We start from the raw sequence: 54,621 nt of genomic DNA, 5'->3' as shown, positions 1-54,621 counted from the left end.
CTTCCTGCACGACCTGATCGCCGACCTCACGGACATGCACGAGGGCCTCGCCGACAACCCGGCGATCTGGTCCCTCCAGGCCCGCTTCCCCCGTCTGCCGTAGCGCCCACGCGGTCGGCCCCCTACTCCTCCACCCGCACCCCCAGCTGCGCCGCGAGCACCGGCGCCAGGTCGAGCAGCTGGGCCGTCGAGATCACGGCCCCGGACAGCGAGTCCAGCCCCCGCGCGATCTCCAGCCGCTGGACGCCCCGCAGGTCCACGTCCTTCAGCCGGGCCCCGCTGAAGTCCGCCCCGGTGAGCACGCAGTCCACGAACTCCACCCGTTCGAGCACCGCGCCCCCGAAGTCGGGCTCGCTCAGCACACACCCCTCGAAGACGACGTCCTTGAGCTTCGCCGCCCGCAGGTTCAGGTAGTCGATCTTCCCGCCCCGCACCACGACTCTCTCCAGCACCGCCCCGTGCAGCTGCGCCCCGCCGAGCCGTGCCTCCACGAGCTCCACGTCCCGCAGCTGCGCCCCGGCCAGGACCGTGCCCACCCCCCGTACCCCCGTGAGCACCGAGTCGAGGAACCGCGCGCCCGTCAGCCGCGCCTCGTCGAGCCCGCAGTCGCGCAGCGCGCAGTCCAGGAACCGCGCGCCCGCCCCCGACTGCCCCGCCAGGTCGAGCCCGGTCAGTTCGAGACCGTCGTAGTCCCCGTCCGCCTCGATCCCGCCCTCGTACGCCTCCAGGGGAGGCAGTCGCACCTCAGGCCGCCGCGCCCCCGCCACGGCCGCCTTCTTCTTCCGATTCGTCGCCATGCCCCCATGGTGAGGTACGCCACTGACAACGCCCCCGATGTCACGAACGCACCCCCGCTCCCCGTCACGTGTACGGGACAGCACAAAACCGGTCACCACGAGGGAGACGGACATGCGGAAGCTCACGATCATCGGCGGCGGCTTCGCCGGACTCACCGCGGCGATCACCGCCGCCGAGGCCGGACTCAAAGTGACCGTGCACGAGGCGCACGACACCCTCGGCGGCCGGGCCCGTACCGCCGAGGGCCCGTACGCCACCAACGAGGGCCCGCACGCCCTCTACCGCGGCGGCCCCCACTGGACCTGGCTCCGGCAGCGCGGCCTGCTCGGCCCGCTCGCCCCGCTGCCGGCCGCCGACGCCCTCCGGCTCCGCTTCCACCGGGCGGGCGCCCTGCGCCGCACCCCGCCGCCCGGACTGCTGCGCCAGTCGCTCCGTACCGCCGAACGGGCCCCCGCCGACCTCGACTTCCTCACCTGGGCCACCCGGCTCGCGGGCGAGCGGACCGCGCGCGAGGCCGCCGCCTACGCGGCGGTCGCGCTCTTCCACCACGCCCCCGGCACGCTCTCCGCCCGCTTCGTGCAGGAACGCCTCCACCGGGCCGCCGCCCTGCCGCCGGAGGCGCGGTACGTGCGCGGCGGCTGGGGCCGGCTGATCGAGCGGATGGCCGCCCGCGCCTGGGAGACGGGCGTGCGGATCGAGACCTCCTCGCGCGTCGGCCGCGTCCCGTCGGGCGAGGGCCCGGTGATCGTCGCGACCTCCCTGCCGGCCGCCGCCCGCCTCCTCGGCGACCCGACGCTGACCTGGGAGAGCGGCCGTACGGTCCTGTTCGACCTGGCGCTGCGCACCCGGAAGGGGGACCCGTTCGCGATCTCCGACCTGGACGCGCCCGGCTGGATCGAGCGGTTCACGGCCCAGGACCCGTCGCTCGCCCCGGCCGGGCAGCAGCTGGTCCAGGCGCAGCTGCCGATCGCCCCCGGCGCGACGAAGGCGGACGGCGTCGCGCACGCGGAACGGCTGCTCGACCTCGGTTTCCCCGGCTGGCGGGAGCGGACGGTGTGGCGGCGGGAGGCGGTGTCCCGGGGGCGTACGGGAGCGGTGGACCGCCCCGGCACGACCTGGCGCGACCGGCCGGCCGTCGACCGGGGCGACGGCGTGTACCTGGTGGGCGACCAGGTGGCGGCGCCGGGCGTGCTGTCGGAGGTGTCGTTCACGAGCGCGGTGGAGGCGGTGTCGCTGGCGCTGCGCACGGAACGCCTTGACCTCAAGCGCGCTTGAGGTCGGAGGGTGTTCCTCGTGGACGCACGACGCGGGCGCGATACGCGAGACGCGAGTGCGGCCCGCAGGCGCACCGCGACACCGCGACACCGCCTCGACCGACGAACGGGGAACACCATGCGCGCCATCCGGCTCCACGCCTTCGGCCCCGCCGACAACCTCACGTACGAGGAGGCCCCCGACCCCGTCCCGGGCCCCGGCCAGGTCCGCGTCCGGGTCGCGGCGGCCGGCGTGCACCTCCTGGACACCGCGCTGCGGGAGGGCATGACGGGCCCCTACCCGGCGCCCGCCGAACTCCCCACCGTGCCCGGCCGCGAGGTCGCCGGCACCGTCGACGCGCTCGGCGAGGGCACCGACCCGGCCTGGCTCGGCAGGCGGGTCGTCGCCCACCTCGGCATGAACCCGGGCGGCTACGCCGAACTCGCCGTCACCGACGCCGCCCGCCTGCACGCCCTGCCCGAGCACCTCGGCGAGGCGGAGGCCGTCGCCATGATCGGCACCGGCCGCACCACCCTGGGCATCCTGCGGTTCACGGCGCTCGGACCGGACTCGGTGGCGATCGTCCCCGCCGCCGCCGGCGGCATCGGCACCCTGCTCGTCCAGTACGCGAAGAACGCCGGCGCCACCGTCGTCGGTCTCGCCGGCGGCCCCGCGAAGGTCGCCCTCGTCGAGGCGAACGGCGCCAACCTGGCCGTCGACTACAAGCGGCCCGACTGGCCGGAGAAGGTCCGCGCGTACCTGGGCGGGCGCACCGCGACCGTTGTCTTCGACTCGGTCGGCGGCGACACCGGGCGGGCCGCCGTGGACCTCCTCGGCAAGGGCGGGCAGCACCTCGTCTTCGGCTGGTCGAGCACCGGGCTCCACGACGGGGAGCCGCTCACGTTCACCCCGGAGGAGCTGGCCGCGCGGGGCATCACGTCGGAGTCCGTCCTCGGACCCGTCATGATCCAGAAGGCGGGCGGCGACGTCCGAGTCCTCGAACTCGCCGCCCTCGAAGCGGCGACCGAGGGCACCCTCCGCCCGGCGGTCCACCGCTTCCCCCTGGCGGAGGCGGCGGACGCCCACCGCGCCCTGGAGACCAGGGGCACGACGGGCAAGGTGGTACTGATCCCCTGAGCGTGATCCCTGAGCCGGAATCCCTGAGTGCCCTGAGGGTCCTGAGGGCCCTCAGGGTCCTCAGGGTCCTCAGGGTCCGGTCCTCAGACCCCGATCACGTCCCAGGAGTGCGCCTTGTACTCCTTCAGGAAGTCGGGGTGGTCCTCCCACATCCGCGCGACGGAGCGCAGCACGTCCCAGTTGTGCTCCAGCGCCTGGTCCACGACCTGGCGCAGCTCCGGCGCCGACTCCCGCTTCTCCACGAGCCCGTTGACGGCGGACGCGGCCTGCACGGTGTAGCGCGTGGCGCGCAGGGCGCGGGAGGTGTCGTCCATCCCGAAACCGTGGTCGCTGCCGTTCGCGGGGTCGAAGAGCGGGGTCAGCCGCGCCTCGATGAAGGCCGTGATCCGCTGGAAGCGCTGCTCGATGTCCTTGTCCATACCCCCTTTCCTACACCCCGCGCGCACCGAGCTCCGCCAGGGCCCCGTCGGTCAGGCGGTAGACCGTCCACTCGTCCTGCGGGCGCGCGCCGAGGGACTCGTAGAAGTCGATCGAGGGCTTGTTCCAGTTCAGTACGGACCACTCCAGGCGCTCGTAGCCGCGCTCCACGCAGATCCGGGCCAGTTCGGTGAGCAGTGCCTTGCCGTGGCCGCCGCCGCGCGCCTCCGGACGGACGTACAGGTCCTCCAGGTAGATGCCGTGGACGCCGCGCCAGGTGGAGAAGTTGAGGAACCAGAGCGCGAAGCCGACCGGTTCGCCGTCCTCGGTCTCGGCGATGTGCGCGTAGGCGGCCGGACGGTCGCCGAACAGGGCCTCGTGGAGCTGCTCGGGGGTGGCGCGGACCTCGTCGAGGGCCTTCTCGTACTCCGCGAGGTCACGGATCAGGGAGTGGATGACGGGAACGTCGGAAGCGACGGCTGTACGGATCATGGCCCAAGAGTGCCCCGGGTCAGGCCCTTCCGGCCAGCAGGATCCGCGCGACGGCGACCTGTTCGGGGGCGAGCGCGGGCTCCCCGTCCTCCACGTCCCAGAGCCCGTTCTGCAGCACCCGCCCCAGCGTCCACGCCACCGCGCGCCTCCGGTCCCCGACGACCTCGGCGAGGAGGTCGAAGCGCCACAGCACCTCGGCCGGGTCCGGGTCGAACCGGTCCATCAGCGCCGGCAGCAGCTCGAAGCCGGGGTCGCCGGCGAGGGGCTTGGGGTCGATCGCGAGCCACGGTTCCCGCTGCGCCGCGAGCACGTTCCCCAGGTGCAGGTCCCAGTGGAGCAGCCGGTCCCCGGGTTCGCCCGCGACCTCCCGTACGGCCGCCGCGCAGTCCCGCAGGACGGCCGCGTCGGCGGCGCCGAGGCGTTCCGCCGCGCCCGGCACCGCGTCGAGCATCGCGGCGGTGATGTCGCCGAGGCCGCGCAGCCCGGCGGGTGCGGGGACCGCCGAGAGCCGTGCGAGCAGCCCGGCGACGACGGCGAGCGCCTCGCGGGTATCGGTGAGGGAGGTCAGCGGCCGGGCCTCGTCGAGCCGTTCGAGGAGCATCGTGCCGGTGGCGGGGTCGTGGTCGAGGAGGCGTACGGATCCGTTCCCGGCCCAGGCGAGGAGGCCGGCCGGTTCGCCCTCGGTCTCGTCGTCGAGGATCTGCATCTTCAGCGCGGCGGGCGCGCCGTCGGAGGCCCGTTCGACGGGCAGGACCAGGGAGGCCACCCCGTGCATCGAGGGGCCGGTGAGGCGCAGCCCCCACCGGCCGAGGAAGTCCTCGGCCAGCGCGGGCAGCCCGGCGACGAAGGCCCGCCCGGCCTCCCCGTTGCACTTCGCCTGCGACCGGGCCAGTCCCTCGGGTACGTGGATCACGCCATGACCCTAGGGGGTGCTGTGCCGCGAGGCCCCGGGTAACGTCCGGCCCACGAACCCGGAAGAGGGATACACATGAGTACGGTCAACGGCGGCATTTCGTTCTGGTACGCGCAGGAGGGCGCCCCCGCGCCCCGCGAACCGCTCCCCGGGGACATCACCGCCGACGTCTGCGTCGTCGGCGGCGGCTACACAGGTCTGTGGACCGCCTACTACCTCAAGAAGGCCGTGCCCTTCCTGAACATCACCGTCCTGGAGGCGAAGTTCTGCGGGTACGGGGCCTCCGGCCGCAACGGCGGGTGGCTCTACAACGGCATCGCCGGGCGCGACCGCTACGCGAAGCTCCACGGCCACGAGGCCGCCGTCCGCCTCCAGCACGCGATGAACGCCACGGTCACCGAGGTCGTCGACGTGTGCGAGCAGGAGAAGATCGACGCCGACCTCCACCGGGGCGGCGTCCTCGAAGTCGCCCTCTCCCCCTCCCAGCTCGCCCGCCTCAAGGCGTTCCACGCCGCCGAGGTCGACTTCGGCGAGACGGACCGGGAGCTGTACGGGGCCCGCGAGACCGCCGAACGCATCCGCGTCGCCGGCGCCGTCGGCTCCTCCTGGAGCCCGCACGGGGCGCGCCTGCACCCGGTGAAGCTGGTCCAGGGGCTCGCGGACGCGGTCGAGGCGCTCGGCGTCACCATCCATGAGTCGACCCCGGTCACCGAGATCAGGCCGAAGCACGCGCTCACCCCGTACGGGACGGTCCGTGCCCCCTACGTGCTCCGCTGCACCGAGGGCTTCACCGCCTCCCTCGCGGGCCAGCGCCGCACCTGGCTCCCCATGAACTCCTCGATGATCGCGACCGAGCCGCTGAGCGACGAGCAGTGGGCGTCGATCGGCTGGGACGGCCGCGAGGCCCTCGGCGACATGGCGCACGCCTATATGTACGCCCAGCGCACCGCCGACGGCCGCATCGCGCTCGGCGGCCGGGGCGTCCCGTACCGCTTCGGCTCGAAGACCGACAACGACGGCCGCACCCAGCCGCAGACCATCGAGGCCCTGCGCGAGATCCTGGTGCGCTTCTTCCCGCAGCTGGCGGGGGTACGGGTGGACCACGCCTGGTCCGGTGTCCTCGGCGTCCCGCGCGACTGGTGCGCCACGGTCACCCTGGACCGCTCGACCGGCCTGGGCTGGGCCGGCGGCTACGTCGGCTCGGGCGTCGCCACCGCGAACCTCGCGGCCCGCACCCTGCGCGACCTCATCCAGCAGGACTCGGGCCAGTCGGGCCCCACGGACCTGACGGCGCTCCCGTGGGTGAACCACAAGGTCCGCAAGTGGGAGCCGGAGCCGCTGCGCTGGCTGGGAGTGCAGACGATGTACGCGGCGTTCCGGGGCGCGGACCGCCGGGAGGCGACGGGCCACACGGCGCAGACGGACCGGGTGGCGGTGGTGGCGAACCGCCTGAGCGGCCGCTGAGGAATCCGGCCGGTCACCGGGGGCGGCCACCGCCACCACCGGTCACCGGGGGCGGCCCACCGCCACGCACCACCGATCGGCCGACCGCCCGGCCACTCACCGGCCACCGCACCCACCGTCCGGTGGCGGGTGAGTGGCCGGTCCCCCACCCCACCACCCGTCGGCCGGCGGTCACCCACCCCCCAGTGACCGCCGCGTCACTCCACCTCGATACCGAAGTCCCCCACCAGCTCCTCAAGACCGCCCCCGTACCCCTTCCCGCCGAGGACGAAGTCCCAGTCGCCCCCGGCGCGCCGCCGGAAGGACCCCAGGACGAGCGCCGTCTCGCCGGGGCGGCCGTCCGAGACGACGAGCCGGTCGAGTTCGACGCCGGAGTCGTCGCGCAGCCGGATGCCCGCATCGGTGAACTCCCCGAGATCGGCCTCGGGGTTCACCTCGGGGTTCACCTCGGGGTCGACGGCGGCGACGAGGACGAGACGGTCGGCGCGTGCCGGAAGCCGGTCGAAGCCGACCCGTAGGGCGGCCCGGTCGCCGGGCGGGGCGGTCACGGCGGCGACCGAACCATCAGGCGTGGAGGGGTTGTTGAAGAAGACGAACCACTCGTCGCCGAGGACGCGGTTGCCGGCGCAGACGAGGGCGCAGACGTCGAGGGCGGTGGATCCGGACCAGACCATGCCGAGCAGGTTGAAGTCGGAGTCGGCCTCGAAGGGAGCGGACGGGGAGGCAAAGACGGCGGTGGGACCGGAGGACGAGGGGACGGATACGGCGGCGGGGGCGGAGGCGGGGGCGACCGCAGGGCCCCCCGACCCCAACCGCCCCCGGAGCCCGTGCTGATGGAGCAGTTCGACGAGTTCGGTCCCGGATATCAGGGTGAGGGGCTTGCCGTTGGCGAAGGTGTACGAGCCGGGCCCGAACTTGGAGGTGGTGACGAGGACGCCCTTGTTGGCACCGGCGCCCTGGACGGTGCCGAAGAGGTCGCGTACGGCGGCCGGGGGCACGGTGTTCCGGTACCGCTTGACCTGGACGACGATGGACCCGCCGCTGATGGGATCGGGGTCGAGGGCCTCGACGTCGACGCCGCCGTCGTTGGACCGGCGGGTGGTGACGGCCTGGAGTCCGCGGGCGCGGAACAGTTCGGCGACGAGCCCTTCGAAGGCGATGGGGTCCATGGCGAGCAGGTCGGGCTCTTCCCCGTCGCCCTGGACGACGACGTCGGAGCCCACCTGGTCGGGGGTGCGGAAGGGGGCCACGGAGACGCGTTCGTCGGGCTTGGCGGAGAGGCGGCCGGTGAGGGCGCCGGTGAGGCAGTCGACGGCGGCGACGAGTTCGAGGTTGAGCCGGTCGAAGGCGGGCCGCTCGACGACGACGGAGGCGACGCAGACGCGTCCGGCGAGCCCGGTGGCGGGGTCGACCCCGCCGATGTGGCCGTTGAGGGTGACGGTCTCCAGGGTGCCGAACCGGTCGGCGGCGAAGAGTTCCCGTACGGCGAGGAGGACGCTCTGGGCGAGGACGTCGCGGTAGAGGGCGCGGCGCTGGGTGGCGGGCCGGGGGACTTCCTTCTCCTGGTCGGTACTGGGCAGGTACTTCACGCCCTTTGCCTCGGGTACGACCTCGTGGCCGGGGAGGTCCCAGTCGAGTACGAGCCCGCGGGCGCGGCGGTCGTAGGCGGCGGAGACCTCGCGGGGGAAGCCCTCGGGCCAGGCGGTGGAGGCGAAGAGGACGGCGGAGAAGAACTCGACGACGGTCTCGGCGTCGCCGTCGCCGAGGGCGGCGACGGTGCCGGTGAGGCCGGTGTTGTGGGTCCGTATCTCGGTGAGGCGCTCGGCGGCCCAGGTGTCGTACTGCCGTCGGTACGCGGCGAGTTGCTCGACGCGGCGGGCCTCGGCGGCCTGGGCGGCGTACCAGTCCCGCTCGAAGCGGGCCCGCGCGTCCTGTTCGGCCTGGGCGCGCCCGGAGGGGGTCCAGGAGTTCTGGGGCCGGTAGTGCCGCTGGTCGGGCATGGGGACGGGTTCGCCGAGGGGGCCGGGGGTGAAGGGGGCGATGTCCTCGCCACGCCGCAGGGACTCCACGGAGAAGGCGGGGGCGCGGCAGCCGGCGGCCAGCAGCCCTTCGAGGAGGGCGACGCGCTGTTCCAGTTCTCGGGTGCGGCGCAGGGCGTCGGCGTCGCGCTGCTGCCGGTAGGCGGCCCGCTGCTCCCGTTGCATGCGGGCCACGTCGCGCGCGTACGCGCGTTGCACCCGCTCGGCGTCGCGCTGCTGCCGCAGCACCGCCTGGTGCTGCCCCTCCCGCTGCCGCTGCGCCACCCGCTGCTGCTCGGCCCACACCCCGAGCAGCCCACCGGCCCGCCGACTCATCCGCCCCACCCCTCCCGACGACACCCCGACCACACACACGCCCCCGTGACGGACAAGTCTCGCGGACGGAAGGCGTGTTGTCCGCCGGTGGGGCGTACTGTCGGCGGGGTGGAGGAGACAGCCATGGACCAAGCGCCGTACGTCCGGTTCCAGGGAACGGTGAGGCACCCACGGGGCCACTTCCCGGGCGTCTTCGTCCTCGCCAACGAACTGGCCCGCCAGGGAAGGCTGTCGGAGGCGGAGTACCGCTTCTGGAGAACGAACAACGACTGGTACGACACCCACTACACGAACCCGACGGACGTGGACCCGCGGATCTACGCCCCGGAGGTGAACCCGGGCGCGGTGGCCTGGTTCAAACCGACGGCCCACCACCTGATCACCCGGGTGAACGGCTACCTGACCCTGCTGGCGGCCCACGGCATCGCATGCCACCGCGTGGAGTCCCCGAACCCGGGCAGGATCATCTACGAGGACGCGGACCAGATCGTGGTCGCCCCCACCTCCCGGTAGAACCGAAACAGACGCTGCGGGGAGCCGGGTACGAACGCTGTCATCCACCGGCGCCGATGTCAGCGGACCAGATCGGGAAAGGGACAGCGCTCCAGCGGTTCGTCCTCACGATCGGCCCAGCGCCACCGGAGAACGCGGTCCGGGCGGCGCCACAAAGGGAACACGGCGGCCAAGGGGGGTGGCAAGGCAGGGGTCCCCCGAGCTTCCACGCTTCGGGGCCAGCTCGGACCCCACCCCCCTCTACCGCCTCGGGCCCCGGCCGACCGTCCCTGACCCCCCGGAGAGTGCCGGCGGGATCGGTGAACACGCCTGAGGGTTCGGGTGGTCAGGGCTTGAGGAGGGCGGCAGCCTCGCGGGCGGCGTCGACGGCTCCGGCGCGGACGGCCGCCCGGTCGTCGTCGCTGCGGGCGTAGGCCTCGGGCACGAGCCGGTGGATCGTCTCGGGGGTGACGAGCTCGCAGAACTGCGGATCGGCCTTGAACTCGCCCTCCCGCTCGCCCTCCCACCACCTCCACGCCCAGAAGGCGGCCAGGGTGACGACGATCAGCGCGATCGCGGCGGCGAAGGCGAGACGCGACGCATGGGGGTGCACCTACCCTTTCCTCATGCCCTCACGCGACACACCCTCAGCTGCGACCGGTACGCATCAGCGCACTCCCGGCCCTCGCGAGCTGGTGTTGGCGGCGGGCGTCTTCGCTCTGCTCGCCGATGCCACGCGGCTGCACCTGGTGTGGCTGCTTGCGCGCGAGGAGTCGGACGTGAGCGCCCTCGCCGAGGCGGTCGGCGCCGCCCGGCCCGCGGTCAGCCAGCATCTGGCCAAGCTCCGGCTCGGGGGGCTCGTCGAGACGCGCAAGGAAGGGCGGCGGGTCGTCTACTCGCTGCCGGACGGGCACCTGAAGCGCCTGGTCGTCGAGGCGATGAGTCACGCCGACCATCAGGTGAGCGGTGAGCCCTGGCACGACTGAATCAGGCCGGTCGGACAGACCTCAAAAACCAATAGGTGCGCAACTATGCACGCTTCGGCTACCGTGGAAACACCCCCTGTAGCCGACCAAGGGCGTGCCTCATGCTGTCCGTGCTGCGTAACCGTACGTACCGGCACCTCTTCACCGCGCAGGCCGTCGCCCTCGTCGGCACCGGCCTGGCGACCGTGGCACTGAGCCTGCTCGCGTACGACATCGCCGGCGGGAAGGCTTCCGCCGTCCTCGGCACGGCGCTGGCCATCAAGATGGTCGCGTACGTCGCGATAGCCCCGCTGATCAGCGGGTTCGCCGACCGAATACCCCGGCGGGCGCTGCTCGTCACCATGGACCTCACCCGGGCGGGCGTCGCGCTCGCGCTGCCGTTCGTCACGCAGGTGTGGCAGGTCTACGTCCTGATCTTCCTTCTCCAGGCCGCGTCCGCAGTCTTCACGCCCACCTTCCAGGCGACCATCCCCGAGGTCCTGCCCGACGAGGACGAGTACACCCGCGCGCTGTCGCTCTCCCGCCTCGCCTACGACCTGGAGAGCCTGTTCAGCCCCGCGCTCGCTGCCGCGCTGCTCTCCCTCATCTCGTACAACTGGCTCTTCAGCGGCACCGCCGTCGGCTTCGTCGCCTCCGGCTCCCTGGTCGTCTCCGTCCTGCTGCCGAAGCCGCAGCCTGTCGAGCGCACGGGAGGCGTGTACGCCAAGGCCGCCTTCGGAACCCGGCTCTTCCTGGCCACGCCCCGGCTCCGCGCCCTTCTCGCCCTCGACCTCGTGGCCGCCGCCGTCGGTGCCATGGTCCTGGTCAACACGGTCGTCCTGGTCCGGGACACCCTCGGCCGCTCGGGCGGCGACGTCTCCCTCGCCCTCGCCGCCTACGGCGCCGGCTCCATGGTCGTCGCACTCCTGCTGCCCCGGGCCGTCGGGCGCCTCGGCGACCGGACCATGATGCTGCCCGCCGCCTTCGTCATGACCGCCACGCTCGGCCTTCTTGCGGCAGGGCTCGGCGCGGGCGAGCTGTCCTGGCCGGCGCTGCTGGCCGCATGGCTGGTGATCGGGGCGGCGACCTCGGCGATCCTCACCCCCGGCGGGCGGCTGTTGCGCCGCTCGGCCGCCGCACCGGATCTTCCGGCGGCCTTCGCCGCCCAGTTCTCCCTCACCCATGCCTGCTGGCTCGTCACCTACCCGCTCGCGGGCTGGCTCGCCTCGCAGGTCGGGCTCACCGTCTCGGCTGCCGTGCTGACCGCGCTCGCTCTCGCCGCCGCCGTGACCGCCGTACGCCTGTGGCCGCGGCAGGACCCGGCCGAGCTGGAGCACGTACACCCGGAACTGGCGCCGGATCACCCGCATCTGGCCGGTGTCGGAGGTCGCGGCCATCGCCACGACTTCCACATCGACGCCCTTCACCAGCGATGGCCGGTCCGGGAGCCCGCCCAGGAGAAGACCGCCGCCTGACTCAGGCAGGTGCCGCGCTGCTCTTCCTGGAACGGTCGGAGGGAGCGGGGGCTCAGAAGATCAGGTCGTAGGCGTTCCAGCCGCCGCCGACGAGGGAGCGGGTGGAGCCGGGGACGAGGGTGTACCCGGGCACGGACTTGCGCGCGCCCTGGTAGAGCCAGAGCTTGCCGGCGCCGTCCCGTGCGACGAGGTCGGGGTACTCGTCACGTCCGAGTTCGGCGGTGCCCGCGATCGCCGTGTACGCGTTCCAGCCGCCGCCGACCCGCTGGCGCTGCTTGAAGGGCGGATAGGGAACGGGGCCCACGCGGTCGTACTTCCACAGCACGCCGTCCTTGTCGCGCCCCAGAGCCCCGTCGTAGGCGCCTGACATGGTCAGGGCGGTGTACGTGTTCCAGCCGCTGCCCACCCGCTGCCGCGGTCCGTACGGAACGTTGTACTTCCTCTCGTAGCGCCACAGCACGCCGGCCCTGTCCCGGGCGACCAGACCGCCGTCACCGACGCCGACGAGGGCCGTGTAGGCGTTCCAGCCGCCGCCGACCCGCTGGCGCGGGGCGAAGGGCGCGGAGGGCTTGCCGGTGCCCTGGTGGTACCAGAGGACACCCGCCTTGTCGCGGGCGACGAGGTCGCCCCGGCCGTCCGCCGTGGCGGTCGTGATCGGGACGACGGCGGTGTAGGCGTTCCAGCCGCCGCCGACCCGCTTGCGCGTCGCGAACGGCCGGGTGACGTCGCCCGTGGCCTCGTACCGCCACAGCACACCGTCCTTGTCCCGCGCGTGGACGGCGCCGCGCCGCGCCGCGGAGGGCGTCCCGGCGACGAAGTCGAGGCCGAGCCTGCCCCGGGCCACGGTCGCGCCCGTGCTGTCCTTCAGCTCGACCAGGGCGTCCGGGTGGCCCAGGACGGTCGCGGTCCGGTCGGCGTCCAGGGTGACGGTATAGGTGAGGGTCTCGGCGGCCGGCACCGCGGGAAGGTCGAGGGAGGGCCGGGTGGGCGGATCATTCAGGACGGGCGGGAAGTAGGGCATGTGCCACGCACACTCCCCGTACGAGACGCCGTTGACCGCGCACACGGAGCGGATCACATCCTGGCTCACCGGCGAACTGCCCGCCTCGCCCTCGGTCAGCCAGGTGTCCAGTTCGAAGGAGGCGGTCACCGGCCCCTTGACGCCCGCCGGCAGCGTGGCCGTGAACCGCAGCGTCACCGGCCCTTCCTCGCCCGCCGGAACGGCCAGCGGACCGCCGTCCTGGACGACCGTCCCGACCTCCGCCGCCGTCGTGACGGCGGCCGGCGTCGCGGGCGCGGCGAAGGCCGCCGACCCCCCGAGCGTCACCGGCGCCAGCGCGGCGACCAACGCCGCCGCCACCACTGCCGTACGCATACGTGCCACGAAATCCTCCTCGGCCCCCCGGATGCGGAGGCACTTGGTGCTGACGGAAGCACCGACCCGCTTCCCATGCACCCGTTCGACCCCGTGACGCCGCAAAAGGTTGCACGAGCCCTCCCACAGGATTTCGAAGTGCGCATCACCTTCGACACGAAGACGGACTCCGACGATGACGTGTACCAGGGCCATCTGGCACGTAGGCGGCACGGCCGTGATCATGCGAAAGGGCCGGCGCCGGGGAATCATGCCCCTGCGCCGGCCCTTTGCGTTGAGCCCCCTGTCGGGTTCGAACCGACGACCCCCGCTTTACAAGAGCGGGAGGCCTACGACGGGGCCAACCTGCGCACCAGCTTACGGCGCCACTCGCGGGCAAGGACCCCGCCAACGCCCCTCGTTCCCCGAGAGTCCCCACCCGATCTGGCACGGATGTGGCACGGACCCGGATCCCCCACCCTCGCGCCTCTGCCCCCGAACCAAGTCCGACTGCGCGCGGTCGACTTCCGGACGGTCCAGCAGCTCTTGACTGCGGCTGTATCCCTGCTTCTGCCCAGGGGGCCAGGTACAAGCTCGGTCCCAACCGACGGCCAGGCTCCCCCACGGCCGAAAGGACCCTGACAGCGGCAGTCGCGCACAGCTGCGACGTAGACGTGCCAGATGTTCATGCTCGCCGAAACTTGAGTTTCCACGTTCTCGCAGCCAGCCGGAACGAGAGAGCTAAGCTATCCGGGGCCGAGGTCCTGAGAATGCAAGAAGAATATTCAGCACGCCCAAGGCCCCTAAAAACCATCAACCAGACAACAAAAATCGAGTGGACCAAATGAGGCGATGCAAGAACGCAGCAAGGGCAATTGGGGCCAATGAAATACGCAATCTATACGCAGATTCGGCGGGACGTTGCCAAAATCCGGACTGCTTGAATCCAGTCCTCGTCAGGGCCGCGAACGGCGCCCGCGTTAACGTTGGCGAGTTGGCTCACATAATTGCAGCATCCCCCAAAGGCCCTCGGGCCAATCCCGACATTGAGCCTAGCACGCTAGCGCTCGAAAAGAATTTGATACTACTCTGCTTGATCTGCCACAAGACCATCGACTCGCAGGAATCGACGTACCCCGTAGAATTGCTCCAAAGCTGGAAAAGTTCACACGAAGCCCGCATCTCTAGCGCGTTCGGAGCGCACTCATTCAGGGATCGCGCGGAAGCGCGGTCCGCACTTGAGCCACTTCTTCGCTCAAATCGGGCCACGTTCAACGCATTCGGCCCTCAGTCAGAATCTTCATGGGACCCTTTTTCGGACGCTGTTGAAATTTGGTGGGCACGAGTGCACGACGTGATCATCCCAAACAATCGAATGATCCTAAGGATTCTAGACTCCAACACGCATCTCCTACATTCGACCGAGTTGACCACATTGGAGATGCTCCGAATTCACGTTGACGAGTTTGAGAGGAAACATGTATTTGGGGCCACTTCGTCCTCGGTGCCCCGCTTCCCGGATGAAATAAACAGGATTCTCAACTAAGAAGGAGCTCGCCATGCCGGAAGGCGGCTACTACGCGAAAACCCCCCGCCCCGAGTCTATCGAGGCCGTCAGGAAGGCCCTGCACCGACACAGCGCTGTCCATGAATACAGGGAAGTAACTCCGCAGGTCTACGAGATCTCCCGCACTGGTAAGTCAACGGTGACGCTACACGTTACCAACGTGTACACGGTCGGCTTGGCAGACGTTCAAGAAATTGCCGACGAAAACCCTTCGATTACATGCATCCTGACCGTGAGCTCATGGAACAGCTACACGAAGCAAGCCAAGGAGTATGCAAAGTCAGTCGGCATTGGGCTTTTCAGGTTCCACGAGTGGATGGGGGCGTTGAATTATGACGGAGATGAATTCCTTGATTACATTGCTCCGTCAGATCGCGAAAAATGATCACCTAGGGATCCCTTGGAGCCTATCCCTCTTCGGATCCTCACGTAGCGGCCCTCGAACCGGCTCCGATATTGATCTAATCCTCGTCTACAAGCCAGGCAACGAGGAGATGGCTCGAAAGTTTCGCGCGGACGCCTGTCGCGAGGCTTGGAATGTCCTCAAGCTACAGCTTGATGTCACCCTCCTGAACGAGGAGGAGGAGGAGTCCTTGAGTTTCGTTTCAAAGGAGGGGGCGATTAGGATCTTGGAAAGCAGCGAGACGCGCTAGAGCGGGGAAACCGGCGAGCCAAGTTTGGACGGTTGGTCACAAAAGGCCGAGGCCTGGCACGACCGGGATCGTTCATTGGCCTAGCAGCATGATCCGCCAACATAGTTGCCGGAAACTACGTACCGTCCGCGATGCGTCGCCAAACGGTTATCGATCCTCTGCTATCAACGGTTGATGGGAACCTCGTAGACGATCTCGCACAAGGCGGCGGGCACGATGATGTCCGCCGTCTCCACAGGTCGACCATGATCGCTGTAGTAGGTCCGCCGGATGTGCGTAACTAGAGCGGCCTTCTGAATCCCGAGCAGCGACGCTTCCTCGCCAGTCGCCTGCCGCGGCTCCGGCTGCTCAACAGCATGGCTGATCGTGACACCGATCGCAGCCATCCGATTCACGACCCCTGCGCCCGCGTGCGGCCCACCCTCGGGAAGCACGATCAGGGTGCCGGCTGTCAGGTCGTACGGCTCCCAGCTCGTCGAGAGCTGCACGGGCCGACCGTCGGCAAGGAACTCGTAGGCCGTCCGGACGCACAGGTCACCCTCGGCGATCCCGAGCCGAGCAGCGATCTCCGCCGGCGCGGGCACCTTGGCGTCGGTCCGACTCTCCCAGCCGCTCCGCTTCCCGAGGGCCTTCATGTCCGCCCGGAACGGCGACCCGTCGGGCTGCTCGCGCGCTGCGGACCGAACCATCCGCACCCGCTGCCGAGGCTCGGCCACGTACGTCCCCGACCCGGCCCGCCCCTCCAGCACACCTTGGGAGATCAAAAGCTCCTGCGCGCGACGGACGACGTTCTCGCCGACCCCGCACTCCTGACCGATCTGAGCGCGGGAAGGAAGCCGGTCTCCGGGCGTCCACTCGCGCTCCGCGATCCGCCTGCGGAGTTCGTCGGCGATGCGCAAGTAAGGCGGCTGCTCAGGCATATGGAAAATCTAGTCCACTAGCTCTAATCTAGTTAACTAGCTTCACTGAAAGTGATCGCCGGTGACGGAGGCTGCCCTGTGCCTGCTCCAGAAGTACGCGCGGAAGCCATCGCCGCCCGGCTGTCCGCCATCGGACTCACCGCACGCGTGGAGCAGCACGCCCGACACACGTCGATCGAAGCGGAGGTGCCAGCATCCCTCCCCGCCGGGACATGGCGGGAGGTCTTGGAAGTGGTGGCGCAGGCGGACCGGTTCGGGCTCCTCGCCACCAGCCTCGGCGGCCGCACCCTATGGGCCGTCGTACGCAAGGTGGTCCCCGCGACGGGCGATGTCCGGGGACCCGGCCATCAGCGATAGGAGCTGATCAGCGTGCTCAACCGTATCCGCCGCGCCATCACGCGCACCAGAGAGCGTCACGCCCCTAAGCCTGCCTCCTGCCACCTCCGGACGCTCGCGCGACGGGCCCCCGCCCCTGGCGGTCGAAGCGTCCACGAGTGGGTCCTCGCTGGCGAGGAGACGGCTTTGGTCCGGCCGTATGTACTGACCGCCGAGGAACGTGCGTCCTGGCGGGCGCTGGCCGCTTCCACGTGGCGCATGGCCGCGGAGGCGCACTGATGCGCCCTAACCCGCAGCACCGGGCGCCACGCGCAGCCGCCGCCCCGTACCAATCGAGCGCGTGCGGCATCGGCACGCACGACGAGTGCGCGCACTCGTCCCCCGCGTCGGCCCCGGTCGGCGTGCCCGTGGTCTACGAGGCATGCAGTTGCCCCTGCCACCCGTCGGTCGACAAGGCCCCGACGGGGAAGGCACCGCGATGAGGATCACCACCCCCAGCAGCGCGGTGACTTCCAACATCGAGATCACCTCGACCAACGTCCAGATCGGCGACGTCATCCTGATCGGCGGCCTGCCGCATCGCGTGATCGACCTCTCCCAGCTCCGGGGCGGGGCGAAGCAGCTCCGTTTCGAGTCGGGCGAACTGCTGACCATGCACACCCGGACCAGGCTCGTCGCGCTACGCATGCGGAGAGTTGGTGATCGGGACCGTGGCTTCTCGCCGACACGCCATCGCCGATGACCTCCGCACCCAGATCACGGCCGGCCGCATCCAACCCGGCGAACGCCTCCCCTCGGAAGCCCAACTCGCCTGCCACTACGAGGTAAGCACGCCGACGCTCCGCAACGCCCTCGCCCTGCTACAGGCCGAAGGCCTCGTGGAGAAGATCCACGGCAAGAGCAACTACGCCCGTCAGCCACTGAGTAGAACCACGTACGTCGGCGGTGGACGCACCCCGGCTCAGACACCTCTGCCCGTCAGCATCCGCACGACGAAGCTCCGAGCCCGCGGCCACCTGGCCGCCCTGCTGGGGGTGACGTCTGGCAGCCCAGCGACTGAGTTCCTCTGTGTGAGCCACGCCGGCAAGTCGCCTCACAGCCTGGCCCGCGTCTACGTTCCCCGGGACTTGGCGCCAGCCACCGCACCCGACGCCCCTTCCTGGCCCCAGGAGACGGCGAGCCTGCTAGGGGGGCCGCGCCCCCAACTGGCCAAGGTCGAGGAGAACGTCCACGTCCGCCTCCCGACCGCTTCGGAAGCAGCGACGCTCCGAATCAGCTCGACCCTCGCGATTCTCGCAATTACCCGCGTGGCAACGGACATCACAGGCCGCGTCATCGAGGCGGCCCTCCTGGCCCTCCCCGGCGACCGCGCCGAAGCCATCTTCACCACCGACCACACAACTACAGAGAGGAGACCGGAAGGATGACGTCCCACAACGAGCTCCGCCTCCTCCCCTGGTCGACCCCAGACGGCAAGCCCTGCTTCCTGAGCACCGACGAAAACGGTGGCCCCCTATCCCGCCTGGCCGACCGAACCGAAGCCGCCCAACTCGACGCCTGCACCGAACTCCTGCAGCACGCCGCAGCAGTACTCGCCGACGCCCGGACGGAACCGGACGACCTCCGCCTCCTAGCGGCAGACCTTGCGGGGGCGTTGCACGACGTACTCCGTGTCGCAGTGAGCCGCGGCCACCGCTTGCCGACGCCCGATCCCTCCGCTCACGGAGAGGACGAGGGTCCCCGCCTTCCGGCGGCGGCCTTCGGATAGCATCCACCTCCACAAAAGCCCCGGGCCAACGCCCGGGGCTTCCCCGTCTTCAATCACCCGCGTCCTCATCTGTTGATGTCAGCCGCGGATGCTGTCGCCGGTCACCACCACGACCACTTCCTCTTCCGAAGCTCCCGCTTCTTGACTTCGGCTTCCTTCTTCTTGCGGTCCGTCTGTGCGCGGGCAGTCCACTCTCCTTGATGCTCCCAGCACTGGCCGCTACCCAGGTCGGCCGGCCGCCTGCACCAGCCTCCCCTCTACTTCGGAGCCCCACACTTCGAGATCTCCACTCCCTGCGAGTACCCGTGAGGACACTGGCAGCATCCAGCTGACGCCACAGACAGGGAAGGCGCACGCAGGTGCGCAGAGAGGCACACGGCTCCGGAGGGGGCTTCATGTCCCGATAAGCCCGCAGGTCATGAGGCCAAGCGGCTCGTATGCACCGAGCTGTGTCCACGGGTGGTCCATGGGCCCGGTGGCTCCGTCGGGCAAGGGCAGAGGCCTGGACGCCTCTCGGCTAGGAGTCGAGTGCCCCTGGATCGCGCCGAAGCTGGTCCACTTTACGTAGGAAGTCCTGATGAGCTTGGTCTGTCTGCTCCAGTAGGTCGTACCAGCTGCGGCGTTCGACGTTGAGGCTCTCCTTGAGGAGCCTACGGTTAGTCCGGCTTAGTCGATCGACGTGGTCGACGATGAAAGTGAGCCTTCGGATGGGGAAATACGCCCCAAACTCTGGAGTATCGTCGAGGAACTCTTCCAAACTCTCAAGGTAGTCGACGGCCCTGGTGAATTCGTCGTCCGTCAAGTAGTAGTCGATTCGCTTGATCTCGACTACCCAGATGGTCCCGCGGGGCCCGTTTAGCAGGACGAAGTCTGGACGCTTTATCGGGTCGCGAATGGCGCTAGTCGCGATGAGTTGATTGGACTTCTTGAAATACCACGTCTCGAAGCTGTTGCGGACCCGGTCGAGTGCGTCGTTCATTCCCAGGGGAGTCCACTCCGGGGCCAGCAGCCACGGTGCCTTCTCGATGAGTTCCTGGAGAGGGCGTTCGAGTGTCGTACCATCCGAAATCAGCTGACGGAGTCTGGTGACAACTTCTACTCGCTCTTGGGCTACCTGGCCAAGGGCATAGAACTCGGCAACCCTAGCCTTCTGGAATAGAGCCAGCACGATATCCAGGGGGCTGTCCACCTCCTTGGATACCTGGTGCAGCGTATCTAGGAGTTCTTTGTGCGGCGCAATGTTCTTCGATAGCTCCAGGTAGCGTTCGACTCGCTGCGGATCCGACGCCGCTTCACGGTCGCTGTCAGCCACGAGCAGGCGAAACGCCTCCTTGACCGAATTTCGGTACTGCGGATCACCCGGAGCTTCTGCTTGCAGTCGGGAATCGAGATCTGCAGCCTGCTCGAAGACTTGTCGTGTGCGCCGCTGAACCGAGGACCTTCCGCGTTTGGCTAGATCCTTGACCTGCTTCGAGCCCCAACTCTGCAGGGCTTGGCCTAGGTCGGACGTCCAGATGATGTCTTGTCGGTCGGAGCGAACTAGGTCTTCGGCTTCGTCCAACCACTCGACATGAATCTCACCCGTTAAGTAGGACCTGACACTCCACTCACCAGTGAAGCCGGATGTGGCTCCGAAGTCCCGAGTGGTGGCGACAATCTTTCCGCGAGCATAGATGCGGACACCAGCCATCACCTCGTCTTTATATGGATCCTTTGCGAAGGCGAGCCAGCCTGAAACCGGAAGTGGATCCGAATCTTCTGGAGCAATTGGAGTTCGGTCGAAGGTGACCTTTGTGTCCTCCTGAAGGTCAATACTCAACTCGCCAAGACGGAACGACTCTGATTTAAGACCTGGGAGGGCGTCGCTCTCGCGAGTATTGAATACCTCGACATCCCAGTCGTCGCGCCTAATGCCGAACCGGGCGCAGAGTTGCCGATGCAGTTCTTCCCCTTTGGGGACCAGCTTGCGGTTGAAATCGCTGAGTCGGATGCTGGTGCCGTGCTCATCGCGAAAAGTACCGTCGAGGTGTCCTACCTCAGGAATGTAATCATCCTCTGAGTCGAACATCATGGCATCAAGATGCAGCTTGATGTGGGAAACGCGGTATCCCTGCTCGGTCGGTGCGCCTCCTGCGGTGATCACCTCCACAGTTCGGCAGATTCCGAACGGAGCTAGTTTCCCGATCCCCTTCCTCCCCATGACTCGCCGGCCCTTGCCCTTAGACGTGTCCTTACCGAACCGTCCGCGTCGGTCGGAGCCAACGAGCAAGTAGTGGGTGTTCACCTCCTCAGAGGTCATCCCATGGCCGTTGTCCTCGACGGTGACTTCGTACTGCGCCACTGCCGGCTTGCCGGGCTGCGCGGCGAGCCAAGTGCCGAACGGAAGGCGGACCTTGACTTCCGTAGCATCTGCGTCGTAGGCGTTGGCGATGATCTCTGCGAGGACCGCCGAAACGCGGTCGTACAGCTTGATGCCGAGCTTGTCGACCGTCAGCCTGCTGATCCGCATGCGGTACGGTCCGGTGCTGCCGCTGCTAGCGGACGTGGTCTTCGCCCGAGCGTCGTGGCGGCCGTCTGTCTGCCTCGGCAGTGCTGGGAACAGCCCCTGGGTCTCCGGTTGTTCTGGGCCTACGTTCGTCACTTACCCACCCCCGATGTGTCAAGTTCCGGCCAGCTAAGCACAGCTGAGGGGTTGTCAAAAGATCGCCCTGACATCTCCCGGGCCTTAAGGACTAAGATCGCGCCATGCCCACGTACAGCGCCGTGGATCTGTTTGCTGGGGCGGGGGGCGCAACGCGAGGCCTGAGGGATGCGGGCTTCGCGATGCTCGCCGCCGTGGAGAACGACCTGGAAGCGGCCGAAACCTACCGCAGGAATCATCCCAAAGTGTCTCTCTTCGCCCAGGATATCCGTACTGTGGAGCCTCGGGTGCTGCTTGCGGCGTCGGGCGTCGCGGCAGGGGAGCTCGATCTACTCAAGGCGTGCCCACCATGCCAGGGGTTCTCGTCTCTGGCCAAGGGGCTGGTTGATGAGCAGCGGAACGACCTGGTCTTGGATACCTACCGCTTCGTTGAGGCCATGAGGCCAAGGATTGTTCTGCTCGAAAACGTCCCTGGACTGGCTCGCGACCGCCGCCTTCCGGAGCTGCACCGGATGCTTGATGGGGCTGGGTACCAGCTCAAGACGGCCACACTGGACGCGGCCGCATTCGGGGTTCCCCAGCGTCGAAAGCGGTTCATCTGTTTTGCCGTCAGGGACGATGTTCCCTTTGCGCCCGTCGAAAACCTTCTCGAATTATTGCCTCCTAGTTTCCGAAAATCTCCGAAGACAGCTGGGCAGGCACTGGCACATCTCGCGCGTTACTCTCGCGCGGGGGATCCTTTGAATGTTCATCGGAAGAGTTCGATTGCCGTTGAGGCGCGGATTGCCGCTATCCCAGTTGGCGGCAATCGATTCGACCTTCCAGAAGAGCATCAGTTGGACTGTCATAAGCGATTGACTTCGAGGAACGCGAGCTCCTCGTATGGCAGGGTCAGGTTGGATGATCCAGCTCCCACTATGACGACTCGGTGCACAACGCCTGCGTGCGGAACATTTATTCACCCTTCCGAGAACCGCGGGTTGACGCTTCGCGAGGCGGCTACGTTTCAGACTTTTCCGGTGGGTTACGAGTTCCACGGTAATTACGGATCAATTGAGCGGCAGATCGGGAATGCTGTTCCTGTACGAATGGCCAAGGGGCTCGGGCTGATCGCCACTGCGATCCTTAACGGTAAAAGTTCATACCGGGAGAAAAGCTGACTCACACTCTCGGATAAAATGTGGGCGGGGCATTCCCGTTTGTCGATTAGTCGCTACATCCCGCGAGGACTGGCAGGCGGTCTTTTTCGCCCACGCACTGGTCCAGCCGTTCGAACTCACCGCAACTGCCTCGTCCCCAGCTGCCATCCCGTCCGCCGTCGACCCACACACCGTGGAGCGGGCGTGGTTCAGGGCGTCCAGGTGGAGCGCGCCACTGTACGAACGACCTGGACGCCCTGGGCCGCGTCTGCTCGGCTCTGCCTGGGTCGACGGTGGACGGGATGGCAGCCCACAACCCTCGCCACCCATGCGCCCGCAGCCGGGAACGGCGCCCCCTCCATCCCGGTGCCGGCCGATCCCCCGCCGGAGGCATCATCTTGTGCCCGCGGGTGACGTCCCGCCCTTACCCGCATGCACGCGGCGCGCCGCCGGGCGCGGCCAGCCGGGGCGCAGACAGGAGGCAGGCCGCGCCGCAAAGGCGGCGCGCGCCCGCGCCGTGCGCGGGCCTTGATGAAGTAGAGAAAGTCTTACCGCGCTGCCCTCAGAGGGCGATCGGCTTGTAGGCCAGGGCCGTGTCTACTGCCTTCTCGGCAGTCAGCTCGGGGTCCAGGTCCCAGAAGATGTAATCGCTGATGTGCAGTCAGGCCAGGCCTCGTTCGAGGTTGGCCAGGATCTCGTCCGCTTCATCCTCGGATGCCTCTGCGTTCATCAGGTGCTGGACCAGGAGGATCGCTTCGTCACGGGGCATCCGCCCTGCCGGTTGCGTCGTCACGGCTGCGTGATCAGCTGGCGGCCGTCGTGGCTTCGGACGTGGGGGCCGTTGCCGTCCAGTGCGTCCAGGAGGCGGATCGCGTAGACCTCCGCCATGCGCTCCTCGACCTCCGCCGGCGTCAGCCAGTCGACCGCGGTGGACTCGTCCGAGGTTCGCTCGGTGCCGCCGGCGGGCTTGCAGCGGAAGACCAGGGCGACGATGCCGCGGGTCGTGTTCTTGTAGACGCCCGTCAGCTCATCCACGTCCACGTGGATACCTGTCTCCTCCAGGACCTCGCGGGCTACGCCAGCCTCCGGGGCCTCGCTGAGTTCGAGGACGCCGCCCGGAAGCTCCCAAGTGCCGTTGTCCGCTCGGCGGATCGCCAGGAGACGGCCGTCTTCGCGCACTACCGCTCCGGCTACGGACACCGAGTGGAGTGGCGTTGACTTTGTTCCCGCGCTCCCGTTACTCATGTACAGGAGCATAGGAGAGTGGGTAGGACCGTGGGAACTCCAGCAGGAGCCGGTAAGGCCGTACCTCGGTACGTGCAGATCGCGGACGACATCGTCCAGCAGATCCGGGGCGGTGTACTGAAGCCCGGCGACATGGTGCCCAGCGAGTCCGAGCTCGTCGAGCGATACGGGGTCGCCGGCGGGACCATCCGTAAGGCCATGGTCGAAGTGCGGGCCAGTGGGCTCGTCGACACTCGCCACGGGAAGGGATCGATCGTTAAAGATCGGCCTCCCGTACGGCTCCGGTCCTCCGACCGTTTCCGGGCCTCGCACCGCCGTGGCGGCAAGGCGGCCTACCTTGCCGAGTCCGAGCAGTCCGGTGCCACGGCCAAGGTGAGCGTCCTCTACATCGGGCCCATGGAGGCACCTGCGGACATCGCCGAACGGCTTGGTGTCGATGTCGGGACGCAGGTGCTCGCGCGGCGACGGCTGTACTTCCGGAATGGGACGCCCGTCGAGACCGCCTCCTCGTACCTGCCGTGGGACATCGTGAAGGACATCCCCGAGCTGTTCGCCGAGAACCCCGGCCCCGGCGGCATCTACGCCCGGCTCGAAGACCACGGCCACACCTTCGCCGAGTTCGTCGAGACGCTCCAGGCTCGGCCGGCCGCGAAGGCTGAGGCGTCGGAGCTGGCGCTGAGTCCTGGGGCTCCTGTGGTGCACCTGCTGCGGGATGCCGTGACGAAGAAGGGGCGGGTCGTGGAGGTCTGCGACACCCTCATGGCCGCTGACCAGTTCGTCTTCCAGTACCGGATCCCCGCGACCGACTGACGCTCGATCAACTCCCCACAGCCCGCTGCGGTTTCCTTCCGCAGCGGGTTGGCTCATGTACAGGAGTGGTGCACTCTTCTTCATGTCACTCATGTACATGAGTGAAGGAGTCCAGCCTCTATAGAGGAGTGATCCATTGTGCGTCAGATCCCCGTCGACACCTCCGCCGCGACCGTGATGGTGGCCCAGCCGCCCACCCCGAAGGTCGCGAACCGCCAGACCGGCGAGATCGCCACCGACCGCGAGACCGGCGCCCCGCTGATGACAGTCGACGTCATGTTCGTCATGGACGGCAACGCCGAGATCCTCAACCTGACCGTGCCGAACACCGGCGTCTCCGAGGAGCTGGCCATGGGCACCCCCGTCGCCCTCACCGGCGTCGTCGCCCGGCCCTGGGAGAACGAGTTCAACGGCCAGAAGCGCCACGGCATCAGCTTCCGCGCCGTCGCCGTCACCTCGCTCGTCGCCGCGAACGTCGGCTGACCCCGTGACCGCCTTATCGGTCACCCTCGCCCTGGTCGCCGCAGTCGCACTGCTGCTGCGCTGGCAGCGTCCGGCCTGTTACTGGATGAGCTTCGGCATCGTCTTCGCCGTCGTACGGATCCTCGCCCGGTACGCCTCGGTCATGGACGCCTGCGGGCTCACCGTCCCGCCCTCCCGCTGGCGCCTGGCGCTGGCCCGGATGACCGGCCGGCCCATCCCCGAGTCGCGGGCGCCCCGGATTCTGCGGCTGCGGCCGACACGTACCGGGCTCGTCCTGCGGGTGAAACTCCGCCCCGGCCAAGACGCCTTCGACTTCTCCGCCGCGTCGGACCGGCTCCGGCACTCGTTCGTCATGCAGAACGTCAGCGCGCGGGAGATCCGCTCGGGTGTGGTCGAGCTGCGGATGACCGGTTACGACATCCTCAAGCGGGTGCAGATGCCCGCGGCCGGCCGAAGCGGGGTGATGCGAGTCCCGGTCGCGATGCGGGAGGACGGGGAGGTGTACCACCGCGACTACCGCCAGACCCCGCACGCTCTGAACATCGGCGCCACCCAGTCCGGCAAGTCCGTCTACCAACGCGGCCTCGTCGCCGCGCTCGCCCCGCTGGACGTCGCCCTCGTCGGGATCGACTGCAAGCAAGGCGTCGAACTCGCCCCACTCGCACGGCGGTTCACCGCCCTGGCCGACGATCCCGATGCCGCCGCCGACCTCCTCGACGTGCTCGTCGAGCACATGCAGGAGGTCTACCAACTGATCCGACGTGAGCAGAGGTTGAGTGCAGACCTGCCGGATGTGGAAATCACCGCCGACATCTGGGACCTGCCCGATCACCTGCGACCGACGCCGATCGTGCTCCTGGTCGATGAGGTCGCCGAACTCGCCCTCTTCGCTACGAAGGACGAGGAGAAGCGGCGGGATCGGATCATCACCGCCCTCGTCCGGCTCGCCCAGCTCGGCCGCGCCGCCGGCATCTACCTGGAGATCTGCGGGCAGCGCTTCGGCTCCGAGCTCGGTAAGGGCATCACCATGCTCCGCGCCCAGCTCACCGGCCGCACCGCTCACCGCGTCAACGACGAGACCTCCGCCAACATGGCCTTCGGCGACATCGCCCCGGACGCCGTCCTCGCCACGGTCCAGATCCGCACCGACCGGCCCGGTACCGCCGTCGTCGGCGACTCCTCCGGTGGGTGGGTCCGCATCCGTACGCCCCACCTCACGCTCCGGCGGGCCGTGAACATCGCGAACTCCCACGCTCACCGCACGCCCGAGATCCCCGCGCTGGACGCCTTCCGGCCCGTCCTGTCGCCTCTGGGCAAGGCCGCGACGCCCTCGGCCGCCTCGGCTCCCGCAATCGCCTGAGCCCTGCTCCCCCTCGCTCCACGGCGGCGTGACCGCTTCACGCCGAGTCCCTACCCCGCCCATGCCCGAAACCGGAAGGAGGACCCGCGATGCGTCCTACCCGCCGACCGGACGCAGTCCTCGTACAAGCCGTCATCGCCGGCGCCCTGTCCTTCGCCCACCTGCACGACCTGGCCGCGGCGGCCGGGCAGACCGGCTGGAAAGCCTGGGCCTACCCGGTCTCCGTTGACCTCCTCCTCGTCGCCGCCTGGCACCGGCTGCGGACCGCACGGGCCGCCGGCTTGCCTGCCCACTCGGCCTGGACCTGGTTCGCGGTCGCCCTGGCCGCGTCGCTGGGCGCGAATGTCGCCACCGCCGGTCTCCTCGACCTCGGCGACGTACCCGCCTGGCTCCGCATCCTCGTCGCTGGCTGGCCCGCCCTCGCGTTCCTCGGCGGCACCCTCCTCGTCCACTCCCCCGCCCAGCCGGAGGCCGAGCCCACGCCCATCCCCGAACCCGCTCCCGAGCCCACCCCGCCGCCCACCACTCCGGGGCCCACGCCCGAAACAGCGCCAGCGGAACCAGCCCCGGTAGCCGTCCCGCCCGCCCTGGTCGCCCACGCTCGCAAGATCGCCGACGACCACCGGACCCGCACCGGATCGCCCATCGACGCCGACACCCTGCGCGCCCGCCTCGGTGTCCCGCCCCTGATGGCCAATGCCATCGCCGCCCAGCTCGCCTGAAGGGAGAGCTCCTCATGGCCGCTCGCGACCACTTCCACTCCGTGATCCGGATCGGTCCGGTGCAGATCGGCACCCACCGCGACCGCCACGGCCGCACCAAGTACGCCGCTGTGTGCACGTCCGACGGCTGCGGCTGGTCCGCCGAGTACTCCAGCTCCTCGGCCGCCCAGCTCGCCACCCGCACCCACCGCTGCAAGCCCCGCTGAACCCAAAGGAGCCCCGCGTCATGGACGTCCCACTCTGGCTCGCCCTGATCGTCGTCGGCGGCCTCGGCATCAAGCTCATCCGCCCGCCCTGGTGGCTCGTCGCCGTGATCCTCCTCGGCGGCTACCTCCTCGCCGACAGCCTCCTCGCCCCGCTCATCGACCACACCATCAACAAGTAGGGAGAACCGCCATGCTCCGACCGCGCATCCCCGTCAACCCGCTCCCGACCGGCATCGTCACCCCGCTCGTCCAGTCGACCAGCATCGGCGACATCGAGCCGCACCACACCGCCACCCACGCGCCGGTCTGCAACCACCACAACGCCCCAGCCCCGAGCCCGGCCCACTCCTCCGCCGCGCGTTTCACCCCGGCCGGCCTCGCCCTGGCCATCGCCGGCGGAGCCGGAGCCGTCCTGGTCGTCGGCGCGGTCCTGGTCTCCATGCTGCTGGCCGTCGCCGTCACCGCCGCGTCCATCGCCATGTGCGCCGTCGTCCTGCGTTCGCTCCTCAACGGCCAGCACCGGCACAGCTAGTCGGGCCCCCGGGCGGCTCAACCGCCAAGTCTCCGCCGCCCGGGAGCCCCGCCCCTGACCAGTTCGCAGAACCAGAAGGAACCGCCCCATGATGACCGACGCGGCCACCTCGCCGTCAGGCTTCGACACCGCCACCCTGAGCGACATGCTCCGGGTGGCCGGGTCCCCCAACTTCGACCGCTGGCGCGAGCAGATCCACCGCACCGGCGGCTGCTCCCACCCCATCCACCTCACAGGCTGGACCCTCACCCGCGACAAGACCACCGGCGAGACCCTGCACCGCTACTCCACCGACACCGAACCGGGCGGACGCCTCCGCATCGCCTGCGGCAACCGCCGGGCCTCCCGCTGCCCCGCCTGCGCCTGGACGTACGCGGGCGACACCTACCACCTCATCCGCGCCGGACTCGCCGGAGACGACGCCCGGGACATCCCCACCGCCGTCCGCGAACACCCCCGCGTCTTCCTCACCCTCACCGCCCCGTCCTTCGGCCCGGTCCACAACCGCCCCGGCACCCGGCCCTGCCACTGCGGCACGCGGCACCCCGAGAACGACTCGGCCCTCGGCACACCGCTCGACCCCGAGTCGTACGACTACGCCGCCGCCGTCCTCTTCAACAACCACGCCGGGCAGCTCTGGCAGCGCTTCACCACCCGCCTCCGCCGGGAGATCGCCGCCGCGGCCGGACTCTCCCAGAGAGAGCTGAGGGCCGTCGCCCGTATCTCGTACGGGAAGGTCGCCGAGTTCCAGAAGCGCGGCGCCGTCCACTTCCACGCCGTCATCCGCATCGACGGCCCGGACGGCCCCGACTCTCCCCCGCCGTCCTGGGCGACCACCGACCACCTCACCAACGCCATCCGCACCGCCGCCACCCACGCGTACACGACCGTCTCCGTCCCCGCCGCCGGCGACCACCCCGCCCGCCGCCTCCACTGGGGCACCCAGCTCGACATCCGCCCTGTGAAGGCCTTCGGCGACGGCTCCGACATCACCGAACAGGCCGTCGCCTCCTACATCGCCAAGTACGCCACCAAGGCCGCCGAGACCACCGGCAGCCTCGACCGCCGCATCGGCAACCGCGAAGCCCTGCTCCTCCTCGGCATCCCCGACCACACCCGGCGCCTGGTCGAAGCCTGCCTCGACCTCGACCCGGTCTACCCGGAACGCCGCCTCTCCGCCTGGGCCCACATGCTCGGCTTCCGCGGCCACTTCTCCACCAAGTCCCGCCAGTACTCCACCACCCTGACCCAACTCCGCCAGACCCGCGCCGACTACCGCGCCACCCAGGAACGCACCGCCCGCGGCCTGGACGACGTCGCCCCGGACACGGTCCTCGTCCTCACCTCCTGGGCGTATGCCGGCCAGGGCCACACCCCCGGCGAAGCCGCCCTCGCCGCCTCCATCGCCCGGGACATCCACCTCAACCGCGAGACCGCCCGCGAAGCCCTCCGTGCCAAGCTCGATGCCGAAGAGGAGTGGTGACGATGGCCGCCCGTCTCCTGACCGTCGACCAGGCAGCCGAACTCCTCGGCACCACCGTCCGGTTCCCCCGACGCCTCATCGAGGAACGGCGCATCACCTTCGTCCGGGTCGGCCGTCACGTCCGCATCCCTGAACCCGCCATCGCGGCGTACATCGAGCGCAACACCGTCCAGCCCATCGCACGCCGCTACGGGGCGGTGGCCTGATGACGAACCGCAAGGGCAGGCGCCGCCGGTTCGGCACTGTGCGGCAGCTCGCATCCGGTCGCTGGCAGGCCCGCTACCGGGACCCGCTCTCGGGCGGGATGAAGTCGGCGCCGCACACCTTCGCCACCAAGACGGACGCCGAAGTCTGGCTGACCACGATTGAGGCGGAGATCCTCCGCGGCGCCTACCAGGCACCGGACGCCGGCAACGTCGTCTTCGGGCAGTACGCGGACGACTGGCTCAAGCACCGCCGCCTTGAAGACCGCACCCGCGAGCGCAGCGAGGGCGTGATCCGGCTCCACATCAAGCCGACCTTCGGCGTCGGGACCATCGCCGCGATCACCACGGCCCGCGTACGGACATGGCGGACCGGCCTCCTGGAAGCGGGCGTGGGCGAGCCGACCGTGGTCAAGGCGTACCAACTCCTGCGGGCGATCCTGAACACCGCCGTGGACGACGAACTGATCCGGCGCAATCCGTGCCGCATCAAGGGCGCCGACAGTTACGACGTCCCTGAGCGGCCCGTCCTGACCGTGCCCGAGGTGTACGCGGTGGCCGGGGCCATCCAGCCGCACTTCCGGCTGCTCGTCCTCCTCGCCGCGTTCACCACGCTCCGGTTCGGTGAGCTGGCCTCGCTCCGGCGTCGGGATCTGGACCTGGATCGCTGCGTCGTCCTCGTCCGCCGCGCCCAGTCCGAGCTCCAGGACGGCACGCTCGCCGACAAGGCGCCGAAGTCCGCGGCCGGTGTCCGCTCCGTCGCCTTCCCCGCCGAACTCCTTCCAGAGGTGTCGCACCACCTGGAGCACTTCGCGGGCTCCGGGCGGGACGGCCACCTGTTCCAGGGCCCCCGTGGCGGCCTACTGCGGCGGGGCAACTTCCGGGACGACTGGATCGCGGCGCGGGACAAGGCCGGCGTCGACTCGACTGTGCACTTTCACGATCTTCGCCACACGGGGAACACCCTGGCCTCCAGCGCGGGCGCCAGCACCCGGGAGCTCATGACGCGGATGGGGCACAGCACGACCCGGGCCGCGCTGATCTACCAGCACATGACGAGCGACCGTGATCAGCACATCGCGGGCAAGCTCGGCGAGATGATCCGCCAGGTCCGTAAGCTCGGACCCTCATAGAGACGCGCCTTCTGGCACGCAGATGGCACGCCCGTGATCATGCGAAGGGGCCAGCACCGGGGAAACCGCCCCCGGTGCTGGCCCTTCGCCTTGAGCCCCCTGTCGGGTTCGAACCGACGACCCCCGCTTTACAAGAGCGGTGCTCTGGCCAGCTGAGCTAAGGAGGCAGCCAGTGCAGTGTAACCAACGCGGCCCCGGCGACGGTCGGAAATCTCACGGGGCCTTGAGTGCTGACAGAACGGGCACCGGCAGGTAGCGTCACTTGCGGTTCACCCAGGTGGACTAGACCTCAATCCTTCCTTTACTCGGATCGTCCGGCACGTTCCTGCCGGTGAAGGGACACACCACCATGGCTTCCGTCACTTTCGACAAGGCGACCCGGATCTACCCCGGTGCCACCAAGCCCTCCGTCGACCAGCTCGACATCGAGATCGCCGACGGCGAGTTCCTCGTCCTCGTCGGGCCCTCCGGCTGTGGCAAGTCGACCTCCCTGCGCATGCTCGCGGGCCTTGAGGACGTCAACGCCGGCTCCATCCGCATCGGTGACCGCGACGTCACGCACCTGCCGCCCAAGGACCGGGACATCGCCATGGTGTTCCAGAACTACGCGCTGTACCCGCACATGACCGTCGCCGACAACATGGGCTTCGCCCTCAAGATCGCCGGCGTCAACAAGGCCGAGATCCGCGCCAAGGTCGAAGAGGCCGCGAAGATCCTCGACCTCACCGAGTACCTGGACCGCAAGCCCAAGGCGCTCTCCGGCGGTCAGCGCCAGCGTGTCGCCATGGGCCGCGCGATCGTGCGTGAGCCGCAGGTCTTCCTCATGGACGAGCCGCTGTCGAACCTCGACGCCAAGCTCCGCGTCTCCACCCGTACGCAGATCGCCGGTCTGCAGCGCCGTCTCGGCATCACGACCGTGTACGTCACGCACGACCAGACCGAGGCGCTCACCATGGGCGACCGCGTCGCCGTCCTCAAGGACGGTCTGCTCCAGCAGGTCGACTCCCCGCGCAACATGTACGACAAGCCCGCCAACCTCTTCGTCGCCGGCTTCATCGGCTCCCCCGCCATGAACCTGATCGAGGTCCCGATCACCGACGGCGGCGTGAAGTTCGGCAACAGCGTCGTCCCCGTCTCCCGTGACGCCATCGCCGCCGCCTCCGCCAACGGCGACACCACCGTCACCGTCGGCGTCCGCCCCGAGCACTTCGACGTGCAGGGCCCCACGGGCAAGGACGGCCTGGCCGTCACCGTCAACGTCGTCGAGGAGCTCGGCTCCGACGGCTTCGTGTACGGCTCCACCCGCGTCGGCGGCGAGGACAAGGACCTGGTCGTCCGCGTCGGCGGCCGTGACGTCCCGTCCAAGGGCACCACGCTGCACGTCGTGCCGCGCGCCGCCGAGCTCCACGTCTTCTCGACGTCGACGGGCGCCCGCCTCAGCGACTGACCCGGAAGCGAAGCAGAGCACAGCCCAGCCGCGCCGGCCGAACGGCCCCGCATCCACCCGGATGCGGGGCCGTTCGCCCATCTGCCGCACAAGTGGTGGTTTACCCTGGAAAACCCCGGCATTCTGGGCCCGCCCCCACCCTCCGCGTCAACACGGGATTCGAAAAGCCGCCTCGAACCATCCCTCGCGAGAGTGACTAAATGTCGCCATATCACTACCGGCCGCTACGCTCGCCTGCGTGACGCACACTGCCCGCCGAATCGGCCGCTCTCTCGCCCTCGTCCTGCCCGTCGTCCTGGTGCTCTCGGGAACGCTCGCGGTGTCCGCCGTTCCGTGGGCCGGCCAGGACTCCGGGACCCAGCTGACGGCCTCCTCCTCCGACGTCTCCGTCCGCGCCAAGTCCCGCGCCCCGCAGGACGTCCTGCGCGACCAGCTCCTCGCCGAGCTCCAGGAGAAGGACCCGGGCACGGCCCTCACCCACCTCCAGCGCGAGGTGGAGAACCGTCCTTCGCTCGCCAAGCACTGCATGTCCATCGCCCGTTCCCTCGGCCGCGCCGCCGTCGAGCAGTACGGCCCCACCCGCGCCCAGTCCTTCTCCCGCCCGGTCTGCGACACCTCGTTCGCGACCGGCGTGATGCGCGCGAGCTGAACAGCCGGACGCTGAGCGCCGCCGCGCGTCCGGACCGCGCGCGTACGGGGCGCCTATCGTTCCCCGTATGCACACCTCTCCGACGCAGGCCGTGGTCCTGGCGGGCGGCCAGGGCTCACGGCTCCGCCCGTACACCGACGACCGCCCCAAGCCGATGGTCGAGATCCCGGGCACCGGGACCCCGATCATCGGCCATCAGCTTTCCTGGCTGGCCGCCGAGGGCGTGACCGACGCCGTCGTCTCCTGCGGCCATCTCGCCGAGGTGCTCCAGGAGTGGCTTGAGGGCGCCGACCTCCCCCTCAAGGTGACCACGGTCGTCGAGACCGAGCCGCTGGGCCGCGGCGGCGGTCTCAAGTACGCCGCCGGGCACCTGCCCGCGCCCGACCAGCCCTGGTACGCCACCAACGGCGACATCTGGACCCGGTTCTCGCTGCGCGAGATGGCCGCCTTCCACGCCGAGCGCGACGCCCTCGCGACGCTCGCCCTGGCCCGCCCCCGCATCCCGTGGGGCGCCGTCGAGACCGACAACTTCGGGCACATCACCGACTTCATCGAGGCGCCGCCCTCGCCGTTCCTCATCAACGCGGGCGTGTACGTCTTCTCCGCCGCCTTCACCGAACTCCTCCCCGACCTCGGCGACCACGAGCGGACCACCTTCCCCCGCCTCGCCCGCGAGCGGCGCCTCGCCGGCTTCCCGCTGCCCCAGGGGGCGTACTGGAGGGCCATCGACACCGCCAAGGACCTCACGGAGGCCGCGAAGGAGCTCGCCGCCCAGCGGGGCTGAGCCGGAGCCGCACAGACAGACACCGGCGCAGAGAGAACAAGAGGGCGGCACCGCGCAGAACGCGGTGCCGCCCTTTCCGTACGTACGAGGCCGGTGTCCTCAGCCCAGCAGGCCGCCGATCGGGTTCTTCGCCCCGCCGGTCGTCGAGCCGGGCTCCGACGGCGTGTCCGTCGTCCCGCCGGTCGAGCCGCCGCTCGACCCGCTCCCCGTGCTGCTCGGGGTGTCGCTCGTGGACGGCGGCGGCGCGGGCTTGGACTGCACGGGCGTACGGGTGGTGCCCGTGCCACTGCCCTCGGTGGAGGTCGGGCGCCGCTCCTGTGTCCGGGGCGACTCGCGGGTCGGCTCCGTCGGCCGGCTCGCCTCCTCGGTCTTCTGGCGCTCCGCCGGGGCCTCGCTGGTCGCGGCGGGCTCGGGCGCGGTGGACGCGGCCTCGGAGGGGGCGCGGCGGGTCGGCTCCGTGGGGAGCGGGCGGCCGGGAAGGTGGTTGATCGGGTCGTCGTTGGGGCCCGGGACGGTGATCATCTCGGTGGAGCGGACGGCGCCGCCGAGGACGGAGCCGATGAGGAGGGTGAGGCCGACGACCACGGAGGCGAGGAGGGTGCTGCGGCGCACGACGCGGCGGCGCAGGTCCCAGAGTTCGGCGCGGGGGCCGAGGGTGCGCCAGGCCTCGCCCGCGAGGCGGCCGTCGAGGGAGTAGACCGGGGCCCCGGCGATGATCAGCGGCGACCAGGCGGCCAGATAGATGATGTCGGCGGAGTCGTAGACCGGGACGGTCTTCCAGCTGACGGTCAGGATGAGCGCCGCGGAGAGCAGGGCGCCGACGACGGCCGCGACGCGCTGCCAGAGGCCGAGGACGGTGAGGACACCGACGACGACCTGGAGGAAGGCGACGGTGAGTCCGGCGCCGACGGGGTGCTGGAGGGCGAAGTCGCGCAGCGGTTCGGCGAGGGCCCAGGGGTGGAGGGAGTTGAGCCACTTCACCATGGAGCCGCGCTCGCCGCCGTCGAAGTAGACGGGGTCGCAGAGCTTGCCCATGCCCGCGTAGATGGAGATGAAGCCGAGGAAGACGCGGAGCGGGAGGAGGACGACGCCGAGGTTCATCCGGCGGCCCGGGTAGTAGGCGTGCCGGACGCTGTCCTGGCCGTGGCGCTGGGCCGTCCGGCCGGGCGTCTCGCCGTCCTCGTACGCCTCCGGTCCGGTGGTCCCGGGCCGCATCTCGTACAGGTCGTCGTACGCGCCCTCGGCGCGGCGCATCGGCGGCAGCAGGGGGCCGTCGGCGGGCACCACGGGGGTGGGCATGGTGTCGTCGAAGCGCTGGATGGCCTGGGTGGAGCCGGCGCCCGGCCCCCCGTGGCCGACCGCGGGGGCGAGCGTGGAGACGGACGACTCGCGCACGGCCTGGAGGAGACCGGTCGCGCCCGGTGCGGACTTCCCGCTCCACACGACGGGGCGACGGCGCGGTCCGCCCGCTCCCGCCGCTCCGGACAGGGCTGCGATGCGGGCGCCGGCGCCGAACTTCGGCTGCGGGGCCGGCGCGAGCCGCACACGGAAGCTGGCGTGGTTCACGATCACCTGGGCGGGATCGGAATCCACCTTGACCATGCTCAACGCGGGCTGATCGTCGAACCCCGGCCGGGGCGTTCTGGTGTCCACACTCATCTAACCGAGTGATCTGGGTTTAGGACACTGCCTTGACGGATCGCAAATGTCCGAGACCCGTCAAGATCAACGCCGGAACGGGAACCTCTACCAGGTCACGGGTCGTCACTTCTTCCTAGAATCAGAAGAGTTGACCCGGACCACGCACGAGGGAGCGCAGCCATGACCGATCCCGCCCCGCGACCGGGGACCGAGCAGAGCCCGGACGCCGCACTCGACCGCGTACCGGCGCCCCGGTCCCCCCAGGACTCCGCGCCCCCCACCGCCGCCGGAACCCCCGACGCCCCCGCCGCTCCCCCCACTCCCGTACGGGAGTCCCACCAGCTCGTCTTCGGGGACCTCCACGACTACCCGGTGATGGCCCAGGCCCTCGACAACCAGTGGTTGCCCGCCGATCTGGCGAGCGCCCGCCAGCGCGCCTCCGCGCCCGCACGGCCGCCCGTGGAAGCCGTCGAAGCGGCCTCCGCCGAGCTGCGCCGCTCGCTCGTGAACAGCGGCACCCTGGTGGTCAACCGCGCCTTCTTCCTCAACAACGAGGCGCTGTACGCGAACTACCTGCCGTCCGCCGACCCCGTGGAGCGGGAGGCGTTCGTCCGGCTCCTGAACGACAAGGCGCTGATCCCCTACCTGTACACCGAACGGCACCCCGCCGAGGGCTTCGCCTGGGCCCACGACCGGTTCGTCGGCCGCGCCTGGCGCGAGCTGGTGACGAACGAAACCGACCCCGCCCTGGTCCGCTTCGACTGGGACGACGAGTCCAACCGCGGCAAGGCCGGCCAGATCGGCAACTTCTTCTCCTCGAACCTCTCCCTCCTGCGCCGGCTGGAGGCCGGACAGCTCGCCAAGGACCTCGGCATCCCGGAAGAGCTGGCCCGGTCCATGCGCGAGGGCGTCCTCAAGGACATGTACTTCTGGGCGGGCGAGCAGGACAACGACCGGGACATCACGCGGAACGCCGTCTACGAGCGGTTCATCACCCGGCCCGGCACCGATCCGTACCAGAACCTGCTGCGCGAGGGGGATCACGTCGTCCCCACCAAGCAGCTGGTGGACCTGCTCTACAGCCTGGGCGTGCCCCGCGCCGCCGGGGTGATCCCGCTGACCCCGCCGGACTCCCCGCCCCGCTCCACGCTCCAGGAGCTGCGCACCGACCTGCGCCCCCGCGACGACGACCCGGAGGCGATCGGCCTGCTGCTGCGCGATCTGTTCGCGGACGCGCTGCACCGGGCCGTGGACGGCCCGAACTCGTACGCCGGGCTCTCCCTCGCCGACATCAACCGGCTGCGGCGGGAGGAGGAGTGGCGGGCGTACGTGGACTCCCTCGACGCCTTCGTCCGGGGCGGCGGCTTCGACAACGGGCGGATCCCGTCCCCGGAGGAGTTCGCGGCGGGCACCACCGAGGTGGCACGGCGGCACGCGCGGATGCTGAAGACCGCGCGGGCGACGAGCGCCGGCGGCAGCGGCGGGTACACCCGGGACATCGTCACGGCCCTGGTGGTCGAGGCCGGCGGGGTCGCCCTGCAGATCACCAGCGGCGAGGAGGTGTCGCTCGTGGCGGGGTTGGTCCAGGGGCTGACCGCGGTCGCCGGCACGCTGACGATCCGGCTGGAGTTCTTCGACCGGGGCGCGAAGAGCCGGCGCGGAGGACTCGGGCACTCGCTGACATTGCCGTCCCTGCGGCTGGGCAACCTGAAGCGGGACTGGGAAGCGATCCTGGGGGCGTACGGCGGGCCGGTCGTCCGGACGGGGCGGCCGGTCGGCGGCCTCCGCCAGGCCGACCAGCAGCGTCAGCCCGACTGAGCAGGGGCACGGGAGCGGGCACCCGCACCGGGCCCCGGAACGAACCGGCCCGAGGGCCGGGAAAGGCAGGGCCCATGAGCAGGGAGCCCGCGAACCGCTACGCACGACTGCGCGCCGAGCGGCCGGAGCTGTTCCGCAACGAGCCGGGCGGCATCGAGATCCTCAGCGACCCGGCGGCGGTCGCGGCGGCCGGCGGGGTGCTCTACCAGGACCCGTACGTCCTGCTCGTCCGGGACCCGGTGCGGTTCCCGGACGGCCGGGAAGGCACGTACATCCGTTCGATGAGTGCGGCGCCCGAGCCGGGCTGTGTCGTGCTGCCGCTGCTCGGCGACCGGATCGTGCTGATCGAGCAGTACCGGCACGCCACCCGGTCCTGGCAGTGGGAGCTGCCCCGGGGCTTCGGCACCCGGGGCCTCACGGGCGAGGAGAACGCCGCGAAGGAGCTGGACGAGGAGATCGGGGCGCGGGTGCGGGAGCTGATCCCGCTCGGCGAGCTGCATCCGGACAGCGGGATGACGGGCGACCGGGTGCTGCTCTTCGCGGCCCGGATCGACGGGATCGGCCGGCTGGCGGAGTCGGAGGCGATCCGGAGTTCGCTGACGCTCCCGTTCGCGGAGGCGGAGGCGATGATCGCCGACGGCCGGGTCACGGACGGTTTCACCATCGCCGCGATGACGCGCGCCCGCCTGGCAGGCCTGACGGCCTGAGGCGGGCGCGGGTACGGATGCGGGTACGGGTGCCGATACGGCGGGTCGGGCGCTGAGCCGGGTTCGGGCCGGGTCAGCGCCTGAGCCGGATCGGGCGCTGAGCCCGGTCGGGCCGGGTCAGCTCCCGTCGCGGCGGGTCAGCCCATGCGGCGGCGGGCCGCCTCGTACAGCACGACGCCCGCCGCGACACCGGCGTTCAGCGACTCGGCGCCGCCCGGCATCGGGATGCGGACGAGGTAGTCGCAGGTCTCGCCGACCAGGCGGGACAGGCCCTTGCCCTCGGAGCCGACGACGATGACGACCGGGCCGGACAGCGCCTCCAGCTCGTGGACCTTGTGCTCGCCGTCGGCGGCGAGGCCGACGACGGTGATGCCGGCCTTCTGGTACGCCTCCAGGCAGCGGGTCAGGTTGGTGGCGCGGGCGACCGGCGTACGGGCGGCGGTGCCGGCCGAGGTCTTCCACGCACCGGCGGTCATGCCGGCGGCGCGCCGCTCGGGGACGACGACGCCGTGACCGCCGAAGGCGGCGACGGAGCGGACGACGGCGCCGAGGTTACGCGGGTCGGTGACGCCGTCGAGGGCGACGATCAGCGGGTCCTCGTGGTGGTCGTACGCCGTCGCGGCGAGGTCCTCGGGGTGCGCGTACTCGTACGGCGGGACCTGGAGGACGAGGCCCTGGTGGTTGAGGCCGTTCGTCATCCGGTCGAGCTCGGGGCGCGGCGCCTCCATGATGTTGATGTTGCCGCGGCCGGTGGCGAGGTTCAGGGCCTCGCGCACGCGCTCGTCGTTGTCGATGAACTGCTGCACGTACAGCGTCGAGGCGGGCACGCCGTCGCGCAGGGCCTCGAAGACCGGGTTGCGGCCGACGACCATCTCGGAGGTGCCCTTGCCGCCGCGGCGGGCGACCGGACGGCGGGTGGCGGTCTGCCGGGCCTGGGCGTTGGCTACGCGGTTCTTCTTGTGGCCCTTGCGGGCGGAGGCGGGCGGGGTCGGGCCCTTGCCTTCGAGGCCCTTGCGCCGCTGGCCACCGCTGCCGATCGTCGCACCCTTCTTGTTGGACGTGCGACGGTTCCTGCGCTGGCTGTTCCCGGCCATGACTACCTAATCCTCGGTGTTGCGTACGAGGGTCAGGTGACTCGCGTACGTAGGTCTGTAACTGAAGTGTGCCGCCCGGAGGCCCGAGCGGCACGTCTTCTAACGGTTGCCCAGCGTCCAGCGGGCGCCGTCGGGGCTGTCCTCGATGGCCAGCCCGGACTGGTTGAGCTGGTCGCGGATCGCGTCCGCCGTCGCCCAGTCCTTCCGCTCGCGGGCCGACTCGCGCTGCTGGAGCACGAGCCGTACGAGGGTGTCGACGACGCCGTGGAGCTCCTCGCCGCCACTCGCCTCCTCGGCCCAGTGCGGGTCGAGCGGGTCGAGGCCGAGGACGCCGAGCATGGCACGGACCTCGGCGAGGCGGGCGATGGCCTCGTCCTTGTCGTCCGCGGCGAGGGCGCTGTTGCCCTGCCGGACGGTGGTGTGGATGATCGCGAGCGCGTGCGGCACGCCCAGGTCGTCGTCCATGGCCTCGGCGAAGGCCGGCGGCACCTCGTCGGCGGGGGCGACGGTCGCCCCGGCCTTCTCGGTGGCGCGCTGGACGAAGCCCTCGATACGGGCGAACGCCGACTCGGCCTCGCGCAGGGCCTCCTCGCTGTACTCGATCATCGAGCGGTAGTGCGGGGTGCCCAGGTAGTAGCGGAGGACGATCGGGCGCCAGTTCTTCACCATCTCGGACACCAGCACGCTGTTGCCGAGCGACTTCGACATCTTCTCGCCGCTCATGGTGACCCAGGCGTTGTGCACCCAGTACCCCGCGAAGGAGTCGCCGAAGGCCTTGGCCTGGGCGATCTCGTTCTCGTGGTGCGGGAAGATCAGGTCGAGGCCGCCGCCGTGGATGTCGAAGGCGGAGCCCAGGTACTTGTGGGCCATGGCCGAGCACTCCAGGTGCCAGCCGGGCCGGCCGCGGCCCCAGGGGGTCTCCCAGTCGGGCTCGCCCGGCTTGGTCGCCTTCCACATCGCGAAGTCGCGCGGGTCGCGCTTGCCGGTGATGCCGTCCTCGGAGGGCTGGCGCAGGTCGTCGATGTCCTGGTTGGACAGCTCCAGGTAGCCCGGGAAGGAGCGCACGTCGAAGTAGACGCTGCCGTCGGCCTCGTACGCGTGGCCGCGCTCGATGAGGCCGCGCATCATCTCGATCATCTCGGGGACGTGCCCGGTGGCGCGCGGCTCGTAGGTGGGCGGCAGGCAACCGAGGGCCTCGTAGCCCGAGTTGAACGCGCGCTCGTTCTCGTAGCCGATGGACCACCAGGGACGGCCCTGGTCCCCGCCCTTGGTGATGATCTTGTCGTCGATGTCGGTGACGTTGCGGATGAACGTGACGTCGTAGCCGCGGTACGCGAACCAGCGGCGCATGATGTCGAAGTTCAGCCCCGACCGGATGTGCCCGATGTGCGGGGCCGCCTGGACGGTGGCGCCACAGAGGTAGATCGAGACGCAGCCCGGCGTGAGCGGGGTGAAGTCACGGATCTGCCGGGCGCTGGTGTCGTACAGGCGAATAGTCACCACTCCAGGGTAGTGGGCGTGTGGTAGTGCCCCGATACCCGATCCGCGTCTCCGATGACGTTTTTCGCCCGGGACCGGGGCCTGCCGGCCCTTCAGGGGCCCCCGGGCCGCGCCCGGACGGGGACTAACGGGCATCCACCCGGTAGACGAGGGCGGTCGCGAGCGCCGCGAGACCCTCGGCGCGACCCGTCAGGCCGAGCCCGTCCGTGGTCGTGCCGGAGACGGAGACCGGCGCCCCGGCCGCCTCGCCCAGCGCCTTCTGGGCCTCGTCGCGCCGCCTGCCGACCTTGGGGCGTACGCCGATGACCTGGACCGCGATGTTGCCGATCTCGTACCCCTCGGCGCGGACGATCCGGGCGGCCTCGGCGAGCAGGGTGACGCCGGAGGCACCGGACCACTCGGGGCGCGAGGTGCCGAAGTGGGCGCCCAGGTCGCCGATACCGGCGGCGGAGAACAGGGCGTCGCAGGCGGCGTGGGCGGCGACGTCGCCGTCGGAGTGCCCGGCGAGGCCGTACTCCTCGCCCTCCCAGAGGAGGCCGGCGCACCAGAGTTCGCGGCCCTTCTCGAAGGCGTGGACATCGGTGCCGATGCCGGTACGGGGGAGATTCATCGGCTCAGAAGCCATCGTTGGCCCTCCTGCGGGCGAGTACGGCCTCGGCGAGGACGAGGTCGAGGGGACGGGTCACCTTGAAGGCCTCTTCGTGGCCGGGCACGACGACGACGGGCGCGCCGAGCCGCTCGACCATGCCGGCGTCGTCGGTGGCGCCCTCACCCGTGAGGGCGATGGTGGCGTGGGCGTTGACGAGGGTGTCGCGGTCGAAGCCCTGCGGGGTCTGGACGGCGCGGAGCCGGGCCCGGACCGGGGTCGCGACGACCTGCTCGGGGTCGCCCGGCCTCTCGGCCGGCTCGACCTCCTTGACGGTGTCCGCGAGGGGCAGCGCGGGGACGACGGCGACGGCCCCGTCCCGTACGGCCTCGATGACGGCGTCCACGGTGTCGACGGGGACGAGGGGGCGGGCCGCGTCGTGGACGAGGACGGTGGTGACGCCCTCGGGGAGCGCCTGGAGGCCGAGGTGCACGGACTCCTGGCGGGTGTCACCGCCGGGGACGACGAGGTAGTCGGTCCGGTCGGGGAGGGCGTGGGTGTCGAGGAGGTTCTTGACCTCGGCGGCACCGTCGGAGGGGGCGACCACGACGACCAGCGAGACGGCGCGGGAGGCGGCCATCGCCCGGACGGCGTGGATGAGCATGGGGGTGCCGTTCAGCGCGCGCAGCGCCTTGGGGGCGCCCGGACCGAGGCGTACGCCCCGTCCGGCCGCCGGGATCACCACAGCGGTACGAGGAGGACGCGCATCGTCTGACATCGGTTGCACTCCGGCAGGTTTGTTTCCGCGGCCGACATGGGTATGGCCTCACCGTGCCGGACGCTGAGCCTTGACCGGGCCCTTTCCGTGACGACGGTCGAGGCGTCGACGCCCAAGCACAGGGGTTCGGACGTGAGTGAGCAAGAGCGGGACGGGGACGTACGCATACGCATCCGCGTACGTGGCGTACGCGCACGTGACCATGCGTACATGAATATGCCGCAGCGCCCGGCAGCAGCACTGTGTGGATCACAGTGCGCCAACGGGCACCACGGCATCATTTCACTTGGTAGCGCGCTCGGATGTCGTCAGAGCACGCTCAGGACGCGAGGACCTCGTCGAGGAGAGCCTCGGCCTTGTCCTCGTTCGTGTTCTCCGCGAGGGCCAGCTCGCTGACCAGGATCTGTCGAGCCTTGGCGAGCATGCGCTTCTCACCGGCGGAGAGACCGCGCTCGCGCTCGCGCCGCCACAGGTCGCGGACTACTTCGGCGACCTTGATGACATCGCCGGAGGCGAGCTTCTCGAGATTTGCCTTGTAGCGACGGGACCAGTTCGTCGGCTCTTCTGCGTACGGTGCGCGCAGCACCTCGAAGACCCGGTCCAGCCCGTCCTGACCGACCACGTCGCGAACACCGACGAACTCCGCATTGTCCGCCGGCACACGAACCGTCAGGTCGCCCTGCGCGACCTTGAGCACCAAGTAGGTCTTGTCCACGCCTTTGATCTGGCGAGTTTCGATGGCCTCGATCAGCGCGGCCCCGTGATGGGGATAGACCACGGTGTCGCCAACCTTGAACGTCATGTGACAGGTACCCCTTCCGTGGCTATCCAGGGTAACACGGATACTGCTTCTTCTGAATGGCGTTTTCGCAGGTCAGGGCATATCTCGGGGCTTGACAACAGCAACACGATCGTGCTGCGGAGGGCTTCCGGAAGGCGGTATTCGCAGGTCGGAGCGGCTGCGTGGACGGAGAGAAACGCGCACACTACACCTACTCGGAGGTCCTCGAAGGTGGGGCGATGCCCCGGTTTGTCTGCTTCGGAGTGACCTTCTTCGCCTACTCCGTTCGAGGATCGTCCACCCGTACGGACGCATCGCGGGGTGATTCCGCAATTGATCAGCCGAGCCGGGTCCGGGATTTACCGGAGGTACGGCTCCGGAGAATGCGGGGGGCGCCTCGAATTGATCAAGGCGCTTATGTGAACAACAGGTCAATGGGTCGTGATCCAGCCACATCGGCCGACGCGCGGCGAGCCGGCCGCCCGGCCACCGGATCGCCCCGGAGACGCCTGCGGTCGCTTAGGGGCGGGTCGAGTGCGGGACGGAGAGTAGGGCTCGGTAACCTAAGCGCGCTGACGCACCTTTAGCCGGACCTTGGTTCCGAAGCCTGTCCATAGCCTGTCCGTACGTCATAGGAGATGCCGCCGCCGTGAGCCGCAGCCTTCGACGCGGCGCCCTCGCCGCCACCGCCATCGTGTTCTCCATCGCCGCGCTGTCCGCCTGCGGGGCGGGCAACGACGCACAGACGCTCGGCGTCCGGCCGGACAACGCCGCCGTCACCGTGGACGACGTCAAGATCCAGAACGCGCTGGTGATCACCCAGCCCGTACTCGGCGCCAAGGGCCCGGCCGCGGTTTCGGCCACCGTCTTCAACAACGGCACCCTGCCGCAGACCCTCGACTCCGTCCGCCTGCCCGGCAGCCGCGCCCTGGTGAAGCTGACGGCGGCCGAGGGCACCGGCCCGATCACCGTCCCGGCCGGCGGCTCCGTCGTCATCGGCGGCGAGGGCAACGCCTCCGCCATCATCGAGAACGGCAGCGAGTCCGCCCGCGCCGGCGACGCGCAGGAAGTCGTCTTCAAGCTGAGCCGGACCGGCGACGTGAGCCTGAACGCCTTCGTCGTCCCGGCCGCGAGCTACTTCAAGGACTTCGGCCCGACCGTGATCCCGGCGCCCCCGGGCACCGGGCCCTCCGCCTCCGCGACGCCTTCGGGCGGGGCGGAGCACGGCACCGAGGCCTCCGGCGAGCCCTCGGGCGAGGCGAGCCACCCGGCCGGTCACTGACCGTACGTACAGGTGAAGGGCGCCCTCCCCGGCCGGGGAGGGCGCCCTTCACGTATGCGTGGCGTGCGAGGCCGGAAAAGCCGTGTCCGCGCTACGGCTCGACCTCGCGGCCGGGGTCTACGGCTCGAACTTGTAGCCCAGGCCCCGGACCGTGACCAGGTAGCGCGGGGCGCCCGGGTCCGGCTCGATCTTGGCGCGCAGGCGCTTGACGTGGACATCGAGGGTCTTGGTGTCGCCCACGTAGTCCGCGCCCCACACCCGGTCGATGAGCTGCATACGGGTCAGCACGCGGCCCGCGTTGCGCAGCAGCATCTCCAGGAGGTCGAACTCCTTCAGCGGCAGGTCGACCTTGCCGCCCGCGACCGTCACCACGTGGCGGTCGACGTCCATCCGGACCGGGCCGGCCTCCAGAGCGGCCGGGGTGACCTCCTCCGGCTCCCCGCGGCGCCGCAGCACCGCGCGGATGCGGGCGACCAGCTCCCGCGAGGAGAAGGGCTTCGTCACGTAGTCGTCGGCTCCTATCTCCAGCCCGACGACCTTGTCGATCTCGCTGTCCTTGGCGGTCACCATGATGACCGGGACGTTCGAGCGGCCGCGCAGCTGACGGCACACCTCGGTACCGGGCAGCCCGGGAAGCATCAGGTCGAGGAGGACGAGGTCGGCCCCGTTGCGCTCGAACTCGTCGAGGCCGTCGGGCCCGGTCGCCGCGACGGCGACCTCGAAACCCTCTTTGCGAAGCATGTAGGACAGGGCGTCGCTGAAGGATTCCTCATCCTCGACGACGAGCACTCGGGTCACGGAAGGACCTCCGGGGCAGGAAGCGGTTCGGTCATGAGATCAGGGGTGGGGGACGAGGCGGGCCGGCGGTCCCGTACGGCGCCCGCCTCGGGCAGCCGCAGGGTGAAGGTGGAGCCCTGACCCTCGGTGCTCCAGACGGTGACCTCCCCGCCGTGGGAGGCGGCCACGTGTTTGACGATGGCCAGTCCGAGTCCCGTACCGCCGGTGGCACGGGAACGGGCCGGGTCGACCCGGTAGAAGCGCTCGAAGACGCGCTCCTTGTCCTTGTCGGGGATGCCGATGCCCTGGTCGGTGACGGCTATCTCGATCAGGTCGCCGGACGGGGCGGCCACATGGCGGGCGGCGATGCCCACCCGCGTACGGGCCGGTGAGTAGTTGACCGCGTTCTCGACGAGGTTGCCGAGGGCGGCTGCGAGCTGGCCGCGGCTCCCCCAGACCCGCAGATCGGCGTCCCCTCCGGAGACCATGGTGATCTGCTTGGTGGAAGCGGTGTGCCGGGAACGGTCGATCGCCTCGGCGACCAGTTCGTCCACGGACACCGGCTCGGAGTCCTCCAGCGGGTCGTCGTTCTGCACGCGGGAGAGGTCGATCAGCTCCTGCACGAGGTTGGTGAGGCGGGTCGCCTCTATCTGCATCCGGCCGGCGAAGCGGGTGACCGCCTCGGGGTCGTCCGAGGCGTCCATGACCGCCTCGGAGAGCAGGGAGAGCGCCCCCGTGGGCGTCTTGAGCTCATGGCTCACATTGGCGACGAAGTCGCGCCGTACCGCTTCGATGCGACGGGCCTCGGTGAGGTCCTCGACCAGCAGCAGCACGAGTCGCGAGCCCAGCGGGGCGACCCGCGCGGAGACGGCGAGGGCCTCGCCGCGTCCGGTGCCGCGCCGGGCGAGATCCAGCTCGACCTGCCGTATCTCCCCGTCGCGGCGGGTGTCGCGGGCCATGTTGAGCATCGGCTCCACGGCCAGCTTCCCGCCCCGGACCAGGCCGAGTGCGTACGCCGCCGAGCTGGCCTTCACCACGGAGTCGCTCTCGTCGAGCACCACCGCGGAGGAGCGCAGCACGGACAGCACGGTATCGACGCCGGGCGGGAGCACGGCGTCGGTGTGCAGTGAGGTTCGGGTGGGTCTCGCCTGGTCGCGTTCGCTCCAGCGGAACGCCAGCATGGCGATCACGCCGGTGCACACTCCGGCGATCGCGGCCAATGCGGCGACCGCCGCGTTCACGTCCATGCCTCAAGGTTATGCGGGCCGAAGGACACTCTCCCAGCCGTCCGAGTGGCTGCTCGAACACTCGTCGCCCAGAGTTCACCCTCAGGACCGGGCCGGTTCACTTGCCCTGGGAGGGGTGGTGGCGCGCGTAGCCCAGAGTTCACCTAGGGGAAAGAGATGGTTCATGTGTGGGGGTGGAACCCGACGCGTACAGGGCCGAACGTGGGAGCGTGGGGGTCCGAAGCCCCACCCGGACCCCGGAGCATTGCGTAGAGAGGGACATCCATGCGGGACGCGTACCACGAGGAACTTGACTCGATCGGCGAGGGCCTGGTCGAGATGGCCCGACTCGTCGGGTCGGCGATCGGGCGCGCCACGACGGCGATGCTCGACGCGGATCTGAAGCTCGCGGAGAGCGTGATCGCCGCGGACCAGAAGGTCGACGACCTCCAGCACGACCTGGAGGCGCGAGCGATAGCGCTGCTCGCCCGGCAGCAGCCGGTGGCGACGGACCTGCGCATCGTGGTGACCTCGCTGCGCATGAGCGCCGACCTGGAGCGCTCGGGCGACCTGGCGCAGCACGTCGCGAAGCTGGCGCGGCTGCGGTTCCCCGAGACGGCGGTGCCTCGGGATCTGCACGCGACCATCCTGGAGATGGGTCAGCTGGCGCAGCGCCTGATGGCGAAGGCGGCGGAGGTCATCATCACGAAGGACGTCGACCTGGCGCTCCAGCTGGAGCAGGACGACGACGAGATGGACCTGCTGCACCGGACGCTGTTCCAGCACCTGATCGACGACCGCTGGAAGCACGGCATCGAGACGGCGGTCGACGTGACGCTGCTCGGCCGCTACTACGAGCGTTTCGCGGACCACGCGGTGTCGGTGGCGAAGCGGGTCGTGTACCTGGTGACGGGCGAGCACGCGGACGAGCTCCAGGCCGCGGACGCGCCGGTGGAGGGGGCGTAGCCCTGTCGCGGCGGGGGCGTGGGGTCTGTCCGTAGGAGGGCCGCTCGCGGGCGCCGATGCGCCGTTGATGCGCCGGTCCGAGTGGGCATGCAATGGGGGGAGGCGATGTGCGCCTCGAAAGGGAGGGACCCTCATGGCCGAATCCCCCATGACGACCGACTCCGGGGCGGAGGCACCGCGCGAGGCGGTGCACCTGCCCGTACTGGGCGCCTGCGGGTGCGGCTCGGGCTGCGGCTGCGGCTGCCAGTCGGGGTCGCCGTGCCAGTGCGGTGGCTGCTCGGGCTGACCTGAACCGAGGGGGTGGGGTGCGGCTTCGTCCGCGCCCCACCCCCTTTGCTCTTCCTACGCTCCTCGCGCTCCGTCCAGGTCGAGTACGCCGACGGTCTGGTCGCCGCTGGTCTCGCCGGTCGGGCGGAAACCGAGCCGGTGGTAGAAGGCGCAGGGGCCGTCCTCGCCGGGTTCCCAGGTGACGTACAGCCGCTGTTCGCCGTGCCGCAGCAGTTCCTCGCGGACGGCGTCGACGGCGAAGCGCCCGTACCCGTTGCCCTGTGCGTCGGCGGAGATGTTGAGCCGCCAGAGACCGCTGCGGCGGTCGTCGGGGTCCTTCTTCTCGTTCCACTGGATGTCGAGGAAGGCCATCAGGAAGCCGACGAGCCGGTCGCCGTCGAAGATCAGCCGCGGCCACGCGGTGGCACCGAAGGCGTAGGCCTCGGCGAGGGAACGGGCGACGGGGGCGACGTTCCGCTCCTGGTGGGGGTGGACGCGCAGGGCGAGGGCGGCGTCGACGTTCGCGGGGGTGATCGGCTCCAGGCGGAGTGACGTACTCATGGGCTGGACGGTAACGAGTCGGCGGGGCGGAGGCTGGTGAATATCGGGCGCCTGGTTGCTGTGCGCGTTTCGGGGGGCTTGGGCTTGGCCTTGGGCGCGGAGGACTTCTTCCCGGCCGGCTTGATGACACCTGTGGTGGCGGGCTTCTTCACGACCGGCGCGACGGTCGAACCGGCGGAGCCGGGAGCCTCGGTGGTGGCAGGGGCGGTACGGGATGGGCCGGAGGCGGAAGCGCCGCCCGGGCGGACGACTCTCGGGCGCCCACTCCCGAGGGGATGCCTGCCCTCGGGCGGCTACTGGGTAGTGGGGTGTCGCCCCACTACCCAGTAGGACACCCCACTACCCAGTAGACCGGGCGCTTGCCGCTGCCAGCCCGTTGACGACCCACGGGCTCTACTGGTCACTGGACAGTGGCTACTGGACAGTGGAATCGCTCCAGCTCACCGCCGGTCTGCGTCGCTCAAGCCCGCTACTGGCTACTGGCAAGCTTTCCACTGTCCAGTAGAAGGCCCGGGGACTCTCCGCCCGCACACGGGGCGCAGGCGGTCACGCGACCTCGCCCGGCCACGGCTCTTCAGGAGCGGGGGCGACGGCGGTGCGCACCCCCGGTGCCCGCCTCTGAAGAGCCTCCCTTTCTCTCTTACTAGAGAGTTGAGAGAAAACAGCGTCCGCAGCGTCCACAGCCTCTTCGGCACCACCTCTGACCTGCGCTTTCAGTGCGGACGCTAAACAAAATGCATAGCGTCCGCCAGCGTCCGCAAGATCCACTCTCTTCTAAGAGCTTTTTCGCAGGTCAGAGCCCTCTTAGCGGGGGGAGGGTGTGCGGACGCTGCGGACACTGGCCCTCCAGGAGAGCCTGGTTCTCTCCCCATTGGCCGACTTTGGCGGCGCTCCCCAGAGGAAGACCCAGCGGCTGCGTCGGCGCGCGGTGGGCTCTTCGCCTCCGTCCGCCGTCTCGGCCGTCACGGCACAAGCAAGAGGAGCACCCCCGCCCCGCGCCGGGTGCTCCTCTTGCTTGTGCGCACTCGCCCGCACCGCAGACACGGGCAGAGGGGCTGGTGCGGGCGGCGGGGTGAGGAGGTCAGAGAGCTACGTGGGGAGGGGGATCGGGTCCACCGCGTTGAGAACCTCGTACGGCCGGCGGTGGACCACGCCGCCAGCGGCCACCACGTACCCGCCCCAGGCTCGCGTGTCGACCTTCCACCCCAGTGGCTTTGTTCATGAGAATGGACAGCAGATGTTCACTTCTCCGGGAGGCGGTACAGCCAGACTCTGTTCGAATTTTGCAATGGTGAGTGCTTCCGCCTGCTCGTCAGTGAGGGAGCACGGAGCAAGAGTCGAGACTGCTGCCGTCTTCGGATCTCTGGGGCACTACCATGCGGCGATGTCAGACTTCATAAAGCAACTCCCCGCCCTGCTTGGGGTGATGATCGGAGCCTTCGGCTCGTACGTGGTGGTCATGCGTGGCGATCGGGCGAGGTTCCGTCGGGAGCACGCAGCCCGACGGCAGGAGCAGCAGCTGGCGGCCTACACGGACTACGCGCTGACGCTGAAGAAGACCGTCACGCTTCATCGTCGCGTCGCAGCACATCTCGGCCACGACGGTTATCCACACCCCCTGCCGGCCGCAGAGGTAACTCCCCTGCTGGTCGGCGCTGCAGACTCCCGGTCCGTAGCCGGAGAAGGGCTGCTGATACTCGGCTCTCCAGACGTTGTAGAGGCTGCGCACGTGTGGGCGCTCACCGTAATGGAGGTTGCCGACCTTCTGCGTGCTCCTGGCTGTACCGCTGACACGTGGTTGGCGCAGATCGAGAAGCAGCGAATGGCTCGGGAGAAGTACTACACGGCGATCCGGCGCGACATGGGACTGCCGCCCGGTCACTCGGGCCGATGGCAGCTCTCGCCGCCTCAGCCCTCATGAGTCAACCAGCATGATCTCGAACTGGGCCGTTGTGGTCGTCGGAGATCGAGTTCGACTCACGCCCTGTTCGAATCCTTCGGTGCGCCTGCCGCCTCCTGGAGTGGTGAACATCTGCTGTCCATTCTCATGAACAAAGCCAACCCCAGACGCCCCGCGCTCCCACGTAGCCGCTTTCCCTCAGGCGCGGGCGGGAGCTGGCGCTCGCCGGCTGGCTCGCCGAGGCGGGTGTGCCGGCCGTCCGGGCCGCCGAGGAGAAGCCCCGTTCGGTCGACGGCCATCCGGTCACTCTCTGGCACCGGCTGCCCGAGGCGGTGCGGCCGACGGAGCCCCGTGATCTGGCCCCGCTGCTCCGCGCGGTGCACGCGCTGCCCGAGCCGGCCGGCTTCACCCTGCCCCGGCGTGAACTGCTCGGCGGGGTTGTGGGCGGACGAGGACGTGTCCGTCTCCCGGGTCTGCCCCGTCCACGGCCGCGCCACGATCCGCCATCACCGGGGCGGTGCTGCGTGAGCCTGCACTCCGCCCCACGGCTCAACGCCCCTCGCCGTCGGAGCCGCAAGGCGCAGCTCGCGGCCCGCGACGGGTGGCGGTGCGTCTACTGCCGCCACCCGTTCAAGGATCTGCGGGAGGCGACGATGGATCACGTCGTGCCGATCTCGCTCCACCGGACGTGGTCCGTGAACGCGCTCGTGCTCGCCTGCCAGCCCTGCAACCACGTCAAGGCCGACCGGCTGTTCCTGTCGCTCGCCCTGCTGCTGGTCTGGTCGGCCGACCCGGCGTTCACGGGTGTTCAGCCGACCGCCGATCCGACCGATCGAGCGCCCGCCGGGCCCGACCGGTCGGCCGCCCCGGAGCCGATCGAGCTGGGCCCGGACCAGGTCGACTGGCTGATGCTCGCTCGGATCGTTCCCGCCCGTTCATCGGCCGCACGGTCTACCCCTGACCAGACAAAACCCGGCAAACCGATCGAGCGGCGTGCGCGGGTCGGTCGACTCGACCACCGCCGCCGTGCGGCCCGGATGAACACCTGTGAGCAGTCGACCGATCGAGGGGTGAGCGCGTGAACAGCACCACCAAGCCGGTGAACGGAACCGCCCGACCGATCGACCCCGACCGGTCGACCGACCCGGCACCCGTGAACACCGACCCGGCACCCGTGAACACCGGCCGGGCCGCCGTGAACACTCGGCGCAAGGCCGTGAACAAGCCCCCGGCCGACGACGGCGGGAAGAAGCCGTCGGCCGCCGTGCGGCTGGTCGCCCTGGCCCGGGAGCGGTACCGGTTCGTCATGTCGACGGATGGTCGCCCCTACGCGGTCGCGGTTGACGGCCCGAACCTCGTGCTGCCGTTCAAGGGGCGCTCCGGGGTGAGGCAGCGGCTGGCCCGCCTGTACGCCGAGACGTTTGACGGCGACGTGGCCTCTCAGCCGGCGCTGGCGGACGCGATGACGGTGCTGGAGGGCATCGCGGAGGACGACGACCCGGTACCGGTGCATCTGCGGGCCGGTCAGGACGACCTGGGCACGATCGTGGTCGACCTGGGTGCCGCCGACGGCCGCGCCGTCACGGTATCCGCCGGGGGCTGGCAGGTCGTGCCGCGCTCGCCGCTGCTGTTCCGGCGCTCCGGGGCCATGTCGCCCATGCCCACCCCGATCCTCGAAGGGGACGGGCTGGCCATGCTCCACAGCATGTTCAACATGGACGAGTCGGCGTTCCGGCGGCTCGTGGCCTGGCTCATCGCCGCGTGGATGCCGAACATCCCGCACCCGGTCCTAACGTTCAAGGGCGAGCAGGGCACGGGGAAGTCGGCCGCCGCGCAGATGGTGGTGAACCTGGTCGACCCTTCCCCCGCGGCTAAGCGGTCCGCGCCACGGGACCTCAAAGCGTGGTCGACGCAGGCGTTCAACTCCTGGGCCCTGTGCCTGGACAACATCTCCGTGATCCCGCCGTGGCTGTCGGACACCCTGTGCAAGGCCGTGACGGGCGACGGGTTCGTTGACCGGGCCCTGTACAGCGACGAGACGTGATGGTGGTGTCCTTCCGCCGGGTGCTGGCCATGACCACCATCGACGCCGGCGCGCTCGCCGGAGACCTCGCGGAACGGCTGCTCATGCTCGACCTCCAGTTGATCGAGCCGGAGCGGCGTCGGACGGAGGAAGAACTGGCGACCGCGTTCGAGGCCGTGCGGCCCGCCGTCCTCGGCGCACTCTTCGATCTCCTCGCCTCCGTCCTCGCTGCCCTGCCGAACGTGCGACTGGACTCCCTGCCCCGCATGGCCGACTTCGCCCGCGTCCTGGCTGCCGTCGACCAGGTCATGGAGTGGAACACCCTGGACGACTACCTCGCCGCGTCCGCGAACGTCGCCGGAGACGCCCTGGAAGGCGACCCGTTCGGCTCCGCCGTCGTCGCCCTGGTCGAGCAGTGCGGCACGTGGACCGGGACCGCCGCACAGCTCCTGGAGCACGTCCAGCCCCCGGGCGGCATCCGGCCGCCCACCTGGCCCAAGGACGCCACCCGCGCGAGCGGGAAGGTCAAGCGCATCGCCCCGCTCCTACGGTCGGTCGGCATCACCGTGGACGACACGCAACGTAGCCGGGACCGGCACCGCCACAAGCTCCTCGTGCTCGCCCGGACCGACCTCCCCAAGGAGACAGCGTCCGCAGCGTCCGCACCCCCGACCGGCCCTCTCTGGCCCGATGTTCCCCCGAACGGGCAGGGCCACAGGGTCCCTGACCAGGAGTGACACCGCCGGACCGGGCCGCCCATCAGCGGCCCGGACACGGCACGGAGCTGCGGACGCTAGAGCCGTCCGGTGTCCGCAGCGTCCGCACTAGCGTCCGCACCTCTCACCACCCCTGAACTGCGAGAACGGGAACGTGCGGACGCTGGGGCGCTGCGGACGCTGCGATACATCAACTCTCTAGGACGGCCACCGGCATCACTCCCACCCCGCCCCGCGACGGACACGAGGAGTCACCAATCACCATGGCCAGCAACCCCGTCGAGACCCTGCGCGCTGGACTCCCGGACCGCTACCTCACCCCCGAGGACATCGCCGCGATGTTCTCCGTCCCCATCGAGACCGTCTACCACTGGCGCAAGCAGCGCACCGGCCCGCCCGGCTTCCGCGTCGGCCGCCACGTCCGCTACGACCCCGCCGCCGTCCGCACCTGGGTCCAGCACCAGGAAGCCACCGACACCGCCGCCTGACCCGCCGGCCGACCGGGAGGTAGAGCCCCTCCCCGCTACCCGTCACGGCGTCACGCCCCACCGTCACACCTCCTACCGGAGCGGCTCGGGTAGAGAGAGCCCTTTACCCCGGTAGAGGGGGCGGTAAGGGCCACTGACCTGCGAGGTAAGGCAGGTAAAGGGGGCCCGTCACGGCCGTGACTCTGCCCGTCACACCCCTGTCACGGGCAGGGAGGCGTCAGGGAGGCACCCTCCCAAGCCGCACGCACACCACTCCACAGCCAACTCCCACGGCACCCCCATGCCTCCCTCCCTGAGGGCAGGCGCACCACCAACCGAGAGGAAACAGCCCACATGGCTGGCCACATCCAAGACCGCTGGTACAAGACCGAGACCGGCACCGACGGCAAAGGGCGTCAGGTCAAGTCAGACCGCTACGGACTCGGGCTCCGCTACCGGGCCCGATACATCGGCCCCGACGGCACCGAGAAGTCCAAGAGCTTCCCCGACAAGCAGAAGCGCCTCGCCGCCCAGTGGCTCTCCCACATCGAGGCGGACATGTCCCGGGGGCAGTACGTCGACACTCGGGCGAGCCGGGTCACCTTCCGGCAGTACGGCGAGAAGTGGCTCCGCACTCACCTGGCGGACCCCAACACCGGCTTCTCGATGGAGTCGCAGCTCAAGCTCCACGCCTTCCCGTACATCGGGTCCAGGCCCCTCGGGTCGTTCCGGCCGGAGCACATTCGGGACTGGCTCACCGAGCTGGCGGACGCCGGGGTGAACGGCTCGTACGCCCGGGTCATCTACTCCAACGTCCGGCTCGTGCTGAACGCGGCCGTGGACGACGGGCACCTGTCCAAGAACCCGTGCGCCGCGCGGTCCGTCAAGGCTCCGGCCATCGAGGAGAAGCGGGTGACGCCGTGGACCCCGGAGCGCGTGTTCGCGGTCCGGGCCGCGCTTCCCCAGCGGTTCCGGGCGATGGTCGACGCTGGGGCCGGTTGCGGAATGCGCCAGGGCGAGATCCTCGGCCTCTCCGTGGATGCGGTCGACTTCAAAACGAACACGGTGCGCGTCGTGCGACAGCTCAAGCTCAGCCGCAGCAAGCCCGTGTTCGCGCCGCCGAAGGGCGGGAAGCTCCGGGACGTGCCGTTGGCGGCTCCCGTCGCCGACGCGCTGCGGCGACACATGAAGCTCTTCCCGCCCGTGGACATCACCCTGCCGTGGATGACCCAGGGCGGAGAGTCAGTCACTCATCGGCTGCTCTTCAGCGCGCCCCTCTGGGCAACCACATCTGGCGGAACCAATTCAACTCCGACCAGTGGAAGCCCGCCCTTGCGGCGGCCGGCGTCATCCCGGAGCGCGAGGAAAGCTACGCGTCGGCACGCGAGCACGGGATGCACGCGCTGAGGCACTTCTACGCGTCGGTGCTCCTGGACTCCGGAGAGAACATCAAGGCCCTCGCGGAGCACTTGAGGCACTCCGACCCAGGGCTGACGCTGAGGGTGTACGCCCACCTCATGCCGAGCAGCCGAGAACGCACACGCAACGCGGTTGCCTCAATCTACTCGCAGCAATTTTAACTGCGCCACGAAAAGCAGGGCACATCCCTGAAAATAGATCCAAAATCACTCTCGCTAAAACTGGGCCACCTTCATTCCGCACTAATCACGCCACCCTCTCGACTGCAATAGCGACTCGAATCAATAGTGCGCGAGAACCCATCTCATCTCATTCGAGTCGATGAGATGAGATAGGTTGCCGCCGCATCTTTGAAGTCTCCCGGCAAAGCGAGGGGCCGGCCGGGCGGGCGGGCGGGCGGCCGGGCGGGCGGGCGGGCGGGCGGCCGGGCGGGCGGCCGGGCGGGCGGCCGGGCGGGCGGCCGGGCGGGCGGCCGGGCGGCCGGGCGGGCGGCCGGGCGGCCGGGCGGGCGGCCGCATCGCCTCTTGGCAGCCTGGCGCTCCTTTTGGCGGTCCGGTGCGCAACATTGCACTTGAGTGCGCCTTTTGGCGGCCCGGCGCTCCTTTTGGCGGCCCGGCGCTCCTTTTGACGGCCGGGTGCGCAATCTTGGCGCAGAGTGCACCTTTAGTAGCCGGGCGAGTCAGCAGGCGATTTTGAGTTCCGGCTAAGCCGCATTAGGCTCCCCGTAAGAAATGGGAAGCCGCCCCGTGCCTGGGGCGGCTTCGTGCTCCATTCTGCGCCGAGTATCAATCAGCAACACATCAGGAGAGTTTCATGGTACTACCGGTCGTTAGCATCCTCGTAGCCTTGCGCGGCCCTGAATGGATCGTCGCAGCGGCTCTCGTCGCAGCAAGCGCCTGGGCGAGCGGGCTGCCCT

At 69.9% G+C, this 54,621-nt stretch carries 57 protein-coding genes, 2 tRNA genes and 2 pseudogenes (1 of these 61 cut by a window edge); 38 read left to right on the top strand and 23 right to left on the bottom strand.

Features of this window, described 5'->3' with window-relative positions; all coding sequences use genetic code 11:
- Positions 1–103, top strand: the 3' end of a protein-coding gene (locus tag V4Y03_RS18615) for a hypothetical protein (RefSeq protein ID WP_317876698.1). 398 nt of this gene lie to the left of the window's left edge; 103 of the gene's 501 nt are visible here — the last part of the coding sequence; its start codon lies off the left edge, out of view; the stop codon is at positions 101–103.
- 19 nt (positions 104–122) lie between these two features.
- On the opposite strand, the gene V4Y03_RS18610 is transcribed toward V4Y03_RS18615, so the two are convergent.
- Positions 123–797, bottom strand: coding sequence for a pentapeptide repeat-containing protein (locus tag V4Y03_RS18610; protein ID WP_317876697.1), 675 nt, complete (start codon positions 795–797; stop codon positions 123–125).
- A 112-nt stretch (positions 798–909) separates the two neighbouring features.
- Between V4Y03_RS18610 and V4Y03_RS18605 the strand changes: the two genes are divergently transcribed.
- A complete protein-coding gene (locus tag V4Y03_RS18605; protein ID WP_332435632.1) occupies positions 910–2,073 on the top strand; it encodes a phytoene desaturase family protein in 1,164 nt (387 codons plus the stop codon).
- A 117-nt stretch (positions 2,074–2,190) separates the two neighbouring features.
- The gene (locus V4Y03_RS18600) at positions 2,191–3,189 is read left to right on the top strand and encodes a zinc-binding dehydrogenase (RefSeq protein ID WP_332435631.1); all 999 of its coding nucleotides are present in this window, start codon (positions 2,191–2,193) and stop codon (positions 3,187–3,189) included.
- An 83-nt stretch (positions 3,190–3,272) separates the two neighbouring features.
- Here the strand turns inward: V4Y03_RS18600 and V4Y03_RS18595 are convergent, their stop codons facing one another.
- Genes V4Y03_RS18595 through V4Y03_RS18585 form a run of 3 tightly spaced genes read right to left on the bottom strand, consistent with a single transcriptional unit; the run spans position 3,273 to position 5,011 of the window.
- On the bottom strand, positions 3,273–3,608 hold the full coding sequence (locus V4Y03_RS18595; protein WP_332435630.1) for a hypothetical protein: 336 nt from the start codon (positions 3,606–3,608) through the stop codon (positions 3,273–3,275).
- A gap of 10 nt (positions 3,609–3,618) precedes the next feature.
- A complete protein-coding gene (locus V4Y03_RS18590; RefSeq protein WP_332435629.1) occupies positions 3,619–4,098 on the bottom strand; it encodes a GNAT family N-acetyltransferase in 480 nt (159 codons plus the stop codon).
- A 19-nt stretch (positions 4,099–4,117) separates the two neighbouring features.
- On the bottom strand, positions 4,118–5,011 hold the full coding sequence (locus V4Y03_RS18585; protein WP_332435628.1) for an aminoglycoside phosphotransferase family protein: 894 nt from the start codon (positions 5,009–5,011) through the stop codon (positions 4,118–4,120).
- Between the two features lie 75 nt (positions 5,012–5,086).
- On the opposite strand from V4Y03_RS18585, the gene V4Y03_RS18580 reads away from it, so the two are divergent.
- Positions 5,087–6,475, top strand: a complete 1,389-nt coding sequence (locus V4Y03_RS18580; protein ID WP_332435627.1) for an NAD(P)/FAD-dependent oxidoreductase — start codon at positions 5,087–5,089, stop codon at positions 6,473–6,475.
- Between the two features lie 197 nt (positions 6,476–6,672).
- Here V4Y03_RS18580 and V4Y03_RS18575 read toward each other — a convergent pair whose 3' ends face one another.
- On the bottom strand, positions 6,673–8,829 hold the full coding sequence (locus V4Y03_RS18575; RefSeq protein ID WP_332435626.1) for a restriction endonuclease: 2,157 nt from the start codon (positions 8,827–8,829) through the stop codon (positions 6,673–6,675).
- Positions 8,830–8,952: 123 nt separating this feature from the next.
- On the opposite strand from V4Y03_RS18575, the gene V4Y03_RS18570 reads away from it, so the two are divergent.
- Positions 8,953–9,342: a hypothetical protein gene (locus V4Y03_RS18570; protein ID WP_332435625.1), complete on the top strand. Its 390-nt coding sequence runs from the start codon at positions 8,953–8,955 to the stop codon at positions 9,340–9,342.
- A 325-nt stretch (positions 9,343–9,667) separates the two neighbouring features.
- On the opposite strand, the gene V4Y03_RS18565 is transcribed toward V4Y03_RS18570, so the two are convergent.
- Entirely contained in the window at positions 9,668–9,934 is a 267-nt protein-coding gene (locus V4Y03_RS18565; protein WP_317876709.1) for a hypothetical protein, read from the bottom strand.
- Between the two features lie 13 nt (positions 9,935–9,947).
- Here V4Y03_RS18565 and V4Y03_RS18560 point away from each other — a divergent pair, with 13 nt between their 5' ends.
- On the top strand, positions 9,948–10,307 hold the full coding sequence (locus V4Y03_RS18560; protein WP_317876710.1) for an ArsR/SmtB family transcription factor: 360 nt from the start codon (positions 9,948–9,950) through the stop codon (positions 10,305–10,307).
- A gap of 101 nt (positions 10,308–10,408) precedes the next feature.
- The gene (locus tag V4Y03_RS18555; protein WP_332435624.1) at positions 10,409–11,761 is read left to right on the top strand and encodes an MFS transporter; all 1,353 of its coding nucleotides are present in this window, start codon (positions 10,409–10,411) and stop codon (positions 11,759–11,761) included.
- Positions 11,762–11,813: 52 nt separating this feature from the next.
- Here the strand turns inward: V4Y03_RS18555 and V4Y03_RS18550 are convergent, their stop codons facing one another.
- Positions 11,814–13,145 (bottom strand): hypothetical protein, encoded by a 1,332-nt coding sequence (locus V4Y03_RS18550; protein WP_443079801.1) that lies wholly within the window; start codon positions 13,143–13,145, stop codon positions 11,814–11,816.
- Positions 13,146–13,413: 268 nt separating this feature from the next.
- Positions 13,414–13,500, bottom strand: a tRNA-Ser gene (locus V4Y03_RS18545).
- A 1,174-nt stretch (positions 13,501–14,674) separates the two neighbouring features.
- On the opposite strand from V4Y03_RS18545, the gene V4Y03_RS18540 reads away from it, so the two are divergent.
- Both V4Y03_RS18540 and V4Y03_RS33920 read left to right on the top strand, forming a co-directional pair.
- Complete coding sequence (locus V4Y03_RS18540; RefSeq protein WP_332435623.1) at positions 14,675–15,067, top strand: hypothetical protein; 393 nt, start codon at positions 14,675–14,677, stop codon at positions 15,065–15,067.
- Positions 15,015–15,335, top strand: a complete 321-nt coding sequence (locus tag V4Y03_RS33920; protein ID WP_443079800.1) for a nucleotidyltransferase domain-containing protein — start codon at positions 15,015–15,017, stop codon at positions 15,333–15,335. Before V4Y03_RS18540 ends, V4Y03_RS33920 begins: the two co-directional genes overlap by 53 nt.
- Positions 15,336–15,499: 164 nt before the next feature.
- Here V4Y03_RS33920 and V4Y03_RS18535 read toward each other — a convergent pair whose 3' ends face one another.
- Positions 15,500–16,255 (bottom strand): GntR family transcriptional regulator, encoded by a 756-nt coding sequence (locus tag V4Y03_RS18535; protein WP_332435622.1) that lies wholly within the window; start codon positions 16,253–16,255, stop codon positions 15,500–15,502.
- Between the two features lie 78 nt (positions 16,256–16,333).
- On the opposite strand from V4Y03_RS18535, the gene V4Y03_RS18530 reads away from it, so the two are divergent.
- The 3 genes from V4Y03_RS18530 to V4Y03_RS18520 all read left to right on the top strand — a co-directional run bounded on the left by V4Y03_RS18530 (position 16,334) and on the right by V4Y03_RS18520 (position 18,018).
- Entirely contained in the window at positions 16,334–16,612 is a 279-nt protein-coding gene (locus V4Y03_RS18530; protein WP_332435621.1) for a hypothetical protein, read from the top strand.
- A gap of 457 nt (positions 16,613–17,069) precedes the next feature.
- Positions 17,070–17,333 carry a hypothetical protein gene (locus tag V4Y03_RS18525; protein WP_332435620.1) on the top strand — a complete coding sequence of 88 codons (264 nt, stop codon included), beginning with the start codon at positions 17,070–17,072 and terminating at the stop codon, positions 17,331–17,333.
- Positions 17,290–18,018, top strand: coding sequence for a GntR family transcriptional regulator (locus V4Y03_RS18520; protein ID WP_332435619.1), 729 nt, complete (start codon positions 17,290–17,292; stop codon positions 18,016–18,018). The genes V4Y03_RS18525 and V4Y03_RS18520 overlap by 44 nt, the downstream gene beginning before the upstream one ends.
- An 858-nt stretch (positions 18,019–18,876) precedes the next feature.
- Here the strand turns inward: V4Y03_RS18520 and V4Y03_RS18510 are convergent.
- Complete coding sequence (locus V4Y03_RS18510) at positions 18,877–20,868, bottom strand: ATP-binding protein (RefSeq protein ID WP_332435617.1); 1,992 nt, start codon at positions 20,866–20,868, stop codon at positions 18,877–18,879.
- A 236-nt stretch (positions 20,869–21,104) separates the two neighbouring features.
- Here V4Y03_RS18510 and V4Y03_RS18505 point away from each other — a divergent pair, with 236 nt between their 5' ends.
- Positions 21,105–22,160, top strand: a complete 1,056-nt coding sequence (locus tag V4Y03_RS18505; RefSeq protein ID WP_332435616.1) for a DNA cytosine methyltransferase — start codon at positions 21,105–21,107, stop codon at positions 22,158–22,160.
- 640 nt (positions 22,161–22,800) lie between these two features.
- Here the strand turns inward: V4Y03_RS18505 and V4Y03_RS18500 are convergent.
- Together V4Y03_RS18500 and V4Y03_RS18495 are read right to left on the bottom strand one after the other, a co-directional pair.
- Positions 22,801–22,932 carry a hypothetical protein gene (locus V4Y03_RS18500; RefSeq protein ID WP_332435615.1) on the bottom strand — a complete coding sequence of 44 codons (132 nt, stop codon included), beginning with the start codon at positions 22,930–22,932 and terminating at the stop codon, positions 22,801–22,803.
- On the bottom strand, positions 22,929–23,396 hold the full coding sequence (locus V4Y03_RS18495; protein ID WP_332435614.1) for an NUDIX hydrolase: 468 nt from the start codon (positions 23,394–23,396) through the stop codon (positions 22,929–22,931). The genes V4Y03_RS18500 and V4Y03_RS18495 overlap by 4 nt, the downstream gene beginning before the upstream one ends.
- Positions 23,397–23,456: 60 nt before the next feature.
- Here V4Y03_RS18495 and V4Y03_RS18490 point away from each other — a divergent pair, with 60 nt between their 5' ends.
- The 10 genes from V4Y03_RS18490 to V4Y03_RS18445 all read left to right on the top strand — a co-directional run bounded on the left by V4Y03_RS18490 (position 23,457) and on the right by V4Y03_RS18445 (position 30,316).
- Positions 23,457–24,194, top strand: coding sequence for a GntR family transcriptional regulator (locus V4Y03_RS18490; protein ID WP_332435613.1), 738 nt, complete (start codon positions 23,457–23,459; stop codon positions 24,192–24,194).
- A 138-nt stretch (positions 24,195–24,332) separates the two neighbouring features.
- Entirely contained in the window at positions 24,333–24,677 is a 345-nt protein-coding gene (locus tag V4Y03_RS18485; protein WP_332435612.1) for an SCO3933 family regulatory protein, read from the top strand.
- 4 nt (positions 24,678–24,681) lie between these two features.
- Positions 24,682–26,037, top strand: a complete 1,356-nt coding sequence (locus V4Y03_RS18480) for an FtsK/SpoIIIE domain-containing protein (protein ID WP_332435611.1) — start codon at positions 24,682–24,684, stop codon at positions 26,035–26,037.
- 89 nt (positions 26,038–26,126) lie between these two features.
- Entirely contained in the window at positions 26,127–26,759 is a 633-nt protein-coding gene (locus V4Y03_RS18475) for a DUF2637 domain-containing protein (RefSeq protein ID WP_332435610.1), read from the top strand.
- A 14-nt stretch (positions 26,760–26,773) separates the two neighbouring features.
- The gene (locus V4Y03_RS18470) at positions 26,774–26,965 is read left to right on the top strand and encodes a mobile element transfer protein (protein ID WP_332435609.1); all 192 of its coding nucleotides are present in this window, start codon (positions 26,774–26,776) and stop codon (positions 26,963–26,965) included.
- Positions 26,966–26,985: 20 nt separating this feature from the next.
- Positions 26,986–27,144, top strand: coding sequence for a hypothetical protein (locus tag V4Y03_RS18465; RefSeq protein ID WP_332435608.1), 159 nt, complete (start codon positions 26,986–26,988; stop codon positions 27,142–27,144).
- A gap of 11 nt (positions 27,145–27,155) precedes the next feature.
- The gene (locus tag V4Y03_RS18460) at positions 27,156–27,497 is read left to right on the top strand and encodes a SpdD-like protein (protein WP_332435607.1); all 342 of its coding nucleotides are present in this window, start codon (positions 27,156–27,158) and stop codon (positions 27,495–27,497) included.
- Positions 27,498–27,588: 91 nt separating this feature from the next.
- A complete protein-coding gene (gene repSA / locus V4Y03_RS18455) occupies positions 27,589–28,980 on the top strand; it encodes a replication initiator protein RepSA (protein WP_332437218.1) in 1,392 nt (463 codons plus the stop codon).
- Between the two features lie 2 nt (positions 28,981–28,982).
- Entirely contained in the window at positions 28,983–29,186 is a 204-nt protein-coding gene (locus V4Y03_RS18450) for a helix-turn-helix domain-containing protein (protein WP_332435606.1), read from the top strand.
- Positions 29,186–30,316, top strand: coding sequence for a tyrosine-type recombinase/integrase (locus V4Y03_RS18445; RefSeq protein WP_332435605.1), 1,131 nt, complete (start codon positions 29,186–29,188; stop codon positions 30,314–30,316). The genes V4Y03_RS18450 and V4Y03_RS18445 overlap by 1 nt, the downstream gene beginning before the upstream one ends.
- A gap of 93 nt (positions 30,317–30,409) precedes the next feature.
- On the opposite strand, the gene V4Y03_RS18440 is transcribed toward V4Y03_RS18445, so the two are convergent.
- Positions 30,410–30,483: transfer RNA gene (locus V4Y03_RS18440), tRNA-Thr, on the bottom strand.
- 182 nt (positions 30,484–30,665) lie between these two features.
- Between V4Y03_RS18440 and V4Y03_RS18435 the strand changes: the two genes are divergently transcribed.
- From V4Y03_RS18435 to V4Y03_RS18425, 3 genes are all read left to right on the top strand, one after another.
- Positions 30,666–31,763 (top strand): ABC transporter ATP-binding protein, encoded by a 1,098-nt coding sequence (locus V4Y03_RS18435; protein WP_332435604.1) that lies wholly within the window; start codon positions 30,666–30,668, stop codon positions 31,761–31,763.
- A gap of 238 nt (positions 31,764–32,001) precedes the next feature.
- The gene (locus V4Y03_RS18430; RefSeq protein WP_317878778.1) at positions 32,002–32,412 is read left to right on the top strand and encodes a hypothetical protein; all 411 of its coding nucleotides are present in this window, start codon (positions 32,002–32,004) and stop codon (positions 32,410–32,412) included.
- Positions 32,413–32,479: 67 nt separating this feature from the next.
- Positions 32,480–33,196, top strand: coding sequence for a nucleotidyltransferase family protein (locus V4Y03_RS18425; protein ID WP_317878777.1), 717 nt, complete (start codon positions 32,480–32,482; stop codon positions 33,194–33,196).
- Positions 33,197–33,295: 99 nt separating this feature from the next.
- On the opposite strand, the gene V4Y03_RS18420 is transcribed toward V4Y03_RS18425, so the two are convergent.
- Positions 33,296–34,855 (bottom strand): DoxX family membrane protein, encoded by a 1,560-nt coding sequence (locus V4Y03_RS18420; protein WP_332435603.1) that lies wholly within the window; start codon positions 34,853–34,855, stop codon positions 33,296–33,298.
- A 162-nt stretch (positions 34,856–35,017) separates the two neighbouring features.
- Between V4Y03_RS18420 and V4Y03_RS18415 the strand changes: the two genes are divergently transcribed.
- Positions 35,018–36,655 (top strand): hypothetical protein, encoded by a 1,638-nt coding sequence (locus tag V4Y03_RS18415; RefSeq protein WP_332435602.1) that lies wholly within the window; start codon positions 35,018–35,020, stop codon positions 36,653–36,655.
- A gap of 74 nt (positions 36,656–36,729) precedes the next feature.
- A complete protein-coding gene (locus V4Y03_RS18410; RefSeq protein WP_332435601.1) occupies positions 36,730–37,362 on the top strand; it encodes an NUDIX hydrolase in 633 nt (210 codons plus the stop codon).
- Positions 37,363–37,499: 137 nt separating this feature from the next.
- Here V4Y03_RS18410 and rlmB read toward each other — a convergent pair whose 3' ends face one another.
- The 5 genes from rlmB to V4Y03_RS18385 form a co-directional block, all read right to left on the bottom strand.
- On the bottom strand, positions 37,500–38,456 hold the full coding sequence (gene rlmB, locus V4Y03_RS18405; RefSeq protein ID WP_317873240.1) for a 23S rRNA (guanosine(2251)-2'-O)-methyltransferase RlmB: 957 nt from the start codon (positions 38,454–38,456) through the stop codon (positions 37,500–37,502).
- A 99-nt stretch (positions 38,457–38,555) separates the two neighbouring features.
- Positions 38,556–39,956 carry a cysteine--tRNA ligase gene (gene cysS / locus V4Y03_RS18400; protein WP_332435600.1) on the bottom strand — a complete coding sequence of 467 codons (1,401 nt, stop codon included), beginning with the start codon at positions 39,954–39,956 and terminating at the stop codon, positions 38,556–38,558.
- Between the two features lie 124 nt (positions 39,957–40,080).
- The gene (ispF, locus tag V4Y03_RS18395) at positions 40,081–40,581 is read right to left on the bottom strand and encodes a 2-C-methyl-D-erythritol 2,4-cyclodiphosphate synthase (RefSeq protein WP_332435599.1); all 501 of its coding nucleotides are present in this window, start codon (positions 40,579–40,581) and stop codon (positions 40,081–40,083) included.
- Positions 40,571–41,320, bottom strand: coding sequence for a 2-C-methyl-D-erythritol 4-phosphate cytidylyltransferase (ispD, locus tag V4Y03_RS18390; RefSeq protein ID WP_317873243.1), 750 nt, complete (start codon positions 41,318–41,320; stop codon positions 40,571–40,573). Before ispD ends, ispF begins: the two co-directional genes overlap by 11 nt.
- A 319-nt stretch (positions 41,321–41,639) precedes the next feature.
- Entirely contained in the window at positions 41,640–42,122 is a 483-nt protein-coding gene (locus tag V4Y03_RS18385; RefSeq protein WP_003953493.1) for a CarD family transcriptional regulator, read from the bottom strand.
- A gap of 628 nt (positions 42,123–42,750) precedes the next feature.
- Between V4Y03_RS18385 and V4Y03_RS18380 the strand changes: the two genes are divergently transcribed.
- Positions 42,751–43,383: a DUF461 domain-containing protein gene (locus V4Y03_RS18380; RefSeq protein ID WP_332435598.1), complete on the top strand. Its 633-nt coding sequence runs from the start codon at positions 42,751–42,753 to the stop codon at positions 43,381–43,383.
- A gap of 117 nt (positions 43,384–43,500) precedes the next feature.
- Here the strand turns inward: V4Y03_RS18380 and V4Y03_RS18375 are convergent, their stop codons facing one another.
- Positions 43,501–44,181, bottom strand: a complete 681-nt coding sequence (locus V4Y03_RS18375; RefSeq protein ID WP_015035162.1) for a response regulator transcription factor — start codon at positions 44,179–44,181, stop codon at positions 43,501–43,503.
- Positions 44,178–45,407, bottom strand: a complete 1,230-nt coding sequence (locus tag V4Y03_RS18370; RefSeq protein WP_317873245.1) for a sensor histidine kinase — start codon at positions 45,405–45,407, stop codon at positions 44,178–44,180. The genes V4Y03_RS18375 and V4Y03_RS18370 overlap by 4 nt, the downstream gene beginning before the upstream one ends.
- 264 nt (positions 45,408–45,671) lie before the next feature.
- Between V4Y03_RS18370 and phoU the strand changes: the two genes are divergently transcribed.
- A complete protein-coding gene (phoU, locus tag V4Y03_RS18365; RefSeq protein WP_317873246.1) occupies positions 45,672–46,352 on the top strand; it encodes a phosphate signaling complex protein PhoU in 681 nt (226 codons plus the stop codon).
- 133 nt (positions 46,353–46,485) lie between these two features.
- Positions 46,486–46,638 (top strand): hypothetical protein, encoded by a 153-nt coding sequence (locus V4Y03_RS18360; protein WP_317873247.1) that lies wholly within the window; start codon positions 46,486–46,488, stop codon positions 46,636–46,638.
- Between the two features lie 56 nt (positions 46,639–46,694).
- Here V4Y03_RS18360 and V4Y03_RS18355 read toward each other — a convergent pair whose 3' ends face one another.
- A complete protein-coding gene (locus V4Y03_RS18355) occupies positions 46,695–47,180 on the bottom strand; it encodes a GNAT family N-acetyltransferase (RefSeq protein ID WP_332435597.1) in 486 nt (161 codons plus the stop codon).
- Between the two features lie 1,089 nt (positions 47,181–48,269).
- Positions 48,270–48,389 (bottom strand): bifunctional DNA primase/polymerase, encoded by a 120-nt coding sequence (locus V4Y03_RS18350; protein ID WP_332437217.1) that lies wholly within the window; start codon positions 48,387–48,389, stop codon positions 48,270–48,272.
- A gap of 175 nt (positions 48,390–48,564) precedes the next feature.
- Between V4Y03_RS18350 and V4Y03_RS18345 the strand changes: the two genes are divergently transcribed.
- The 7 genes and pseudogenes from V4Y03_RS18345 (at position 48,565) to V4Y03_RS18315 (ending at position 53,866) form a co-directional block, all read left to right on the top strand.
- A complete protein-coding gene (locus V4Y03_RS18345; protein ID WP_332435596.1) occupies positions 48,565–49,101 on the top strand; it encodes a hypothetical protein in 537 nt (178 codons plus the stop codon).
- A gap of 179 nt (positions 49,102–49,280) precedes the next feature.
- A pseudogene (locus tag V4Y03_RS18340) lies at positions 49,281–49,520 on the top strand (aminoglycoside phosphotransferase family protein); the annotation flags it as partial.
- Complete coding sequence (locus tag V4Y03_RS18335) at positions 49,521–50,162, top strand: HNH endonuclease (RefSeq protein ID WP_332437216.1); 642 nt, start codon at positions 49,521–49,523, stop codon at positions 50,160–50,162.
- Complete coding sequence (locus tag V4Y03_RS18330) at positions 50,159–51,124, top strand: hypothetical protein (RefSeq protein ID WP_332435595.1); 966 nt, start codon at positions 50,159–50,161, stop codon at positions 51,122–51,124. The genes V4Y03_RS18335 and V4Y03_RS18330 overlap by 4 nt, the downstream gene beginning before the upstream one ends.
- Positions 51,125–51,153: 29 nt before the next feature.
- Positions 51,154–51,840, top strand: a complete 687-nt coding sequence (locus V4Y03_RS18325) for a hypothetical protein (protein WP_332435594.1) — start codon at positions 51,154–51,156, stop codon at positions 51,838–51,840.
- Positions 51,841–52,082: 242 nt separating this feature from the next.
- Positions 52,083–52,307, top strand: coding sequence for a helix-turn-helix transcriptional regulator (locus V4Y03_RS18320; RefSeq protein WP_332435593.1), 225 nt, complete (start codon positions 52,083–52,085; stop codon positions 52,305–52,307).
- A gap of 333 nt (positions 52,308–52,640) precedes the next feature.
- Positions 52,641–53,866 (top strand): annotated as a pseudogene (locus tag V4Y03_RS18315) (tyrosine-type recombinase/integrase).
- The last annotated feature ends 755 nt before the right edge of the window (positions 53,867–54,621 follow it).

The sequence above is a fragment of the Streptomyces sp. P9-A4 genome (assembly GCF_036634195.1).
Lineage (GTDB): Bacteria > Actinomycetota > Actinomycetes > Streptomycetales > Streptomycetaceae > Streptomyces.
This window is presented reverse-complemented; position numbering and strand designations above follow the sequence as displayed.

Excerpts from the sequence above, each read along its gene's own strand:
- repSA (WP_332437218.1), top strand. The coding sequence starts at position 27,589 with ATGACCGACGCGGCCACCTCGCCGTCAGGCTTCGACACCGCCACCCTG.
- V4Y03_RS18355 (WP_332435597.1), bottom strand. The coding sequence starts at position 47,180 with ATGAGTACGTCACTCCGCCTGGAGCCGATCACCCCCGCGAACGTCGAC.
- V4Y03_RS18370 (WP_317873245.1), bottom strand. The coding sequence starts at position 45,407 with ATGGACGTGAACGCGGCGGTCGCCGCATTGGCCGCGATCGCCGGAGTG.
- V4Y03_RS18590 (WP_332435629.1), bottom strand. The coding sequence starts at position 4,098 with ATGATCCGTACAGCCGTCGCTTCCGACGTTCCCGTCATCCACTCCCTG.
- V4Y03_RS18540 (WP_332435623.1), top strand. The coding sequence starts at position 14,675 with ATGCCGGAAGGCGGCTACTACGCGAAAACCCCCCGCCCCGAGTCTATC.
- V4Y03_RS18450 (WP_332435606.1), top strand. The coding sequence starts at position 28,983 with ATGGCCGCCCGTCTCCTGACCGTCGACCAGGCAGCCGAACTCCTCGGC.
- V4Y03_RS18580 (WP_332435627.1), top strand. The coding sequence starts at position 5,087 with ATGAGTACGGTCAACGGCGGCATTTCGTTCTGGTACGCGCAGGAGGGC.
- V4Y03_RS18595 (WP_332435630.1), bottom strand. The coding sequence starts at position 3,608 with ATGGACAAGGACATCGAGCAGCGCTTCCAGCGGATCACGGCCTTCATC.
- V4Y03_RS18510 (WP_332435617.1), bottom strand. The coding sequence starts at position 20,868 with ATGCGGATCAGCAGGCTGACGGTCGACAAGCTCGGCATCAAGCTGTAC.
- ispF (WP_332435599.1), bottom strand. The coding sequence starts at position 40,581 with ATGGCTTCTGAGCCGATGAATCTCCCCCGTACCGGCATCGGCACCGAT.
- V4Y03_RS33920 (WP_443079800.1), top strand. The coding sequence starts at position 15,015 with ATGACGGAGATGAATTCCTTGATTACATTGCTCCGTCAGATCGCGAAA.
- V4Y03_RS18320 (WP_332435593.1), top strand. The coding sequence starts at position 52,083 with ATGGCCAGCAACCCCGTCGAGACCCTGCGCGCTGGACTCCCGGACCGC.
- V4Y03_RS18465 (WP_332435608.1), top strand. The coding sequence starts at position 26,986 with ATGGACGTCCCACTCTGGCTCGCCCTGATCGTCGTCGGCGGCCTCGGC.
- V4Y03_RS18435 (WP_332435604.1), top strand. The coding sequence starts at position 30,666 with ATGGCTTCCGTCACTTTCGACAAGGCGACCCGGATCTACCCCGGTGCC.
- V4Y03_RS18525 (WP_332435620.1), top strand. The coding sequence starts at position 17,070 with ATGAGGATCACCACCCCCAGCAGCGCGGTGACTTCCAACATCGAGATC.
- V4Y03_RS18575 (WP_332435626.1), bottom strand. The coding sequence starts at position 8,829 with ATGAGTCGGCGGGCCGGTGGGCTGCTCGGGGTGTGGGCCGAGCAGCAG.
- V4Y03_RS18385 (WP_003953493.1), bottom strand. The coding sequence starts at position 42,122 with ATGACGTTCAAGGTTGGCGACACCGTGGTCTATCCCCATCACGGGGCC.
- V4Y03_RS18560 (WP_317876710.1), top strand. The coding sequence starts at position 9,948 with ATGCCCTCACGCGACACACCCTCAGCTGCGACCGGTACGCATCAGCGC.
- V4Y03_RS18415 (WP_332435602.1), top strand. The coding sequence starts at position 35,018 with ATGACCGATCCCGCCCCGCGACCGGGGACCGAGCAGAGCCCGGACGCC.
- ispD (WP_317873243.1), bottom strand. The coding sequence starts at position 41,320 with ATGTCAGACGATGCGCGTCCTCCTCGTACCGCTGTGGTGATCCCGGCG.
- V4Y03_RS18445 (WP_332435605.1), top strand. The coding sequence starts at position 29,186 with ATGACGAACCGCAAGGGCAGGCGCCGCCGGTTCGGCACTGTGCGGCAG.
- rlmB (WP_317873240.1), bottom strand. The coding sequence starts at position 38,456 with ATGGCCGGGAACAGCCAGCGCAGGAACCGTCGCACGTCCAACAAGAAG.
- V4Y03_RS18470 (WP_332435609.1), top strand. The coding sequence starts at position 26,774 with ATGGCCGCTCGCGACCACTTCCACTCCGTGATCCGGATCGGTCCGGTG.
- V4Y03_RS18360 (WP_317873247.1), top strand. The coding sequence starts at position 46,486 with ATGGCCGAATCCCCCATGACGACCGACTCCGGGGCGGAGGCACCGCGC.
- V4Y03_RS18495 (WP_332435614.1), bottom strand. The coding sequence starts at position 23,396 with ATGCTCCTGTACATGAGTAACGGGAGCGCGGGAACAAAGTCAACGCCA.
- V4Y03_RS18420 (WP_332435603.1), bottom strand. The coding sequence starts at position 34,855 with ATGAGTGTGGACACCAGAACGCCCCGGCCGGGGTTCGACGATCAGCCC.
- V4Y03_RS18475 (WP_332435610.1), top strand. The coding sequence starts at position 26,127 with ATGCGTCCTACCCGCCGACCGGACGCAGTCCTCGTACAAGCCGTCATC.
- V4Y03_RS18325 (WP_332435594.1), top strand. The coding sequence starts at position 51,154 with ATGACCACCATCGACGCCGGCGCGCTCGCCGGAGACCTCGCGGAACGG.
- V4Y03_RS18600 (WP_332435631.1), top strand. The coding sequence starts at position 2,191 with ATGCGCGCCATCCGGCTCCACGCCTTCGGCCCCGCCGACAACCTCACG.
- V4Y03_RS18535 (WP_332435622.1), bottom strand. The coding sequence starts at position 16,255 with ATGCCTGAGCAGCCGCCTTACTTGCGCATCGCCGACGAACTCCGCAGG.
- V4Y03_RS18425 (WP_317878777.1), top strand. The coding sequence starts at position 32,480 with ATGCACACCTCTCCGACGCAGGCCGTGGTCCTGGCGGGCGGCCAGGGC.
- V4Y03_RS18345 (WP_332435596.1), top strand. The coding sequence starts at position 48,565 with ATGTCAGACTTCATAAAGCAACTCCCCGCCCTGCTTGGGGTGATGATC.
- V4Y03_RS18410 (WP_332435601.1), top strand. The coding sequence starts at position 36,730 with ATGAGCAGGGAGCCCGCGAACCGCTACGCACGACTGCGCGCCGAGCGG.
- V4Y03_RS18605 (WP_332435632.1), top strand. The coding sequence starts at position 910 with ATGCGGAAGCTCACGATCATCGGCGGCGGCTTCGCCGGACTCACCGCG.
- V4Y03_RS18555 (WP_332435624.1), top strand. The coding sequence starts at position 10,409 with ATGCTGTCCGTGCTGCGTAACCGTACGTACCGGCACCTCTTCACCGCG.
- phoU (WP_317873246.1), top strand. The coding sequence starts at position 45,672 with ATGCGGGACGCGTACCACGAGGAACTTGACTCGATCGGCGAGGGCCTG.
- V4Y03_RS18610 (WP_317876697.1), bottom strand. The coding sequence starts at position 797 with ATGGCGACGAATCGGAAGAAGAAGGCGGCCGTGGCGGGGGCGCGGCGG.
- V4Y03_RS18505 (WP_332435616.1), top strand. The coding sequence starts at position 21,105 with ATGCCCACGTACAGCGCCGTGGATCTGTTTGCTGGGGCGGGGGGCGCA.
- V4Y03_RS18460 (WP_332435607.1), top strand. The coding sequence starts at position 27,156 with ATGCTCCGACCGCGCATCCCCGTCAACCCGCTCCCGACCGGCATCGTC.
- V4Y03_RS18570 (WP_332435625.1), top strand. The coding sequence starts at position 8,953 with ATGGACCAAGCGCCGTACGTCCGGTTCCAGGGAACGGTGAGGCACCCA.